This is a genomic window from Pseudomonas sp. GM55 (genome assembly GCF_000282395.1).
In the GTDB taxonomy this organism is placed as follows: domain Bacteria; phylum Pseudomonadota; class Gammaproteobacteria; order Pseudomonadales; family Pseudomonadaceae; genus Aquipseudomonas; species Aquipseudomonas fluorescens_CC.
In genome coordinates this window covers 1-57068 of the sequence record NZ_AKJJ01000140.1, presented here as the reverse complement: position 1 = coordinate 57068, position 57068 = coordinate 1, and the positions used below count along the sequence as shown (strand labels likewise).

The window sequence follows — 57068 nt, the reverse complement described above, 5'->3', positions numbered from 1 at the left end:
GTACCGAGCTCGGCCGGTGTACCGGCGGCATTCGCCAAACACACCCTGACCCTGCCGTTCAACGACATCGATGCCGTTGAGAGCATGCTGGCCGAAGTTGGCCAGGACGTGGCCTGCATCATCGTCGAGCCTGTGGCCGGCAACATGAACTGTGTACCGCCTGCTCCGGGTTTCCTCGAAGGCCTGCGAACCCTGTGCGACAAGCACGGCGTAGTGCTGATTTTCGACGAAGTCATGACCGGTTTCCGTGTCGCCCTCGGCGGTGCCCAGGCGTACTACGGCGTGACCCCGGACCTGACCACCTTCGGCAAGATCATCGGCGGCGGCATGCCGGTCGGCTGCTTCGGCGGCAAACGCGAAATCATGTCGCGCATCGCCCCGCTGGGCCCGGTGTACCAGGCCGGTACGTTGTCCGGCAACCCACTGGCGATGGCGGCCGGCCTGACCACCCTGCGCCTGATCAGCCGCCCGGGCTTCCACGCCGAGCTGACCGACTACACCACTCGCCTGCTCGACGGCCTGCAACAGCGCGCCGATGCGGCCGGCATTCCGTTCGTGACCACTCAGGCCGGCGGCATGTTCGGCCTGTACTTCAGCGGAGCCGACGACATCGTTACCTTCGATGACGTGATGGCCAGCGACGCAGCCCTGTTCGGCCGCTTCTTCCACCTGATGCTGGAAGGTGGCGTGTACCTGGCACCGAGTGCCTTCGAAGCCGGTTTCACTTCGATCGCTCACGGCGAGGTCGAGCTGAAACTGACCCTGGACGCCGCCGAGCGTGCCTTCGCTGCCTTGAAATAAAGCTGTAGCGCTGACGTTGGCCATCGCCAGCGTCAGCGTTCACCTGCACGCCCGCGTTTTTTCCTACTCATCTGCCGATAATCCCCCCGCAAAGTGGGCGATATATTTCCCGTGCAGCAGAAAAACGAGTAAAGACTTTGTAAGGTTGGCCCTGCTTATTTCATAATGCGCGCTTATTGGATCCCCTCGATGGGTCCGCGCGCCCTTCAGAGGTAAGTCGATTCCCATGAACCGCACCGGCCGCACCCTTGCACTGGGCTGCCTGTTGCTTCTTCAGCCCCTGCTCGCGCAAGCACAAGCAGGCGGCAACTCGTTGTTAATCCCAGCGATGGGTCGCTGCACCCTCAATACCCAGTCGCAAGACCTGGAACAGGCGCTCGCCGCCTGCCAGAAAGCGTCGAATGAAGGGGATGCGCAAGCGCAATACGAGTTGGGTGAGTTCTACTACGAAGGCAGAAACGTGCCGCGCGACCTCAATCAAGCCCTGAGCTATTTCGAAAAAGCCTCGCTGCAAGGCCACGCCCAGGCACAATTCAAGCTCGGCACCATGTTCTTCCATGGCGAAGGCGTGCCGGCCAATAACGTTCAGGCGTACATCCTGCTGAAGATGGCGGCGGTCAACGGCGCCGAAGATGCACTGGACACCGCCGATGAAGTCACCGAAAAGATGCCCCGCGAAGAGCTGGAAGTCGCCACTCAGGTGCTCGGGCAGATTTTCCGCAAATACCTGATGGAATTGCAGAGCGCCGATGGGCGTACGCCTTTCTCGCCGCTTCCCTGATTTTTGCTTCGAACCGTCTGACGCATTCGCTGGCAAGCCAGCTCCTACAAGGACCACGCGTATCCGTAGGAGCTGGCTTGCCAGCGAATGGAGCGACTCGGTCTTGAGCCTTACTTCTCAGGCATCGGCATCGGGAACGGCATGACATTGCCCACCGCGCCACGGGCTTCGCTGATTTTCGGTGTCCCCAGACGCTCGACTTCGTCGATACGCACGATCGAATGCATCGGCACAAAACTGCGCACCACGCCTTCGAACTGAGCCTTGAGCTTTTCTTCGCTCGGATCGACGACCACTTGTGTGCGCTCGCCAAAGACGAACTCTTCCACTTCCAGAAAGCCCCACAGATCACTCTGATAGATCTGCTTGGCGTACATTTCGAACACCTGGCCCTGGTTGAGGAAAATCACCTTGTAGATTGGAGCTTCACGTTTGGTCATGGTGGGCGGGTAACACATCGGGGTAAAAATGAGGGCGCAAACTATAGCACAGCCGTCGGACGCGCAACGGTAGGAACCACGGGACATGTTCCCTATAATGTGCGGTTCTTTGAATCAGGTGATGACTCTTTCCATGGCCAAGAAGCTTTACATCGAAACCCACGGTTGCCAGATGAACGAGTACGACAGCTCGCGCATGGTCGATCTGCTGGGCGAACATCAGGCCCTGGAAGTCACCGCCCGCGCAGAAGACGCCGACGTGATCCTGCTCAACACCTGCTCGATCCGCGAACGTGCACAGGACCGGGTCTATTCCCAGCTCGGTCGCTGGCGCGAACTGAAGCTGGCCAACCCGGACATGGTGATCGCCGTCGGCGGCTGCGTGGCCAGCCAGGAAGGCGCGGCCATCCGCGATCGCGCGCCGTATGTCGACGTGGTCTTCGGCCCGCAGACCCTGCATCGCCTGCCGGAAATGATCGACGCCGCGCGCATCAGCAAGCTGCCGCAAGTCGACGTCTCGTTCCCGGAAATCGAAAAATTCGACCATTTGCCCGAGCCGCGCATCGACGGCCCGAGTGCTTACGTGTCGGTGATGGAAGGTTGCAGCAAGTACTGCACGTTCTGCGTGGTGCCCTACACCCGTGGCGAAGAGGTCAGCCGGCCGTTCGACGATGTGATTGCCGAGATCATTCACCTGGCCGAAAACGGCGTGCGGGAAGTGACGCTGCTGGGGCAGAACGTCAACGGCTATCGCGGCCTCACCCATGACGGGCGCCTGGCGGATCTGGCCGAGTTGATCCGCGTGGTCGCCGCGGTCGATGGCATCGACCGCATCCGTTACACCACGTCGCATCCGCTGGAGTTCTCCGACAGCCTGATCCAGGCCCACGCCGACGTGCCGGAACTGGTCAAACACCTGCACCTGCCGGTGCAATCGGGCTCGGACCGCATCCTCGCCGCGATGAAGCGCAACCACACCGCGCTGGAATACAAATCCAAACTGCGCAAGCTGCGTGCCGCCGTGCCGGGAATCTGCATCAGCTCGGACTTCATCGTCGGCTTCCCCGGCGAGACCGAGAAAGACTTCGAGCAAACCATGAAGCTGATTGCCGACGTCGGTTTCGACTTTTCCTATTCGTTCGTCTACAGCCAGCGCCCGGGTACGCCGGCCGCCGACCTGGCCGATGACACACCGGAAGAGTTGAAAAAAGAGCGCCTGAATGCCCTGCAGCACCGCCTGAACCAGCAAGGTTTCGAGATCAGCCGACAAATGGTCGGTTCGATCCAGCGGATCCTGGTGACCGATTACTCGAAAAAAGACCCGGGCGAGCTGCAAGGCCGGACCGAGAATAACCGTATCGTCAACTTCCGCTGCGACAATCCGACCCTGATCGGCCAGTTCGCCGACGTGCACATCGATGCAGCGCAACCGCACTCGCTGCGCGGCTCGCTGATCTAATGATTCACCACCTGTAGGAGCCGGCTCGCTGGCGATGAACGATGACACGGTGTGTCTGATCCACCGCAGTGCACCTATCGCCAGCAAGCCGGCTCCTGCAAGAGGTGTTTGACACTGGATTATTTAAGAGCTTTCGCACCCACGCCACTGGCGTTATCCTTGATTTCATCTCAATTGCCCCAGGGCGGCTAAATACGACCTTGAACGCACCCATAGAACCACATCGTTTCATCCTCGAGCCTTTTGAAGCTCGCCGTTTCGCCAATCTGTGCGGGCAATTCGACGAGCATTTGCGCTTGATCGAGCAGCGCCTGACCATCGAGATCCGCAATCGCGGAAACCAGTTCGAGCTGATCGGCGAACCCAAACACACCACCTCCGCGGAAAACCTCCTGCGCCGCCTGTACCGGGAAACCAAGGGTACGGAGCTGTCGCCGGACATGGTGCACCTGTTCCTGCAGGAATCGGCCGTCGAACAGCTGGACAACCACTCCCCCGCCGAACCGTCCGTAGCCCTGCGTACCAAAAAAGGCATGATTCGCCCCCGCGGCCTGAATCAGCTGCGCTACGTGAAGGAAATCCTCGGCAACGACATCAACTTCGGCATCGGCCCGGCCGGTACCGGCAAGACCTATCTGGCCGTTGCCTGCGCGGTGGATGCACTGGAGCGCGAGCAGATCCGCCGCATCCTGCTGGTTCGCCCGGCGGTCGAAGCGGGTGAAAAACTCGGCTTCCTGCCCGGCGACCTGTCGCAGAAAATCGACCCGTACCTGCGCCCGCTCTACGACGCACTTTACGAAATGCTCGGCTTCGAATACGTCGCCAAGCTGATCGAGCGCCAGGTGATCGAAGTCGCGCCGTTGGCCTACATGCGCGGCCGTACGCTGAACAACAGCTTCATCATTCTCGACGAAAGCCAGAACACCACGGTCGAGCAAATGAAGATGTTCCTGACCCGGATCGGCTTCGGCTCCACGGCCGTCATCACCGGGGACATCACCCAGGTCGACCTGCCACGCGGCACCAAGTCCGGCCTGCATCATGTGATTGAGGTGCTCAAGGACGTGCCGGGGATCAGCTTCACCCATTTCCAGCCCAAGGACGTCGTGCGCCATCCACTGGTGCAGCGGATTGTCGAAGCCTACGAGCGCTTCGAAACTAAAGCGGCCGATGATGCAGCCGCCAAGGATAGCCGCCGCGATGCTTGAGCTTGACCTGCAAATCGCCACCGAAGCCACCGCCCCCAGCGAAGCCGAATTCCGCCAGTGGTGCGAACTGGCTTTGCGCCAACGCACCGCCGATTCGGAGATGACCATTCGTCTGGTCGACGAAGCCGAAGGACGCGAGCTGAACCACACCTGGCGGCAAAAGGATTACGCAACTAACGTCTTGTCATTCCCGGCCGATGTGCCGGATGAGTTCCTCGACATCCCGCTGCTGGGCGACCTGGTGATCTGCGTGGCCGTGGTCGAGCGCGAAGCCGCTGAACAGGGTAAGGAGCTCAAGGCCCATTGGGCGCATCTGGTGATTCACGGCTGCCTGCATCTGCTTGGTTACGACCATATTGATGACGACGAAGCCGAAGAGATGGAAGCACTGGAACGAACGTTGCTTGCAGAACTGGGCTTTCCCGATCCGTACGCGGACGACGAAACCGATTTATCCCCTACCGAAACAACAAAGGATTCAGAGTAATCGCTATGAGCGAAGATCGATCGAGCAACGGGCAGAAGTCATGGCTGGGTAAGCTCACCCAGGCTTTTGCCCACGAGCCGAAAAACCGCCAGGAGCTGCTGGAGCTGCTGCGCGATGCACACCAGAACAAACTGCTGGACAGCGAAGCGCTGGCCATTGTCGAAGGCGCCATCCAGGTGGCTGACTTGCAGGTCCGGGACATCATGGTCCCGCGCTCGCAAATGGTCAGCATCAAGGCGACCCAGACCCCTCGCGAATTCCTGCCTGCCGTGGTCGACTCGGCCCACTCCCGCTACCCGGTCATCGGCGAAAGCCACGATGACGTAATGGGTGTGCTGCTGGCCAAGGATTTGCTGCCGTTGATCCTCAAGGAGAACGGCGACAACTTCAACATCAAGGACCTGCTGCGCCCGGCCACTTTCGTGCCGGAATCCAAGCGCCTGAATGTGCTGCTGCGCGAATTTCGCGCCAACCACAACCACATGGCCATCGTCATCGACGAGTACGGCGGCGTGGCAGGCCTGGTCACCATCGAAGACGTGCTGGAACAAATCGTCGGCGACATCGAAGACGAACACGATGTCGAAGAAGACAGCTACATCAAGCCGCTGCCCAGCGGTGATTTCCTGATCAAGGCCCTGACACCGATCGAGAACTTCAACGAGTTTTTCGACAGTGAGTTCTCCGACGATGAATTCGACACCGTTGGCGGCCTGGTGATGAGCGCGTTCGGGCATTTGCCAAAACGTAACGAAATCACTGAAATCGGCCCGTACCGCTTCCGCATCCTGAACGCCGACAGCCGTCGGATTCACTTGCTTCGCCTGACGCCCATTGCTCGCTAAGGATTGAAATGCGCTGGACAACCCGCCCCGGCTGGCCCGGTAACCTGCTGGCCGTGGCGGCCGGTGCAATCACCACACTGGCCCTGGCGCCGTTCGATATCTGGCCACTGGCACTGCTTGCCGTCGGCCTGTTCTATGCCAGCCTGCGTGAACTGAGCCCACGTCAGGCATTGGGTCGCGGCTGGTGTTTCGGTTTCGGCCTGTTCGGTGCCGGCACCAGTTGGATCTACTACAGCATCCACCACTTCGGTGGCGCTTCGGTATTGCTGGCCGGTTTCCTGATGCTGCTCTTCACGGCAGCGATTGCCTGGTTCTTTGCCCTGCCCGCCTGGATTTGGGCGCGCTGGTTGCGCCGCAATGAGGCGCCGCTGGCCGACGCCCTGGCCTTCGCGGCGCTGTGGGTCGGCCAGGAAGCCTTCCGCGGCTGGTTCCTGACGGGCTTCCCGTGGCTGTATTCCGGCTACAGCCAGCTTGATGGCCCGCTGGCCGGGCTCGCCCCCATCGGCGGGATGTGGTTGATTTCCTTTACCCTGGCCCTGACAGCTGCGTTGATCTACAACGGCATGCGCCTGGTTCGCACGGGGCGCAAAGGCTTCATCGCCGCCGGTGCATTGCTGCTGGTCGGTCCGTGGCTGGTCGGTATGGCGCTCAAGCACCACGCCTGGACCAGCCCGTCGGGCCCGCCACTGAGCGTCGCCGCCATTCAGGGCAACATCGAACAAAGCATGAAGTGGGATCCGGCGCAGCTGAACGCGCAACTGGCGCTGTACCGCGACATGAGCTTCAGCTCCAAACGTGTCGATCTTCTGATCTGGCCGGAAACGGCGGTCCCGGTACTCAAGGAGTCCGCCGAGGGCTACCTGAACATGATGGGCAGCTTCGCCGCCGAACGTAAATCGGCGCTGATTACCGGTGTCCCGGTCCGCATGGAGGTACGCCACGAAAAGCGCTTCTTCAATGCCATCACCGTTACCGGTGAAGGCGACGGCACTTACCTGAAGCAAAAACTGGTGCCGTTTGGTGAATATGTCCCCTTGCAGGACATGCTGCGCGGACTGATCGCCTTCTTCGACCTGCCAATGTCGGACTTTGCCCGCGGCCCGTCCGACCAGCCGCTGCTGCAAGCCAAGGGTTATCAGATCGCGCCGTTCATCTGCTATGAAGTGGTTTACCCGGAGTTCGCCGCCAGCCTTGCCGCCCGCAGCGACCTGCTGCTGACCATCAGCAACGACACGTGGTTCGGCACCTCCATCGGTCCGCTGCAACACCTGCAGATGGCGCAGATGCGCGCCCTGGAAGCCGGGCGCTGGATGATCCGCGCCACCAACAATGGCGTGTCCGGCCTGATCAACCCGTTCGGTCAGATTACCGATCAGATCCCGCAGTTCGAACGCGGCATCCTGTACGGCGAAGTGGTGCCGATGCACAACCTGACGCCTTACCTGGAATGGCGTTCGTGGCCATTGCTCATTCTCTGCGTGTTGTTGTTTGGCTGGGCATTGATTGCCAGCCGGATGGCTAAAACCGTCTGAACTGACACCGCATCAAACCTGTAGGAGCCGGCTTGTCGGCGAAAGCCATGGTCGCCGTGACATCGCTTTCGCTGGCAAGCCAGCTCCTACAGGGCGTGGTTAGCCATCGGGTTATCGGTAAAACAACGAATAACCGATCTGCCCCACCGCCTCGTTCATCAATTGCCCGTTCTGCCAGATCGCCTTGAACTCCGGCATCCAGCCACCCAGTGGCTGCGCGTTGTCACCGCCCAGAAACCCTACCGGCGCCGGCACCACCTCAAACCCGGCCTTGCGGAAACTCCACACCGCTCGTGGCATATGCCAGGCATGAGTCACGACCACTACACGCTTGATGCCCTGAGGCAGCAACACCTCGGCGCTGAACTGCGCATTCTCCCAGGTCGTGCGGCTGCGCCCTTCCTGCCAGCGCACGGTCACGCCAAAATCCTCACGCAAAGAGTCAGCCATCATCTGTGCCTCGCTGGGCGGCGTGCCGAAGTGCAGGCCGCCGCTGGTCAGCACCGGTAGGCCGGAAGCCTTGGCCAGCCGCGCGGCAAAGCGCTGGCGCTCCAGACCGACGCCCGTGGGCTGGTCAGCGCCCCAGGCCGCGTCACCGCGTTCGCGCCCCGAACCGAGGATCACGATCGCATCCGCGCGTTGCCCCAGGCCTGCCCATTCATCGCGGGTCAGCGGTGGCTCCCGCTCGAGCAGGCCGGCACTCCACTGCACCACCACCGGCAGGCTCATCAACCAGAAGCCCCCCAGACCCAGCGCAAAGCACACACTGGCAAGCCTCGGCCTTGAGCGACGCAACCACCAGGCAAGCAAAAGCAGCAGCAATAGAATGCCGGGGGGCAAAAGAAGTTGTTTTATGAAATAGCGAAATGGCATCGAGCATCTCCCGGAGATGCCCGAAGCCTAAGTGGGTTGATGCAATGCGACAATCAATACAGCAGGACTATGCTTCAAAAATGCTTGGAGCATGGCTCTGTACCCTATTTGAACTGCAAAGACCGGACCTTTACCGCGTCTCTGCCGCGAACCTTGTCCTTGAGCCAGATGATCTTGGCCGAACGTGGTGCATCGAGTTGTTTTACCGCCTCTGACAAGCATCCGTGTGTCTCACGCTCACTGCGATCCAAGTACGCTTTGACCAGTGCAAACTCTGCGGGGCTCAGGCCGCGCAGTTCCAGTTCCAGAGGGCGTTCGTCGCGCAACCGGCTAGCGGTCCTTGCCGCCTCCAGGGCCAAGGCCAAACGATCGATCAGCCTTTCGTACAGCTCCGGTTTTGTAGCTTTTTGCTGTGACTCAACCATCCCTCACCTCATTGGAAGATAAGACCTACTCCCCAGTTAGAGCTTAGCTTCCATGAACAAACCGGCTGAACGCCGCGACCAACGGCCCTCACAGCGGTTTTTGCAGGACGTGCGGCAGCAATCAGGGTTTCCCTCGGCAGAGCGCGGTCATGTATGCTACGGCGCTTCCTGTAACTCCACTTCCAGCTCGGCTGGGCATCGAAAACGCCAATGTGGCGTGATCACCGTCCAGCGTTGCATTGAAGAGGATTAGGCCACCCCTATTCAGTTCAAAAGTAGCCATGCACGAACAATATCAGCCCCGTGAAATCGAAGCCGCCGCCCAGTCGTTCTGGGACGAGCAAAAGTCCTTTGAAGTCAGTGAACAGCCAGGCAAGGAGACCTACTACTGCCTGTCGATGTTCCCTTACCCCAGCGGCAAGCTACACATGGGGCACGTGCGCAACTACACCATCGGCGACGTGATCTCCCGCTACCAGCGCATGCAGGGCAAGAACGTTCTGCAACCCATGGGTTGGGACGCTTTCGGCATGCCGGCGGAAAACGCCGCGATGAAAAACAACGTAGCGCCCGCCAAGTGGACCTACGAAAACATCGCCTACATGAAATCCCAGCTGCGCAGCCTGGGCCTGGCGGTGGACTGGTCGCGCGAAGTGACCACCTGCAAGCCGGACTACTACCGCTGGGAACAATGGCTGTTCACCCGCCTGTTCGAAAAAGGCGTGATCTACAAGAAAAGCGGCACCGTGAACTGGGACCCGGTCGACCAGACCGTCCTGGCCAACGAGCAAGTGATCGACGGTCGCGGCTGGCGTTCCGGCGCGCTGATCGAAAAGCGCGAAATCCCGATGTACTACTTCAAGATCACCGCCTATGCGGATGAGCTGCTGGAGAGCCTCGACGAGCTGACTGGCTGGCCTGAACAGGTCAAGACCATGCAGCGCAACTGGATCGGCAAGTCCCGCGGCATGGAAGTGCAGTTCCCCTACAACGTCGACTCCATTGGCGAAACCGGGACCCTGAAAGTCTTCACCACCCGTCCGGACACCCTGATGGGCGCGACCTACGTCGCCGTGGCCGCCGAGCACCACCTGGCCGCCCTCGCCGCCAAGAACAACCCTGAGCTGCAGGCGTTCATCGCTGAATGCAAGGGCGGCAGCGTGGCCGAAGCCGACGTCGCCACCCAGGAGAAAAAAGGCCTGCCGACCGGCCTGTTCGTCGAACACCCGCTGACCGGTGAAAAACTGCCGGTGTGGGTCGCCAACTATGTGCTGATGCACTACGGCGACGGCGCGGTAATGGCGGTTCCAGCCCACGACGAGCGCGATTTCGAATTCGCCCACAAGTACAACCTGCCGGTCAAATCGGTAGTGCGCACCAGTTCCGGCGATAGCAACCCGACACCGTGGCAAGACGCCTACGGCGAGTACGGCACGCTGATCAACTCCGGCGAGTTCGATGGCCTCGATTTCGCAGGCGCCTTCGACGCCATCGAACTCGCGCTGATCAAGAAAGAACTGGGCGCCTCGCGGACCCAGTTCCGCCTGCGCGACTGGGGCATCAGCCGTCAGCGTTACTGGGGCTGCCCGATCCCGATCATCCACTGCAAAACTTGCGGTGACGTGCCGGTGCCGGAAGATCAACTGCCTGTCGTGCTGCCGGAAGACGTCGTACCCGACGGCGCCGGTTCGCCACTGGCACGCATGCCTGAGTTCTACGAGTGCACCTGCCCTAAATGCGGCGCACCGGCCAAGCGTGAAACCGACACCATGGACACCTTCGTCGAGTCCTCGTGGTACTACGCCCGTTACGCCTCGCCGCACTATCAAGGTGGCCTGGTCGAAAAATCCGCGGCCGATCACTGGCTGCCGGTGGATCAATACATCGGCGGTATCGAACACGCGATCCTGCACCTGCTCTACGCGCGCTTCTTCCACAAGTTGATGCGTGACGAAGGCCTGGTGAGCTCCAACGAGCCGTTCAAGAACCTGCTGACCCAGGGCATGGTGATCGCCGAGACTTACTATCGTCGCGAAGCCAATGGTGCCTACACCTGGTTCAACCCGGCGGACGTTGAACTCGAGCGCGACAGCAAGGCCAAGGTCATCAGCGCCAAGCTGATCGCAGACGGCCTGCCGGTGGAAATCGGTGGCACCGAGAAGATGGCCAAGTCGAAGAACAACGGCGTTGACCCACAGTCGATGATCGACCAGTTCGGCGCAGACACCTGCCGCCTGTTCATGATGTTCGCCTCGCCACCTGACATGAGCGCGGAATGGTCCGACTCGGGCGTCGAAGGTTCGCACCGTTTCCTCAAGCGCGTCTGGCGTCTGGCTCAAGCCCACGTCACCCAAGGCCTGCCGGGGAAACTGGACGTTGCCAGCCTGAACGACGAGCAGAAAGCCATTCGCCGCTCGATCCACCAGGCCATCAAGCAAGCCAGCCATGACGTCGGCCAGAACCACAAATTCAACACCGCCATCGCCCAGGTGATGACGCTGATGAACGTGCTGGAAAAAGCCGCGCAAGGCACCGAACAGGATCGCGCGCTGGTCCAGGAAGGCCTGGAAACCGTGACCCTGCTGCTGGCCCCTATCACCCCGCACATCTGCCACGAGCTGTGGCATCGCCTGGGTCACGCCGACCCGGTGATCGACGCCGGCTGGCCAGCGCTGGACGAAAGCGCGCTGGTGCAGGACAGCCTGCAACTGGTGATTCAGGTCAACGGCAAGCTGCGCGGCCACATCGAAATGCCGGCCAGTGCCAGCCGTGAAGAAGTCGAAGCAGCCGCCCGTGCCAACGAGAACGTCCTGCGCTTCGTCGACGGTCTGACCATTCGTAAAGTGATCGTAGTGCCCGGGAAACTGGTCAATATCGTCGCCAGCTAATTGGATCAGGCGCCAGGTGAGCCTGGCGCCGAGTAAAACCTTTCGGGCCGCTTGATCGGCCCACATGGTTTCAAGGGGAGCAACAAGATGATCAAACGCAATCTGCTGGTGATGGGCCTCGCGGTTCTGCTGAGTGCCTGCGGTTTCCAGCTGCGCGGAACCGGCACCGACGAACTGGCGATCAAGGAACTCGACCTGAGCGCCCGTAACGCCTATGGCGAAACCGTGACTCAGTTGCGTCAGGTACTGGTGGGCAGCGGCGTCAAGGTCTATAACGGTGCACCGTACAAACTGGTGCTGACCAATGAACAGGAAAACCAGCGCATCCTCAGCTACGCAGGTGCCGGTCGCGCAGGCGAGTACCAGGTCACCACCGTGCTGAACTACGACATCCGGGGTCGCGGCGATCTGCCACTGTTGAGCGACAAGCTTGAAGTGCAGAAAATCTATATGCACGACGGCAACAACCTGGTGGGCTCCGACCAGGAAGCCGCAACCGCCCGGGCAGAAGGCCGCCGGGAGATGGTTCAACGCATGATGCTGCGCCTGCAACAACTGACCCCGGGCCAACTGGATCAGTTGCAGCAGACTGCCGAAGCCAGGGCCAAGGCTGACGCCGCCGCACTGGAAGCGGCGAAGAAGGCTGAAGCGGAAACCCCGCGCCAGTCGCCAATCGAACTGCCGCAGCAGTAAGACTTACGGGGCGCTCAGGCGCCCCGTTCGCCCTCTCTTATGAAACTCGCCCCCGCCCAACTCGCCAAACACCTGCAAGGCGCCCTTGCGCCGGTCTATATCATCAGCGGCGATGACCCGTTGTTGTGCCAGGAGGCGGCCGACGCTGTTCGCGCTGCCGCCCGCCAGCAGGGATACGATGAACGCCAGGTGTTTGCCGCCGACGCCAGCTTCGACTGGGGCACGCTGCTGCAAGCCGGTGCCAGCATGTCGCTGTTCGCCGAAAAGCGCCTGCTGGAACTGCGCCTGCCTTCCGGCAAACCCGGCGACAAAGGTGCCGCCGCGCTGATCGAGTACTGCTCGCGCCCGGCCGACGACACCGTGCTGCTGATCAGCTTGCCGAAACTCGATGGCAGCGCGCAGAAAACCAAGTGGGGCAAAGCGCTGGTCGAAGGACAGCAGACCCAGTTCGTGCAGATCTGGCCGGTCGATGTCGCCCAGTTGCCAAGCTGGATCCGCCAACGCTTGTCCCAGGCCGGGCTTTCTGCCAGCCAGGACGCCGTTGAGTTGATCGCTGCGCGAGTCGAGGGCAACTTGCTGGCCGCCGCCCAGGAAATCGAAAAGCTCAAGCTGATGGCCGAAGGAGGTCAGATCACCGTTGAAACAGTACAGGCTGCAGTGGCCGACAGTGCGCGCTTCGACGTCTTTGGCCTGACCGATGCGGTTCTCAATGGTGAAGCAGCCCACGCGCTACGCATGCTCGAAGGGTTGCGCGGTGAAGGCGTCGAGCCACCAGTGATTCTCTGGGCCCTGGCCCGAGAGTTGCGCCTGCTGGCCAATATTTCGCTGCAATACAGCCAGGGTACACCGCTGGACAAGGCCTTCAGCCAGGCCAAGCCGCCGGTCTGGGACAAACGTAAACCGTTGATGAGCAAAGCGCTGCAACGCTACTCGGCACAACGCTGGGCGCAACTGCTGCTGGAAGCGCAACGCATCGACGCGCAGATCAAGGGCCAGGCTGCGGGTTCGCCGTGGATGAGCCTGAGCCGGTTGACGTTGCTGATGGCCGGGCAGCGCTTGTCGTTGCCGGCGGAGTGAAAAGTCCTACGTAATGTAGGGACTAGACAGATCCACGACTTCGGCCGATGATTCGCCTCGCAAAATCCACTCACCTGCGAGCAATCACCATGAGTAAAAAGCCATCGAAGCATGGCCCCAACAAGGCCAAATCCATCATCGCCCAGCCATTGTTCCGCAGCCGCCAGGAACGCCCCGGCAAGGGCAAAGGCAGTTACCGCCGCGAAGCCTTCCAGTCTGACAGCTGGGAGGCTTCTTACTTTCTGGCGGCCTGAAAGGCAAGCATCCGCTCAACATGTTAAGGTCTGCACCTGATACGTTTTCCCTGGACCTGTGCATGCCCTTTTGTATTTCCCGTCGTTGGCATCTGCGCCAATTGATTGCTGCCTCCAGCCTTGTTTTGCTAGTCGCCTGCGCGGAAAAACCAACCGCCGCCGACGCTCAGCCGCTTCAGACACTTCCTGTCGCTACCGCTCCGGCTGTTGTTGCGCCTGTGGTTCCGACGGGCGAGAACCTCGACATCCAGCCAACCCAGACCTTCGCCGAATGGCAGGCGGGTTTCCGCAAGGATGCCCTGGCCGCCGGTATCCGCGCCGAGCTGTTCGACCGCGCCTTCGCCAATGTCAGCTTCGACCCCAGTGTGATTCGCGCCGATCGCAGCCAACCGGAATTCGCAAAACCGGTGTGGGAATACCTTGATGGCGCCCTGTCGCCGCTGCGGGTACGCAAAGGCCAGTCGCTGGTAAACCAGTACGCCGACATCCTGCAAAGCATCGAACAGCGTTACGGCGTTGATCGTCAGGCGCTGGTGGCCGTGTGGGGCATGGAAAGCAACTTCGGCCAGTTCCAGGGCAACAAGTCAGTGATCAATTCGCTGGCGACCCTGGCCTACGAAGGCCGGCGCCCGGGCTTCGCCCACGCGCAATTGATTGCCGCGCTGCAAATTCTGCAACAGGGTGATATCGAACCGGAGAAAATGCTCGGATCCTGGGCCGGCGCCATGGGCCAGACCCAGTTCATCCCGACTACCTACAACACCCATGCCGTGGACTTCGATGGCGATGGGCGCCGCGACATCTGGGGGAGCTCGGCCGATGCCCTGGCCTCGACTGCGCATTACCTGCAAAGCTCCGGTTGGCAGAAAGGCCAGCCATGGGGCTTCGAGGTGCAGTTGCCAGGCGGGTTCAACTACGTGCTGGCCGATGGCACGATTCGCAAAAGTGTCGCGGAATGGCGGCAACTGGGGATTACGCTACCCAATGGTGGCCAGGTCCCGGCCGGTTCCGAGCAATTGTCCGCGGCCCTGTTACTGCCGGCCGGTTACCGTGGCCCGGCGTTCCTGGTGCTCGATAACTTCCGGGCGATCCTCAAGTACAACAACTCGTCGTCCTACGCCTTGGGGGTGAGCTTGTTGTCCGAACGCTTCAATGGCGCGGGCCTGATCAGCGGCACGTGGCCGAAAGATGATTTGCCGCTGAGCCGTACCGAGCGGATCGAGTTGCAAAACCTGCTGAGTGCTCAGAATTACGACGCGGGTAATGCGGACGGGATTATCGGTGCCAATACTCGCAAGGCGATTCGCAGCGCGCAGCAGTCGTTTGGCTGGCCGGCGGACGGTTATCCGACGCACAAGTTGCTGGAAGGGTTGCGTAACCGCTAAAAAGCTTCGTCGGAACGCCGCCCGGAGCAAGCCCGCTTCCACATTGTTTTTGTGTCGTTCACAGATCAAATGTAGGAGCGGGCTTGCTCGCGAAGGCGGACTGTCAGGCGATGAAGACCTACTGCCTGACCACCACATCCTGCTCCAACACCAACTCCTTGTTCCCCGCATCCAGCCGGACCAACGCGCCCATGGGCAATGTCAGGTTCGGATCGCAATGCCCGCTACGCCATCCGGACAACACCGGTATCCGCAACGGCTCGAACGTCTGCTTGAGCAAGCGCTCCAGTGCAGGCACCTCAACCCCCGCCACATCCCCCACCAACACCCCACGCAATTTGCCCAAAGTGCCTGCCAGCCGCAGATGGGTCAGCAACCGGTCGATGCGATACAGCGGCTCGTTGATGTCCTCGATAAACAGGATGACGTCCTCGGCGTCAATCTCGTAAGGCGTGCCCATGGTCGCGGCGATCATCGACAGATTGCCCCCCAGTAAACGGCCGTGAGCGATGCCAGGCTCGATCGTCGACAACGGATAGGCCACGGGGTGCACCAACACACTGCCCGCCTTCACCTGCCCGCGCAGCATGTTGAAAAACGAAGGCTCGGTGGGCTTTTGCTTGTCGCCCAGCAGATCGGCATTGAGCATCGGGCCATGGAAGGTCACGAAGCCTGCATATCGGCTGATTGCCAGATGCAATGCGGTGATGTCGCTGTAGCCGATGAACGGCTTGGCGTTGTTGCGCAGCAGTTCGAAATCGATTCGATCAAGCAACCTCGGTGTGCCATAACCACCGCGCAGGCAAATGATGGCATCGACCTCGTTGTCGGCGAACGCTGCGTGCAGGTCATTGAGCCGCACCTCGTCACTGCCGGCAAGATAGCCATCTTTATCGTAGACGCCGGGAAAGATCTTCAGCGAATAGCCGCGGGCGCGCATCCATTGCACGGCTTTACTGGTGTCCAGCGGCGCAGGGCCGGCGGGTGCGATAACGCCGATCATGCCTTCCGGCGGCAGTGCCGGGACAGGAGCGTGAGGGCAAAGGGTCTGGGTCGGTCGAGCGGTCATCCGTGAATCTCCCTGCGTGAAAGCTTCAGCACACAGTAGTCAGGAACGGGGACAAACAGAAGAGGAACCGTTGCCCCGCAGGTTGCAGGAAAAAGTGGCCAGTGCCGTAGGACAGGCAAAAAAACGCCCGCAAGGCTGAAAACCGTGCGGGCGTTTTTCATTTCATTGCGCAGATCAGGACGACATCAGCTCGGCCTTGACCAGCTTGGCCTGCTCGTCGGCGTGATACGAAGAACGTACCAGCGGACCCGAGGCAACGTTCTTGAAGCCCATCTTGTAACCTTCCTCGGCGAACCAGGCGAAGGTGTCCGGGTGTACGAAGCGTTGCACCGGCAAGTGGCTACGCGAAGGTTGCAGGTACTGGCCCAGGGTCAGCATGTCGATGTCGTGCTCGCGCATGCGCTTCATGACTTCGATGACTTCTTCGTCCGTTTCACCCAGACCCAGCATCAAACCGGATTTGGTTGGGATGTGCGGCATCATCTGCTTGAAGCGTTGCAGCAGGGTCAGCGACCACTGGTAGTCCGACCCCGGACGTGCAGCCTTGTACAGGCGTGGCACGGTTTCCAGGTTGTGGTTGAAAACATCCGGCGGCTCGGCGGCGGTGATTTCCAGGGCGATGTCCATGCGGCCACGGTAGTCCGGGACCAGGGTCTCCAGCTGCACGTTCGGCGACAGCTTGCGGATTTCACGGATGCAGTCGGCAAAGTGCTGGGCACCGCCGTCACGCAAGTCGTCGCGGTCCACCGAAGTGATCACCACGTACTTCAGGCGCAAGTCGGCGATGGCGATGGCCAGGCTTTCCGGTTCGTTGACGTCGAGTGGCTTCGGACGGCCGTGGCCGACGTCGCAGAACGGGCAACGACGGGTGCAGATGTCACCCATGATCATGAAAGTCGCGGTGCCGCCGGAGAAGCACTCGCCCAGGTTCGGGCAGGAAGCTTCTTCGCACACACTGTGCAACTTGTGTTTGCGCAGCAAGGCCTTGATGCGGTCGACTTCCGGCGAAACCGGGATGCGGACGCGAATCCAGTCCGGCTTCTTCGGCAGTTCGGTGGTCGGAATGATCTTCACCGGAATGCGTGCAACCTTTTCGGCGCCGCGCAGCTTGACGCCGGCTTCAACCTTGGGACGCGGGGCCGGGCGCTCGGAGACATCGAGCGTCGGGATCATGGTTTGCACTGCATCAGTAGTCATATCAGTCGATTCCGCCCGTCAGGGTCGTCTGCTCAGCATAGTCGAGGTGTTTGACGAGCTGCGCGCGCAGCCGGGCACTTACCTCGGCAAATTCAATCGATCCTGCGTGATCGCTCAGCTGGGTCATCGCCAGCCCGGCGTAGCCGCAGGGATTAATCCGTCGAAACGGTTCCAGGTTCATGTCCACGTTCAAGGCCAGGCCATGAAAGGAACAGCCGTGGCGAATCCGCAACCCCAGGGAAGCGATTTTCGCCCCGTCGACGTAGACACCCGGTGCATCGGGCTTGGCCACGGCGGTCACGCCGTAACTGGCCAGCAGCTCGATCAGGCATTGCTCCATCCGGCTGACCAGATCGCGCACGCCAAAACCCAGCCTGCGCACGTCCAGCAGCAGATAAGCCACCAGCTGGCCAGGGCCGTGGTAGGTCACCTGACCACCACGATCGACCTGCACCACCGGAATATCACCCGGAAGCAGCAGATGCTCGGCCTTGCCGGCCTGCCCCTGGGTGAACACCGCAGGGTGTTCCACCAGCCAGATCTCGTCGGCAACATCGGTGCCGCGTTCGTTGGTGAAGCGTTGCATGGCATGCCAGACCGGCTCGTAAGCCATCTGGCCGAGCTCGCGAAAGCCCAGCGTGCCGGACATCACAACACCATGTGCACGAAACCGGTGGCCCGCAGTTCGCTGTTGATGTTGTACAGCTGGTCCTGGTCGGTCGCGACGATGTGCAACTGAATGGTGGTGTATTTGCCGTTGGTGCTTTGGCGCTCATCTACACGGTCATGGTTGATCGTCGCGTGTTTCTTGACGATCTCGATGATCCTGTCCTTATTGCCCACACCGGTATCGCTGATCACCTTAACCGGGTAATCAACGTTGGGGAATTCGATCTTAGGCGCCTTTACTTCGGTATCGGTCATGGCGTAACGGCCTCGTAAGCGTAAGCCGTGGCGACGGGCATAGCCCCGTGCCGGATCAGCGCGGGGCCATGCAGGTGCACACTATCAGTTGAACAAGCCGTAGAAGAATAGACGGATGCTATCCCACATGCGACGGAAGATACCACCCTCTTCGACGCCATCCAGAGCGATCAGGTCGGCGCTGTGCACCACCTTGTCCTCCAGTTTGACTTCGACTTTACCGATCACGTCGCCCTTGGCGATTGGCGCAACCAGTTGCGGGTTCATGGTCATGCTGGCAGCAAGCTTTTTCAGCTGGCCCTTCGGCAGGGTCATGGTCAGGTCTTCAGCCAGGCCGGCCTTGACTTGATTGGTGGAGCCTTTCCAGACAGGCGCCTGGGCCAGTTCGGCGCCCTTCTGATAGAAGGTCTGGGTTTCGAAGAAACGGAAACCGTAGGTCAGCAACTTCTGGGTTTCGGCGGCACGGGCCACTTCGCTGTTGGTGCCGAACACCACGGCGATCAGGCGCATGCCATCCCGTACGGCCGAAGACACCATGCAATAGCCGGCTTCGTCGGTGTGGCCGGTTTTCAGGCCGTCGACGGTCTTGTCGCGCCACAGCAGCAGGTTGCGGTTCGGTTGCTTGATGCCGTTCCAGAAGAACTCTTTCTGCGAGTAGATCGCATAGTGAGCCGGGTCTTCATGGATGATCGCGCGGGCCAGAACAGCCATGTCGTGAGCCGACGAATAGTGCTCAGGGTTCGGCAGACCGGTCGGGTTCATGAAGTGGGTGTTGGTCATGCCCAGGTCGGCGACGGTCTTGTTCATCAGGTCGGCGAAGGCGTCTTCGCTGCCGGCGATGTGCTCGGAGAGCGCGACGCTGGCGTCGTTGCCCGACTGGATGATGATGCCGTGCAGCAGGTCGCTGACGGTGACCTGCGAGCCGACCTTGATGAACATCCGCGAACCGCCGGTACGCCAGGCGTTTTCGCTGACGGTCACCGGATCGTTTTCGCCGATCTGGCCACGACGGATCTCCAGGGTCGCGATGTACGCGGTCATCAGCTTGGTCAGGCTGGCCGGTGGCAGACGCTGGTCACCGTTGTTCTCGACCAGCACGTTGCCGCTGCTGGCATCCATGAGCACATAGGCCTTGGCAGCCAATTGCGGTGGCGACGGCATCATCTCGACCGCGAATGCGGCGGGTGAGAGGAGCAGCGGGACTAGCAGGAACAGGCGTTTGGCAAAGGTGGTGATGTTCATCCGTCTCTCGAAATCGCTAATGGAAACTTGCCCGAAGGCAAAACTATTCAGACAGCTTCTTAAAGGCTGTCGCATGTTCAGCTGCTCACTCTTTAACCCTGTGCCGGGCTTTTGTTCTTTGAAGAGCCAACAACCTGGTCCGCCCCCCAAATCGCAAGCGAACCGTCAATCAAGTACTACGTATTACTCAGTGACCACACTCGGCGAACCGAGATTGGCCAGGCGCACACTGTTCTGCACCTGCTGGATTTCACCCGGCGATCCGATCGGGCCCAGGCGAACCCGATGCAGGGTCTGCTGATTGCGCACGATCGAGCTGATGAACACCGGAGCGCTCACCATCCCGCTGAGCTTGGATCTCAGGAGTTCTGCAGCGTCCGGGTTGGCGAACGCGCCCACCTGCAGATACTGGCCAGAGGCTGGTACAGAAGCGTTTTTTTTTGCATCAAGCTGCATCGGTACCACCGCGGCGGCGTGTTGCTGCGGCGGCGGTGTCCATTGCTCGACGGTGCCGGCCGCTGCCGTGATCACCGGGGCGCTATTCTGCGCGACTTGTGGCTCGTTGAGCATCAAAGGCGCCGGACGGCCTTTGGCCGCCCAATACGCCTGTGGATCGATGCCCTCGACCTTGACCCGCGCGGTGCCGATTTCGGCATAACCGAGCTTCTTGGCGGCGGCGTAGGACAGGTCGATGATTCGGTCCGAATAGAACGGCCCACGGTCGTTGACTCGCAGGATCACGCTCTTGTTGTTGTCCAGGTTGGTCACCCGGACATAACTTGGCAGTGGCAATGTCTTGTGCGCGGCACTCATGCCGTACAGGTCATACACCTCGCCATTGGCGGTATTCTGGCCGTGGAACTTGGTGCCATACCAGGACGCCGTGCCCGACTGCACGTAGGTCTTGGATTCTTGCAGCGGGAAATAGGTTTTACCCAATACCGAGTACGGGCTGGCCTTGTACGGGCCGGTATGCAGGGTCGGCGTGGCGTCCGGGATGCGCGAAACATCGACATCCCACCATGGCGCACCATCCTTGTGGGCGCGGTTGATGTCCAGCCCCGGCGTCGAGCGCACGGCGATGGAGGACTTCTGGGCCGGTGCACGGCTGGTCGAACAACTGGCGACCAGCACTGCCAACGCGGCGAGTGCCATCAGCTTCAGGGGTTTATTGATAGGCAATGCCCGCATTACTTGACGCCCCGTGCTTGGACCAGCTGTTCAGACAGTTGATGTACGGCCATGGCGTACATCACGCTGCGGTTATAACGCGTGATCGCGTAGAAATTCTTCAGGCCCATCCAGTACTCGGAGCCACTGTCGCCTTCCAGGCGGAAAGCGGTAACCGGCATATCATCGCGCAGCGCATCATGACTTGACCACCCCAGGGCTCGCAACTCCCCGACGGTTTTCGCCGGTTCGATTCCTGTGGTCAAACCCTCGTCGACCTGATCGCCACGCACATCGGCGCGGCTGACTACCGGTTCGCCGGCGACCCAGCCATGACGCTTGAAGTAACTGGCGACACTGCCAATGGCATCGTCCGGGTTGGTCCAGATGTTGATATGGCCATCACCGTCGAAATCCACCGCATAAGCGCGGAAACTGCTCGGCATGAATTGTGGCAATCCCATTGCGCCGGCGTAGGAGCCTTTGAGCGTCAACGGATCGACCTGCTCTTCGCGGGCCAGCAGCAAGAACTCGCGCAATTCCTTGCGGAAAAACTCGGCACGGGGAGGATAGTCGAAACCCAGGGTCGACAAGGCATCGATCACCCGGAAATTTCCGGTATTACGGCCGAAAAAGGTTTCAACGCCGATGATCGAGACAATCACCTGCGCCGGTACGCCGTATTCCTGCTCGGCACGGGCCAGCACCGCTTCGTGCTGACGCCAGAAGTCCACACCCCGGGCTATGCGCGCATCGGTGATGAACATCGGGCGATATTCGCTCCACTGCTTGACCCGTTCGGCGGGTTTCGAGATGGCGTCCAGAATCGACTGCTTGCGCTCGGCTTCGCGGAACACGCCCATCAACTGTTCACCGGCGAAACCGTAGTCGCGGGTCATTTCACCGACGAATTCGGCCACCTGGGGTGAGCCTTCGTAGTCGCCGGCCAACGCTTCCTGCACGGTACCAAGGATGCTTACCAGGCCGACCCATGGCGCATATCGAGTCGCCCAGCCACGCATTACTTGCATTGAAAATTTCACCTTATTCAAACCTGCGCGATCCACTTGCGATGGGTATGGATCGACATCAAAACCCCAAACGCTGACAGCAGCGTCACCAGCGAAGTTCCTCCGTAGCTAATGAATGGCAACGGCACCCCCACCACCGGCAACAGGCCACTGACCATACCGATGTTGACGAAAACATAAACAAAAAACGTCATGGTCAGGCTGCCCGCGAGCAACTTGCCGAACAATGTCTGCGCCTGGGCGGTAATCACCAGGCCGCGGCCGATCAACAGCAGGTAGATCAGCAACAGCGCGCAGATTCCCACCAGACCGAACTCTTCACCCATGACCGCAATGATGAAGTCGGTATGGCTTTCCGGGAGGAAATCCAAGTGCGACTGGGTGCCCAGCAACCACCCCTTGCCGAATACGCCACCGGAGCCGATGGCCGCCTTGGACTGGATGATGTTCCAGCCCGTACCGAGCGGATCGCTCTCCGGGTCGAGGAACGTCAGGATTCGCTGCTTCTGGTAGTCGTGCATGATGAAGAACCACATGGCGATGGCCACGGGCACGGCAGCGGCCAGCACGCTGAGGATCCAGCGCCAGCGCAAGCCCCCCATGAACAGGACAAAAGCACCGCCGGCCAGGATCAGCAGCGAAGTGCCGAGGTCCGGTTGTCGCACGATCAGAATGAACGGAATGCCGATAAGCATCAGGCTGATACCGACATGCTTGAGCTGAGGCGGCAAGGTGCGCTTGGACAGGTACCAGGCAATGGTTGCCGGCATCAGAATCTTCATGAACTCCGATGGCTGGAAGCGGATGACACCGGGGATGTTGATCCAGCGCGTGGCCCCCATCGCGTTGTGGCCCATGACGTCCACTACCACCAGCAACAACACTCCGATCACATAGCCGACCGGCACCCAACGTGCCATGAAACGCGGTTCGAACTGGGCGATGACGATCATCGACACCAGGCCGATGCCGAACGAAGTGGCTTGTTTGGCCAGCAGATCCCAGCTTTTTCCACTGGCCGAATACAGGACGAACAGGCTGCCGGCGGCAAGCGTCAGCAGCAGGATCAGCAACACGCCGTCGATGTGCATTCGTTGCAACAGTGTTGCACGGCGACGCATCACATCCTCGCTGGAGAGCATGCGATCAAAATTATTCATCACGGGCTGTTGCCTCTGCACTGATAGGGCTGGCGTATTCGGGCTTCAACCGACCGTCCTGGTCCAGGAGCCAGGCGTCCATGACTTGACGCACCACTGGCGCGGCGACACCAGAGCCCGACTCACCGTTCTCGACCATCACCGAGACCACGATTTTCGGATCGTCGGCCGGTGCGAAACCAACGAACAAGGCGTGGTCGCGATGGCGTTCCTGCACCTTGGAGCGGTCGTACTTCTCACCCTGCTTGATCGCAACCACCTGGGCCGTACCACTCTTGCCGGCAATCCGGTACTGCGCACCGATCGAGGCCTTGCGCGCCGTACCGCGGGCGCCGTGCATCACCTGTTGCATACCGTGGTTCACCCGGGTCCAGTCCGCCGGATCGCGCAGGATGATGTCAGGCATCGGGTTAGGATCCACCGGCTTCTCGCCTTCAATAGTCCTGGCCAGGTGCGGACGATTCCAGATGCCTTTGTTGGCCACCAGCGCGGTGGCCTGGGCCAGTTGCAACGGCGTCGACTGCATGTAGCCCTGACCGATACCGAGAATCAGTGTCTCCCCGGGGAACCACGCCTGACGACGCGTCGCACGCTTCCATTCCCGGGTCGGCATCAACCCCGGCGACTCTTCGAACATGTCCAGGGAGACTTTCTGGCCGATACCGAACTTGCTCAGGTACGCCGACAACCGGTCGATCCCCAGCTTGTGGGCCAGGTCATAGAAGTAGGTGTCGTTGGAACGCATGATCGCCGTATCGAGGTCGACAAAGCCGTCGCCGGTACGGTTCCAGTTACGGTATTTGTGATCGTAGTTGGGCAACATGTAGTAACCGGGGTCGAACACTCGGGTCGACGCCGTCACCACGCCGGAGTCCAGGCCGGCAATCGCCACCGCCGGCTTGATGGTCGAACCTGGTGGGTACAGACCGCGCAGCACGCGGTTGAACAGCGGCCGGTCGATGGAATCGCGCAGCTCGGCATAGGCCTTGGAGCTGATGCCAGTGACGAACAGGTTCGGGTCGAAACTCGGCTGGCTGACCATCGCCAGGACCTCGCCGGTTTTCGGGTCCAGCGCCACCACCGCACCACGACGACCACCGAGCGCAGCTTCAGCGGCTTCCTGCAATTTGATGTCCAGGCTCAGGACGATGTCCTTGCCGGAAATCGGTTCGGTACGCTTGAGTACCCGCAATACACGGCCCCGAGCGTTGGTTTCGACTTCCTCGTAACCCACCTGACCGTGCAATTCCGGCTCGTAGAAACGCTCGATGCCGGTTTTGCCAATTTGATGGGTGCCGCTGTAACTCACCGGATCGAGGGTTTTCAGCTCTTTCTCGTTGATCCGCCCCATATAACCCACCGAGTGCGCAAAGTGCGCGCCCTGGGGATAGTGCCGAACCAGCTGTGCGACCACTTCCACGCCCGGCAGGCGGAACTGGTTCACGGCGATCCTGGCGATCTGCTCTTCGGTCAGCTCAAACAGGATCGGCACCGGCTCGAACGGCCGGCGCCCCTGACGCATGCGTTTCTCGAAGATCACCCGGTCCTCGGGCGTCAGTTCCAGCACTTCGACGATCACGTCGAGCACCTGCTGCCAGTCGCCGGAACGCTCGCGGGTCATGCTCAGGCTGAAGCTGGGCCGGTTATCGGCAATCACCACGCCGTTGCGGTCGAAAATCAAGCCACGGGTAGGCGGAATCGGCTGCACATGAACGCGGTTGTTTTCCGACAGGGTCGAGTGGTACTCGTACTGGATCACCTGCAGGAAATACAGACGCGCGATCAGCACGCCAATCAGCGCCACCACTGCAATGGCCCCGAACACGACGCGGCCACGCACCAGACGGGCGTCTTTTTCGTGGTCCTTGATGCGGATCGGCTGGGACATGAGGGCAGAATTACTTGTGGTAAGGGTGACCGGACAGCACGGTCCAGGCACGGTACAACTGTTCGCCAATCAGAATCCGCACCAGCGGGTGCGGCAAGGTCAGCGGCGACAACGACCAGCGCTGGTCAGCCCGGGCACAGACTTCCGGCGCCAGCCCTTCGGGGCCGCCGACCATGAAATTGACGGTGCGCGAGTCCAGCCGCCAGCGATCGAGCTCGACCGCCAGTTGCTCGGTGCTCCAGGGCTTGCCATGAACTTCGAGTGTGACAATCCGCTCGTTCGGCCCGACCTTGGCCAGCATGGCTTCGCCTTCCTGGCGGATGAAACGGGCCACGTCGGCGTTCTTGCCACGGGTATTGAGCGGTATTTCCACCAGTTCCAGCGCCAGCTCGGACGGAAGACGCTTGGCATACTCATGCCAGCCTTCTTCCACCCATTTGGGCATGCGTGAACCGACGGCGATCAGTCGCAGTCGCACAGCGGTCCCTTATTCCTGGTCTTTGTTGAGCTTGTTGAAGTGCTCGTGACCAACTTCAGGGCTGTGGTGCTTGCCATCGGCCGCACGGCTCTGCTCGGCACCTTTCCACAGGCGCTCCAGGTCGTAGAACTGACGGGCATTGGAGGTCATCATGTGGACGATCACGTCGTCCATGTCCAACAGTACCCAGTCGCTGTCGCCCTTGCCTTCTTCACCCAGCGGCTTGATACCCAAGGCTTTGACGGCCTCGCGGACCTTGTCCAGCATCGCGCCGATCTGGCGGTTGGACGTACCGGTGGCGATGATCATGTAGTCAGTGATGCTCTGCTTGTCGCGAACATCGATGACCAGCACGTCCTGGGCCTTGACGTCTTCCAGGGCGGCTACGGCGATCTTCACCAGCTCGTCGCCTTTAGGTGGCTCGGCAGCGAGGACCTTCTCAGGCAGCGGGGCACTCTTGAACGTGCCTTTGCGCTTAACTTTGTTTACGTCGTTGTTCGTCATATAAAACTCGTTTTGCTCGTATGTTCGGGCGCTTCAATACACGTTGTTGCCACGTGCCTTGAGGCACTCCTATTCAGTTCGACGCACGGTAGAGTCCGTGCGCATCGATGTAGGCCAGGACCGCGTCGGGCACCAGGAAACGTACCGACTTACCGCTGGCCAGCAGTTGACGGATCTGGGTGGCGGATACCGCGAGCGGTGTCTGCCAGACGAATGCAATCTGTCCGCTCGGCCCTTTGAGGGCCAGCGGGTCGCTCACCGAGCGCGCTGCCAGCAGGTTGCGCAAGGCATCCGGCGGTTCGCTGTCGGCATCCGGGCGTTGCAACACCAGGATATGGCAATGCTGGAGCAACTCTTCCCAGCGGTGCCAAGTGGGCAGGCCGCAAAAAGCGTCCCAGCCCAAAAGCAGAAAAACCTGGTCGGATACGGCCAGTTCGGCGCGCATCAGTTCCAGGGTATCAATGGTGTAGGACGGTTTGTTCCGCTGCAATTCGCGGGCGTCCACCACCAACGGTGCCACACCGGCCACCGCGCACTCGACCATCGCCAGACGGTCTTTCGCCGACACCTGCGGCGTATCCCGATGGGGCGGCCGGGCACTGGGCACCAGACGCAGCTCATCGAGGGCCAGGGTTTCGGCGACTTCCAGCGCACCGCGCAAATGGCCGATGTGCACCGGGTCGAACGTTCCGCCCAGCACACCAATGCGGCGAGGGGCTGGCTCGCTGACGGTGACCGGGGCTGACGGGTCGAAGTCGCCCAAGTCAGGCCGGCTCCTGTCCGCGCAACTGCCCGTCGCCGACCACGATGTACTTCTCGCAGGTCAGTCCTTCGAGGCCCACCGGGCCGCGGGCGTGCAGCTTATCAGTAGAAATGCCGATCTCGGCACCCAATCCGTATTCGAAGCCATCGGCGAAGCACGTCGGGGTATTGATCATCACCGACGAGGAGTCGACTTCAGCCACGAAACGCCGGGTGTCGCCCTGGTGTTCACTGACAATCGAATCGGTGTGATGGGAACCGTAATGATTGATGTGCTCGATGGCCTGGCCCAGCCCGTCGACTACACGGATCGACAGAATCGGTGCCAGGTATTCGGTACTCCAGTCTTCTTCAGTCGCGACCACGGCATCGATGATTGCCCGGGTACGCTCGCAACCGCGCAGCTCGACGCCTTTTTCGCGGAACTGTGCCGCCATCGCCGGCAGGAAATCGCTGGCGACGGTGTGATCGACCAGCAGCGTTTCCATGGCACCGCAGATACCATAACGGTAAGTCTTGGCGTTGAACGCGATGCGCTGGGCCTTGGCCAGATCGGCGTGCTCACTCACGTAAACGTGGCAGATGCCGTCCAGATGCTTGATCACCGGTACGCGGGCATCACGGCTGACGCGTTCAATCAGGCCACGGCCACCGCGCGGCACGATGACATCGACGTATTCAGGCATGGTGATCAGCGCGCCGACGGCAGCGCGATCCGTAGTTTCGACCACTTGCACCACCGCGGCCGGCAGATCGGCCTCGGCCAGGCCACGCTGAATGCAGGCGGCGATGGCTCGATTGGAATGAATGGCCTCGGAACCGCCACGCAGGATGGTCGCGTTGCCGGACTTCAGGCACAAGCTGGCGGCATCAATGGTCACGTTCGGCCGCGACTCGTAGATGATTCCGATCACGCCCAGTGGCACGCGCATCTTGCCGACCTGAATACCGGACGGGCGGAAACTCATGTCACGGATCGCGCCGACCGGGTCCGGCAGGGCTGCCACCTGACGCAGGCCGACGATCATGCCGTCGATACGCGCCGGGGTCAGCGCCAGGCGCTCAAGCAGGGCCGGCTCAAGACCATTGGCACGACCGGCGGCCAAATCCAGCTCATTGGCCGCTGACAGCTCGGCGCGGGCAGCGTCCAGCGCATTGGCGGCGGCCTGCAGGGCGCGGTTTTTCTGCGCGGTGCTGGCACGGCCGATCACGCGGGAAGCTTCGCGTGCAGCGCGACCCAGGCGGGTCATGTAGTCAAGAACGGACTCAGTCATGGTCTGGAGTGGTCTTTGATTAGGTCTTGGTAAAGAGTAAAGCGGCAGATTATAGCTGTCGCGTCCCGGGACTAACAGCGGTGACGGGCGGATGGTCGAAATGGAGGGCAAATTGCCGACGTTCAGCCGGGATTAAGCTGCAAATTGTTATCATCACGACTCATTCAGCCCTGACAAATGCCGGTCATCATGTCCAATCTGACTGTTCGAACGTCCGCCATGAGCCTTCCCAAGGGCCTTCCGGACGCGTTTTTCGACCGCGACGCCCAAGTTCTGGCCCGGGATTTACTGGGTAAAGTCATTCGCCATCGAGTGGGCGACCTGTGGCTCAGCGCCCGAATTATCGAGACCGAAGCCTATTACTGCGCGGAAAAAGGCAGCCACGCATCCCTCGGCTACACAGAAAAGCGTAAGGCTTTGTTTCTGGGCGGCGGGCACATCTATATGTATTACGCCCGCGGCGGCGACTCGCTGAACTTCAGCGCCCAGGGTCCGGGTAATGCGGTGCTGATCAAGTCCGCCTACCCTTGGGTCGATGAACTGAGCGGTCCTTCGAGCCTGGCGCAAATGCTGCTGAACAACCCCGACGCCCAAGGCCGCCCTCGCCCGTCGCAAAAGCTCTGCGCGGGGCAAACTCTGTTATGCAAGTCCCTGGGCCTGAAGGTGCCGGTCTGGGACGCCAAGCGCTTCGACCATGACGTACTGCTGGTGGAAGACGTCGGCCAGACGCCCTCCCATGTTATCCAGGCCGCGCGCCTGGGCATTCCCCATGGGCGCGACGAACACCTGATGTACCGCTTCGTCGACGCGGCCTATGCGGCCTGGTGCACGCGGAACCCGCTGCGACGGGGGCAGGTCGAAGGGCACGATTATTTTATGCTGACCTGACATTGTCCGGAACTTGAAGCTGAAGGAATCCCCTGCAACATAGAATCTCCCACAAGGAGTAATCGAACATTCAATGGAGTTGTGTTTATGGGCCAATGGCTCGATAGCTTGACCAACTGGCTGGCGGTCAATCCGCAATGGCTGGCGGCGACGGTGTTCATCGTGGCTTTCGTCGAATGCCTGGCCATCGCCGGGCTGATCATACCTGGCACGGTTTTATTGTTCGCCGTCGCCGTACTGGCCGGCAGCGGCGCGCTGTCATTGAGCGAGACCTTGCTCCTGGGTTTCCTCGCCGGCGTGCTCGGCGATGTGGTTTCGTATTTCCTCGGACGCCACTTCCATCAGAATATCCGACGCCTGCCGGGCTTGCGCAATCACCCGGAGTGGATTGCCGGAGCCGAATCCTACTTCCAGCGTTACGGAATCGCCAGCCTACTGGTCGGGCGCTTCATCGGACCGTTAAGACCCATGCTGCCGATGGTGGCCGGGATGTTCGACATGCCCTTCCCGCGCTTCTTCGCCGTCAGCCTGCTCGCGGGGGCCGGCTGGTCGGTGGCCTATCTGCTGCCGGGCTGGGCCACCGGTGCGGCAATTCGCTTGCCGCTGCCGGAAGGTTTCTGGCCACAGGCAGGCATCGTCGCCGGCAGTGTCGCGGTGATGATCGGGCTAAGCGCAACCAGCAGCCTGCGCCGGCATCGCAGGGCCACGATGCTCATCACTGGCATGAGCCTGCTGATTCTGGCGGGACTGTTCATCGGCTATTCACACCTCACCGCACTGGATCAGGGCGTCATGACGCTGGTACAGGAGCATCGAAGCCCGATGCTTGATGAAGTGGCTGTGGTGTTCACGCTGATTGGCGAATTCCGCAACATGCTGATTTTCAGCGCGCTGCTGACAGCATTGCTATTGCTGACCCGGCAATGGCGACAGGCGATTTTCGCCTGCGGCACCCTGCTGGGCACCGCCCTGGCCAATACTGCGACGAAAAATTTCTTCGCCCGTGTACGTCCGGAAGTGCTGAGCGATCCACTGACCAGCTACAGCATGCCCAGCGGCCATGCCTCGGGCTCCTTTGCGCTGTTCCTGACCCTCGCCGTACTGGCTGGCCGCGGACAACCACCGCGAATGCGTCTGACCTGGCTATTGGTGGGTTGCCTGCCGGCACTGGCGATTTCCCTGTCGCGGGTGTACCTCGGGGCACACTGGCCAACGGACGTGTTGGCAGGCGCGATGCTGGCAGCGTGCGTGTGTGCGGCCAGCCTGTGGCTGAGTCAGCGCCGGACTTCACTCAACGCGATGCCGCCCAAGGTCTGGTGGCTGGTACTGCCAGCGCTGGTTGCATTGTTTGGTTTCTTTGTGCTGCGGCATTTACCCGATGCGATAGTGAGGTATGCATACTAGTTCACACCCCGGCGACAAACGGACGGGCCACATGCAGCCATCTATCCTCGTCGCCATCAATCAGTTCGAGATTGATGGCGAGATCCAGGAAATTGAATTAGCCATAACCCAAGGAGGACTTCACAAAGGACTCACGTCTTCCGCCTGCATTCCTTTCGCCCCTGGAACGGCCCTGAAAGATACTTTCTGCCCTTCTTTCAAACTTTTAAACCCATCGACCTGTATTGCTTTAAAGTGAACAAAAAGGTCGACACCGCCATCGTCTGGCGTGATAAACCCAAAGCCCTTCTCATCATTGAACCACTTGACTGTTCCTGCTGTCATTTGCCCGCTCCCACTTATTAAGCATTATAGATCGCACAATAAAAAAAATATCTTTTCACACTGCAACTTTCTCACCACACCTGGCCAACAGGCGGCAATTTTCTGAAATGTTGCCGCAGTTAATTTTCCTGGACATCAACAACCTCAAGATTGATCGCGTAGTGCCGACCATTATCTCCTCGACATAGTTCGTAGCTTACCTGCTGACCAGCTTTGATCTTCAGCCTGTCGATCTCCGACTGATCAATAGAAAAAAAGATCTCTTGCTCATCAAGGTCCTCCGTAGGGCTTTCAATTCCGTCAGAGTCTGTCGAATTCTGATTATTCATAGTTCCTCCAAGTGCAAGCCAGCCCGGCAGCAAAGCGGTGCAGGGCTTACTAGCAAATCACCACAAGCCACAAGTTTTTTTTACAAAATGGTCACTTCTTCCGCCTGCAGGCCTTTTGGTCCTGGTACAGCCTTAAAGGATACTTTCTGCCCTTCTTTCAGACTCTTGAATCCATCAGACTTTATTGCCTTGAAGTGAACAAAAAGGTCGGCACCACCATCATCAGGCGTAACAAACCCAAATCCTTTCTCATCATTGAACCACTTAACTTTTCCTGTTTTCATTTTACTTTCCACTCATCACTTATTAATTTCTTCCCACCAAATGTGAGAGACTAGAAGCTATTTCAGTTAATATTAGGATGCAATGCAGGCACTCCGCTAAAACTGATACTGATTGCTACTTGCCGCCCGCATCACTTTGCAAAATTACATTCATTGGAACGCAAAAAAACCAGCCAAACAGTCATCGGCAGAACATTTTTCGCTAAAAAAAACTCCGACCAGAGGATCGGAGTTATTTAAACAATCATTTCGTCATGTAACTTTTAGCTAAGCAAACAACTCACCCTGCAACTCATCCAGCAGCGCCTGAATCGCATCCAGTCGCTGCTGCGGATCGTCAAGTTGCAGCAGATCGATCTTGTCCAGCTCGGCAAATGGCAGCAGGTACGCCAACTGATTGGCCAGTGACTGTTGCCCGGTCGCTTCAGTGCCCATGTTCAAGGCTTCGACCATAGGGTGTTCCGCCAGGGCCTTGAGCAATGCCACCAGGTCAGCGTCCTCATCCTGCAGCGGCTGCTCCGGTTCGTCCTCCAGCCACTCGACCTCGGCGACGGTCAACTGATCGCGCTGGACTTCCGCTTTCAATACATGGAAACGCCGCCCACCCTGAACCCGAATCCCCAGCAGGCCGTTGTCCTGTTGTTTGAAATCGGTGATCAGTGCTTCGCAGCCCACCAGCGCGTAGCCGGCCGGGGCGATCCCGACTTCTTCACCCTCGAGGATGCACACCACGCCGAAACCTCCGCCCTGCTTCATGCAGCGGCCGATCATGTCCAGATAGCGCGCTTCGAAGATCTGCAAGTCGAGGATGCAGCCTGGGAACAGCACTGTGTTCAACGGAAAAAGCGGCAGACTCATAGACATTTCCTTACACCACCATCGACACCGCCAGCGGCAGCAAAACCGCCGTGGCCACGCCCATCAAACTCATCGCCAGCGCCGCGAAGGCGCCGCACTCTTCACTTTCCTGCATCGCCACTGCCGTGCCGACCGCGTGGGCCGTCATGCCCAGTGCCATACCCCTGGCTTCCGGGCTATGCACGCCCAGCCGGGTCAACAGGACCGGACCGAAAATCGCCCCGATCACTCCGGTAATCAAGACGAACACCGCTGCCAGCGCCGCGACCCCACCAATCTGCTCAGCCACCAACATGGCAATTGGCGAGGTCACCGATTTCGGCGCCATGGTCATCAGGATCATGTGTTCTGCACCGAACGACCAGCCCAGCAACACGCCCATCCCCGTGGCCACCACCCCGCCTATCACCAGCGTAGTAAATATCGGCCAGAACAACTGCCGAATCCGTCGCAGGTTGAGATAAAGCGGCACCGCCAGCGCGACAGTGGCCGGACCGAGCAGGATGCTGAGAATCTCGGTGCTCTTGCGGTACTCGGCGTAGGTCAAGCCGCAGCCCACCAGCACGCCGATCACCAGCAACATGGAGACCAGCACCGGCTGCAAAAAGATCCAGCGGGTTTTCTCGAACACGCCCAGTACCAGCTGATAGGCGCCGAGGGTAATGCCAATGCCGAACAACGGATGGTGAATCACCGACGTCCAGGCGCCGTTCCAGTCGAAGATCATTGGCTGTCCTCAGGCTGAGCGTGCCGCTTGACCATGCGCTGCATCAGCACCCCGGCGAAGGCCATCGAAAGCAGCAGCGACAACACCAGCGCACCGACAATGGCCCAGAAATCCGCCGCAATGTCGGCGGCATAGACCATCACGCCCACGGCTGGCGGCACCAGCAAAAGCGGCAGGTAGCGCAACAGGCTGCTGGCCGCCTGGTTCAGTGGCTCGCCGACCTGTCCGCGACAGATGAGGTAAACCAGCAACAGCAGCAAGCCCACAATCGGCCCCGGCAGCACAGGCAAAAACAAGTGATTGATCGCAGTGCCAAGCAATTGGAACAGCACCAGCCACGTCAGGCCCCGTAGCAACATCAAAGATCTCCCGCAAAATCCGTCACCCGCATTGGCCGGGCATTATAAGCATGCTCGCGCTATAGACCGGCATTCGCCAAAAGCATGGTCAGTTGACCGGAGCGTTTTGCCATGTTGATCTACAGTGGTAAGCCGGGAGATTAAATCCCCGCAAGTCAAAACTATAAAACCGATGAACCCAAGGAGAGTCTCAATGCCCTATGTTCCAGTTGCAGAGCTCAAAGATTATGTCGGCAAGGAACTCGGACGTTCCGAATGGCTCACCATCGATCAGGAACGCATCAACCTGTTCGCTGAAGCCACAGGGGACTATCAGTTCATCCATGTCGATCCGGTCAAGGCCGCGCAAACGCCATTTGGCAGCACCATCGCTCACGGTTTCCTGTCGTTGTCGCTGATCCCGAAATTGATGGAGGACATCCTCGTCATGCCCGAAGGCTTGAAGATGGTGGTCAACTACGGCCTCGACAGCGTGCGTTTCATTCAACCGGTCAAGGTCAACTCGAAAGTGCGACTCAAGGTCGACCTGACTGAAGTCATCGAGAAAAAACCCGGCCAATGGCTGCTCAAGGCCACCACCACCCTGGAAATCGAAGGTTCGGACAAACCGGCGTATATCGCCGAACCCCTGTCCCTGTGCTTCGTATAAACCTTCCCGGATGCGAAGCAGCTCATGCTGTTTCGCGCCTTCTCGCGCTACCTCGCCCTATATAAGGACACATAGCTGCGGCATACTCCCTCGCCTAATTGCCCGGAATCCGCTATGCGCCCACTTGCACTCCTTGCCTTGACCCTGATGCTCACCGCTTGCGGCGACGGCGAATCACCTTTGCCCCCCGACGCCCGCCTGCCGGACGGCGGACGCTATCGCGGTGACCTGGTCAATGGCTTGCTGCAAGGCAAGGGGCGCATCGACTATCCGAACGGCAGCTGGTACGCCGGCGAATTCGACAAAGGCCAGTGGCAGGGCCAGGGCGAATGGCATGGCAGCAATGGCGAAGTCTATCGCGGGCAGTTCAATCAGGGACTGTTCGACGGTCAGGGGGCACTGACCACCAACGGCAACAGTTACAGCGGCGGTTTCAAGGCTGGCCGGCGCGACGGCGAAGGCACACTCAAAGAAAACGGCATGAGCTATCGCGGAGAGTTCAAGGCCGATCAATACGCCGGCCTGGGTCGCCTCGAGCTCGAGGACGGCAGCTCCTATCAGGGCCAGTTCGCCCACGGCAAACCCAATGGCGAAGGCCAACGCGGCGACGGCAACGGCAATCAGTTCACCGGGCACTTCGTCGACGGCCAACTGGAAGGCAACGGGACGTTCAACAGCGCCGATGGCGACATCTATGTCGGCGGCTTCAAGAACAATCAACTGCACGGCAAAGGTCGCTACGAAAACGCCGACGGCGATGTCTGGCTGGGCCAGTTCAAGGAAGGTTCACTGAACGGCAAGGGCGAGTTGATCGGCGCTGACGGCAGCCACTACATCGGCCAGTTCAACGACTGGCGCTTTTCCGGCCAGGGCCGACTGAACCTGTCCGACGGCAGCTTTTACACCGGCCAGTTCGACAACGACAGTTACCAGGGGCGCGGCACATTGGTGCTGACCGACGGCACCGTGCTCAGCGGCACCTGGATCAATGGCCAGCGCGTGCGCGACGCCGAGGGCAAATTGTTGCCCGACACTCTGGAGCTCGGCCTGCTGGCGCAGGGGCGCTTGCTCGACTCGGCGCTGACCAACATTCCGCCCTCGACCCCGGCGGTGGAGCTGTATTCTTTGACCCTGGGCGGTGATGGCAAGCAAAGCGTATTTCTGCGCGAATCCGACTACGTCGCCAATATGCTCACCACCCGTTTCGGCGCCTTTGGCCAGATCCGCCTGGTGAACCATCGTGACCACCTCGCCGACCGCCCGATGGCTACCCGGGAAAACCTGCGCCGCGCCGCCTTGACGCTGGCCGAACGTAGCGGTCCGGAAGACCTGATTTTCATCTACCTGTCCAGCCATGGCACCAGTGAACACGAACTGGTGCTGGACCAGCCGCGCATGGAGCTGGCCGATTTGCCAGCCGACGAATTGGCTGCCGTTCTCGCCCCGTTGAAAAACCGCGACAAAATCATCGTGATTTCGTCCTGCTATTCCGGCGGTTTCATCCCCGCCCTCAAGGATGAACGGACCCTGATCATGACGGCCTCGCGGGCCGACCGGGTGTCCTTCGGCTGCTCGGAGGAAGCCAACTTCACCTACTTCGGCGATGCACTTTTCGCCCAGGCCCTGAATCAGACCGATGATCTGGACCAAGCCTTCAAACTGGCCAAGGCCACTGTCGCCGAGCGTGAGCTGGCAGACGGTTTCGAAGCATCCGAACCGCAGATCTGGGCACCGAAAACCGTCCTCTCGCATTGGCAACTACTGCGCAAACAACAGGCACGAAAAGCCCTGCAAAGTGCGTCAATCGAAAGCAAGGATGCAAACAGCAACTAAGCTGAACAGTATCAAGGGAGAAACACTATGTACTTGACGCCTCAGCACGTGCTGCTCGCCGGAGCCACCGGTTTAACGGGTGAACACCTGCTTGATCGCCTGCTTAACGAGCCAACGATTACCCGGGTTTTGGCCCCCTCACGCCGGCCACTGGCCAAACACCCGCACCTTGAAAACCCCGTCGGCGACCCGGCGGAGTTTCTGCCGCAGTTGAACGGCCGTGTCGACATCGCCTACTGCTGCCTGGGCACCACCATCAAACAGGCAGGCTCGGAACAGGCGTTCCGCGCAGTGGACCTGGACATGGTCGTGGCCTTTGCCAAACGCGCACGGGAGATGGGTGCAAGGCACCTGATCGTGATCAGTGCCCTGGGAGCCGATCGCAGATCCTCGATTTTCTACAACCGGGTCAAAGGCGAGATGGAGTACGCATTGCGCGCGCAAGACTGGCCGCAGCTGACTATTTGCCGCCCTTCGCTGTTGCTGGGTGATCGCACCGAACCGCGACTGGGCGAGAAATTCGCCGGGCCGTTATCACGACTGATTCCCGGCAAATACCATGGCATCGAAGCCTGCCAACTGGCCCGGGCAATGTGGCGCCTGGCGCTGGAAGAGCAGGACGGGGTCAGGATTGTCGAGTCGGATGAGCTGAGGAAGTTGGGCAAGTAATTTTATGGTGCCTGAGCGGGCCTCTTCGCGGGCAAGCCCGCTCCCACAGGATTTTGTGTCGTACACAAATTTTGCAATTGCTGAAAAACCTGTGGGAGCGGGCTTGCTCTCTTACAACCCACCTGTCGCCTGAAAACTCACGCCAATCACCGTCAACAACGACAGCGGCAACAGCAACGTGTCGAGCAATGCACTCGCCGGCAGGTCGACACCGGGATAGCTCGGCGCTTCGGCTCCGAAACGGTCCTTGGCACAGCACCCGCCGTTCATCGCGTACAAATCCAGGCGAGTGCCCGAGTACACCACCGGCGCCCCCGGCTTGGCCGCATCGAGCGTGCGCGCCGTGGCGCACCCGGCCAGTTGCAGCGCAAGCACCACCACCAGCAGCTTATTCATCGCTGGTCAGATGATGCTCGCCCCAACGCGGCAACATGTCCTGAGGGATATTCAGCAGGTTAAGGATCCGTGCCACGACGAAATCGATCAGATCGTCGATGGTTTGTGGCTGATGATAAAAGCCCGGAGATGCCGGCAGGATTGTCACGCCCATGTTCGACAACTTGAGCATGTGTTCCAGGTGAATGCTCGAATACGGCGCCTCGCGAGGCACAAGAATCAGCTGCCGGCGCTCTTTCAGCGTCACGTCGGCGGCACGCTCGATCAGGTTGTTGCAGGCACCCGTGGCAATGGCCGACAAAGTACCCGTCGAACACGGCACCACCACCATCGCCGCTGGCGCGCCGGAGCCCGAGGCCACCGGCGACATCCAGTCTTCCTTGCCATACACCCGAATCTGCCCTGCGGCAGCGCCGGTGTATTCGGTGAGGAACGCCTGCATCATCTGCGGTTTGGACGGCAGCGTGACATCAGTTTCAGTGGCCATCACCAACTGTGCGGCCTTGGAAATCAGGAAGTGCACTTCACGATCGTCCCGCACCAGGCAGTCGAGCAGGCGCAAACCGTACTGGGCGCCTGAGGCGCCGGTCATTGCCAGGGTGATGCGGTCCGGGCCGTTGTTCATTTCAGCGCCTCGGCCAGTTTGCCGTGCAGGCCGCCGAAGCCGCCGTTGCTCATGATCACCACGTGAGTGCCGGGTTGGGCCTGGCTCTTCACGCGCTCGATGATGCCTTCAAGGGAATCGCTGACGATCGACGGCACAGTGCACAGCGCCGCCGTGCCCGCCAGGTCCCAGCCGAGGTTGGCCGGTGCGTACCAGATCACCTGATCGGCATCGACCACGCTTTCCGGCAATCCGTCACGGTGCGCGCCGAGCTTCATGGAGTTGGAGCGCGGCTCGATGATTGCAATGAGCGGTGCATCGCCAATGCGCTTGCGCAGGCCGTCGAGTGTGGTGGCAATGGCGGTCGGGTGGTGAGCGAAGTCGTCATAGATGGTGATGCCACGGACTTCCGCGACTTTCTCCATCCGGCGCTTCACGCTCTTGAAGGCGCTCAACGCGGCGATGCCCATGGACGGCACCACACCGACGTGGCGTGCGGCGGCCAGCGTCGCCAGGGCGTTGGCGACGTTGTGCTGGCCAGTCATGTCCCACTCGACCACACCCTGAGCGACACCTTCGAACATCACTTCGAACTTCGAGCCATCTTCACTGAGCAGCCTGACCTGCCACTGACCGCCGGCACCTGTGGTTTGCACCGGGGTCCAGCAACCCATCTCGATAACGCGCTGCAACGCCGGCTCAGTGGTCGGATGAATCACCAGGCCTTCGCTCGGGATAGTCCGCACCAAGTGATGGAACTGCCGCTCGATGGCCGGCAGGTCCGGGAAGATGTCCGCGTGATCGAACTCGAGGTTGTTCAGGATCGCCGTGCGCGGACGGTAATGGACGAACTTGGAGCGCTTGTCAAAGAAAGCGCTGTCGTACTCGTCGGCTTCGATGACAAAGAACGGTGTGTCACCCAGGCGCGCCGACACCGAGAAGTTTTGCGGCACGCCGCCAATCAGGAAGCCAGGGGCCATGCCTGCGTGTTCCAGCACCCAGGCCAGCATGCTGCTGGTGGTGGTCTTGCCGTGCGTACCGGCAACGGCCAGTACCCAGCGACCTTGCAGCACGTGATCGGCCAGCCATTGCGGGCCGGAGACGTAAGGCAGGCCTTTGTTCAGCACGTACTCTACCGCCGGATTGCCCCGGGACATGGCGTTGCCGATCACCACCAGATCAGGGGCTGGATCGAGTTGCGCCGGGTCGTAGCCCTGGGTCAACTCGATGCCCTGGGCTTGCAGTTGAGTACTCATCGGCGGATAGACGTTGGCATCGGAGCCGGTCACGTGATGGCCCAGCTCTTTGGCCAGAACCGCCATTGACCCCATGAAAGTGCCGCAGATACCAAGAATATGAATGTGCATAGTCGACCTCGTAAAACATGGCCGCAGGTTAGCTTAGGGAGGGGAAATTCGCACCTTGTGTTTCGCCCTCACCGACGCCATCGCGGACAAGCCCGCTCCCACAAGGACAACGGAGATCCTGTGGGAGCGGGCTTGCCCGCGATTAGCCGCGACTCGGATTAGCGGGCGATACCGTGCTTACGCAGCTTGCGATAAAGGGTATTGCGACTGACCCCAAGCTGTTCAGCCGTATGCGTCATATGCCAGCGTGTCTGTTCCAGCGCACTGAGTAACGCCAGCCTCTCGGCATCTTCCAGCGGATGTTCCGACACCACTTCCATCGTCGGCACTACCGGCCGCGCCTGACGAATCATCGCTGGCAAATCTTCCAGACCGATCCGCCCATCCTCACAAAGAGCTGCCAACGTACGCAGCACATTGCGCAACTGCCGCACGTTGCCCGGCCAGGCGAACCCCAATAAGGCCTCCCGCGCCGGCCCGTCGATCAACACAGGTTCTGCCCCCGCCTCTTCGGCCAGCAAAAAGTCGAGTAGCTGCGACTTGTCACTGCGATCACGCAATGCTGGCAGCGCCACCTCCAGCCCGTTGAGGCGGTAATACAAATCCTCGCGAAAGCTGCCGTCCCGCACGCGATCGAGCAAATTGCGGTGGGTGGCGCTGATGATCCGCACGTTAACCGCTTCCGGCTCGCCACCAATCGGCACCACTTGCCGGTCTTCCAGCACCCGCAGCAAGCGTGTTTGCAAAGCCAGCGGCATGTCACCGATTTCGTCGAGGAACAACGTCCCGCCGTCGGCCTGTTGCAACTTGCCGCGCATGCCTTCCTTACGGGCGCCGGTGAAGCTGCCGCCGCGGTAACCGAACAGCTCGCTTTCGATCAGGCTTTCGGGAATGGCCGCGCAATTGAGGGCGACAAAGGCTTTTTCCGCCCGCTGGCTGGCGTGGTGCACCGCTTTGGCAAAGGCCTCCTTGCCCGACCCGGTTTCGCCATTGATCAGCAGCGGCACGTCGCGTTCGTAAACGCGCAAGGCCTTGCGGAAGTCCGCCTGCAACGTCGCATCATCCAGGCAAATGCCCGCCAGGCGCGGTGCTTGTGCAGCCGTGGGAGCAGGCACCATCGGAACCGGCAGCGACCGCCGCGCCTCACCGCGCAATACCGCGAACAGCTTGCGACCATCACGGGTACGCAATGGCCAACTGGCCGCGGCATTGATACTCGCCCGCCCCAGCAACTCATCGAGCGAGCAATCGAAAAACGCCTCCACCGGTTTCCCCAGCAAGCCGCCGCGAATGTGTCCAAGCAGGTTCAGCGCACTCTGGTTGACCGCGCAAATGCGCCCCTCTCCGTCGAACGCCAGCAAGCCTTCGCTGAACAATCCGACGGACTCGGCCTGCAAGTGAAAACGCAGCAGCCATTGATTGTCGAAGCAGCGCAGGAAGTAACAGCTCTCGATCATCTTCGCCGACAGATTGACCAGAGCCATGGTGTGGAACTGACTTTGCCGCGAAACGTCGCGCCGCGCCGATGACACGTCGAGCACTGCCAGTAATTCGCCGTGAGGATCGAAAACCGGGCTCGCGGAGCAGGTCAGGCCGGTGTGGCGGCCACGAAAGTGTTCGTCCTGATGGATGGTCAGCGACTGACGCTCCACCAGGCAAGTGCCAATGCCGTTGGTGCCTTCGCAGGCCTCGCTCCAGTCGGCACCGAGCCAGAGCCCGGCACGCTCGAAAATCTGTCGCTCGGCGGGCGCGGTGACGCAATTGAGGATCACGCCGCGGGCGTCGGTCAGCAGTACTGCATGACCGGCACCGGAGAGTTGCTGGTGCAGGCTGGTCATTTCATTGCCGGCAATGTGCAGCACCTGCTGCAAGCGTTCACGACTTTCCAGGACACGGCCATGTTCCAGCACCGTCGGTGCGATGCTCAGCGCCGGATCGAGATGATAGTCCTCAAGGCAGCGCAGCCAGGAACGGGCGATGGACGGATCGCTGCCGGGGCCGTGCAGGTGGGTCTTGCCCTGGGTCACGGTCAATACTTGCTGGGCATGGCGACTCAAATGGTTGTCGTGCATTTCTTATTGTTCTCCCCGGGGCTCGGCGTCCCGTGCATGAGGTGATGCCGAGCATCCTCCAGCCGGGCCTGCATTGCAATGCTTGCAAGACTACCCAGTCACAGGCTGTGCCAGAAGCGGTACAAAGTGTCACGTCGGCTGTACCGGATGCGTCACAGGCGCGCTCCGTCTGTCCGACAAAAATCGCGCAAGGTCTTGATTTACCTGAGATGCAACGCACTGGCCCGGCCCTTGCTCTACGCTTAAAGCAAGCGCACATGCGCGACTCCCTATAAGCACAAAAGCAAGGAGAGACCACCATGCGTTACGCTCACCCCGGTACTGAAGGCGCTATCGTTTCGTTCAAAGCCAAATACGGTAACTACATCGGCGGCGAGTTCGTCGCGCCTGTCAAAGGTCAGTACTTCACTAATACCTCGCCAGTGAATGGCCAACCGATTGCCGAATTCCCACGCTCCACGGCCGAAGACATCGACAAGGCCTTGGATGCTGCCCACGCCGCTGCCGATGCATGGGGCGCCACCTCCGCCCAGGCGCGCTCGCTGGTGCTGCTGAAAATCGCCGACCGCATCGAGCAGAATCTGGAAACCCTGGCGATCACCGAATCCTGGGACAACGGCAAAGCCGTGCGCGAAACCCTCAACGCCGACATTCCGCTGGCCGCCGATCACTTCCGCTACTTCGCCGGCTGCCTGCGCGCCCAGGAAGGCAGCGCTGCCGAAATCGACGGCAACACCGTGGCCTATCACATCCATGAACCGCTGGGCGTGGTCGGGCAGATCATCCCGTGGAACTTCCCGATCCTGATGGCCGCCTGGAAACTCGCCCCGGCGCTCGCTGCCGGCAACTGCGTGGTGCTCAAGCCTGCCGAACAGACCCCGCTGGGCATTACCGTGCTGGTCGAACTGATCGGCGACCTGCTGCCACCGGGCGTGCTGAACATCGTGCAAGGCTTCGGCAAAGAAGCCGGTGAAGCACTGGCCACCAGCAAGCGCATCGCCAAGATTGCCTTCACCGGCTCGACCCCGGTCGGCTCGCACATCATGAAATGCGCCGCCGAAAACATCATTCCGTCTACCGTGGAGCTGGGCGGCAAGTCGCCGAACATCTTCTTCGAAGACATCATGAAGGCCGAACCGTCCTTCATCGAGAAAGCCGCCGAAGGCCTGGTGCTGGCATTCTTCAACCAGGGCGAAGTCTGCACCTGCCCTTCCCGTGCACTGGTGCAAGAGTCGATCTACGACGAGTTCATGCAGGTGGTGATGAAGAAGGTCCTGCAAATCAAACGTGGCGACCCGCTGGATACCGACACCATGGTCGGCGCCCAGGCGTCCGAACAGCAATTCGACAAGATCCTTTCGTACCTGGAAATCGCCAAGGGCGAAGGTGCCGAGCTGCTGACCGGCGGCAAGGTGGAAAAACTCGAGGGCAACCTGGCAAGCGGGTACTACATCCAGCCGACGCTGCTCAAGGGCACCAACAAAATGCGCGTGTTCCAGGAAGAAATCTTCGGCCCGGTGGTGAGCATCACCACCTTCAAGGACGAAGCCGAAGCTCTGGCCATCGCCAACGACACCGAGTTCGGCCTCGGTGCCGGCCTCTGGACCCGCGACATCAACCGCGCCTACCGCATGGGCCGCGCCATCAAGGCCGGTCGTGTGTGGACCAACTGCTACCACCTGTACCCGGCGCACGCCGCGTTTGGCGGGTACAAGAAGTCCGGCGTCGGCCGTGAAACCCACAAGATGATGCTCGACCACTATCAGCAGACTAAAAACCTGCTGGTGAGCTACGACATCAATCCGCTGGGTTTCTTCTAACCCCTCTTGAAATGAGGTGAGTCCATCGCTGGCAAGCCAGCTCCTACAGACCGCATAAACCTGTAGGAGCCGGCTTGCCGGCGAAGGCGTCCTTAATGACACAACACAATGGCTGGCCGCTCTGGCACGGCCCTTGCGTACCCGTCATTCAGCATTTAACCCAACCCGTCGCACCCGAAAGTCCGCAAGATCGAACAATAAAAAATAGAGAGGACTTATGACTACTTCTTCCACACAGCTCAAACCCACACTCGGCACCCTGCATTTATGGGGCATTGCCGTCGGCCTGGTGATTTCCGGCGAGTACTTCGGCTGGAGTTACGGCTGGGGCACCGCAGGCACACTGGGCTTTCTCGTCACCGCGTTGATGGTGGCGACGATGTACACCTGCTTTATCTTCAGCTTCACCGAGCTGACGACGGCGATTCCCCACGCTGGCGGACCATTTGCCTACAGTCGCCGGGCCTTTGGCGAGAAAGGCGGGTTGATCGCCGGCATCGCCACCCTGATCGAATTCGTCTTTGCACCACCGGCCATCGCCATGGCCATCGGCGCCTACCTCAACGTGCAATACCCGGAACTGGACCCGAAGGTCGCCGCCGTTGGCGCCTATTTCGTGTTCATGGGCCTGAACATTCTCGGCGTCAGCATCGCGGCCACCTTCGAACTGGTGGTCACCGTGCTGGCCGTCGCTGAACTGCTGGTGTTCATGGGCGTGGTCGCGCCGGGTTTCAGTTTCAGCAACTTTGTGCTCAACGGCTGGTCTGGTGCCAACGAGTTCACGATGGGCTCGATTCCTGGCATTTTCGCCGCCATTCCCTTCGCGATCTGGTTCTTTCTCGCTATCGAAGGTGCAGCCATGGCCGCCGAGGAAGCCAAGGACCCGAAACGCACAATCCCCAAGGCCTACGTCAGCGGCATTCTGACGCTGGTGTTCCTGGCCATCGGCGTAATGGTGATGGCGGGCGGTGTCGGCGACTGGCGCCAGCTGTCGAACATCAACGATCCGCTGCCTCAGGCAATGAAAGCGGTGGTCGGCAACAATTCGAGCTGGATGCACATGCTGGTGTGGATCGGCCTGTTCGGCCTGGTGGCGAGTTTCCACGGGATCATCCTCGGCTACTCGCGGCAGTTTTTCGCCTTGGCCCGTGCCGGTTATCTGCCTGCCGGGCTGGCCAAACTTTCGCGCTTCCAGACACCGCACCGGGCGATCCTGGCCGGCGGCGTGATCGGCATTGCGGCGATCTACAGCGATGGCCTGGTCAATCTGCAAGGCATGACCCTGACGGCGGCGATGATCACCATGTCGGTATTCGGCGCCATCGTGATGTACATCATCAGTATGCTGAGCCTGTTCAAGTTGCGTAAAACCGAACCGAACCTGGAACGCACCTTCCGCGCCCCGGGTTATCCGATCGTGCCGGGGATCGCGCTGTTTCTGGCGGTGGTGTGCCTGGTGGCGATGGCGTGGTTCAACACCTTGATCGGCCTGATTTTCCTCGGCTTCATGGCTGCCGGCTACCTGTACTTCCAGCTGACCGCCAAGCAACGCTCCGAGGCACCGGCGGACGCTATGCTCGAAGGTGTCTGAATGCACCGTCACCGGGCTCACTGCCCGGTGACGGCCATATTGAAGTGCATGCAGCTCCCACAGGAAAAGCAAATTGCAATAATTACTGGAGGACTCCGCCCCATGGCCGCATTCGCCCATTCCGTCGGCGCCCAGACTTACCGCTTCGACAGCCTCAAGGAAGTGATGGCCAAGGCCAGCCCGGCACGCTCCGGAGATTTTCTGGCCGGCGTCGCAGCCCTTAATGACGGCGAGCGTGTCGCGGCACAGATGACGTTGGCCGACACCCCGCTAAGCCACTTCCTGCAGGAAGCACTGATCCCCTACGAATCCGATGAAGTCACCCGTCTGATCATCGACACCCACGACAAACAGGCCTTCGCCGTGATCAGTCACCTCACCGTCGGCGGCTTTCGCGACTGGCTGCTCAGTGATGCCGCCGACGAACAGGTCCTGCGCGCCCTCGCCCCCGGCCTGACTCCGGAAATGGTTGCCGCGGTATCGAAGATCATGCGCGTGCAGGATCTGGTGCTGGTTGCGCAAAAAATCCGCGTGGTCACGCAGTTTCGCGGCACCCTGGGCCTGCGCGGTCGACTGTCCACGCGCTTGCAACCGAACCACCCCACCGACGAACCGGCCGGCATCGCCGCAAGCATTCTCGATGGTCTGCTGCACGGCAATGGCGACGCGATGATCGGCATCAACCCAGCCACCGACAGCATCGCCTCGATTTGCGCGATGCTGGAGATGCTCGACGCGATCATTCAGCGCTACGAGATTCCGACCCAGGCTTGCGTACTGACCCATGTCACCACGTCGATCGAAGCGGTCAATCGCGGCGTCCCGTTGGACCTGGTGTTCCAGTCGATCGCCGGCACCGAAGCGGCCAACGCCAGTTTCGGCATTAACCTGAGTGTATTGAAGGAGGGCTATGACGCCGGCTTGAGCCTGAATCGAGGCACCCTGGGCCAGAACCTGATGTACTTCGAAACCGGCCAGGGCAGCGCCCTGTCAGCCAATGCCCACCATGGCGTCGATCAACAAACCTGCGAAACCCGCGCCTACGCCGTCGCACGTCATTTCAATCCGTTTCTGGTGAACACCGTCGTCGGCTTCATCGGCCCGGAATACCTGTACAACGGCAAACAGATCATCCGCGCCGGCCTGGAAGACCACTTCTGCGGCAAATTGCTCGGTGTGCCCATGGGTTGCGACATCTGCTACACCAACCATGCCGAAGCTGACCAGGACGATATGGACACCCTGCTGACCCTGCTGGGCGTCGCCGGGATCAACTTCATCATGGGGATCCCCGGCTCCGACGACATCATGCTCAACTACCAGACCACCTCGTTTCACGACGCGCTCTATGCCCGGCAGACCCTGGGGCTCAAGCCTGCGCCGGAGTTCGAGCAATGGCTGGCGAAAATGGGCATCTTCACCCAGGCGGACGGCCGGGTTCTGTTTGGCAGCAGCCTGCCGCCAGCCTTCCGCCAGGCCCTGGCGCAACTGGGATGAGTAATGACATGGAAAAACTTCCCTTCGACCCCCACAACCCATGGCTGGAACTGCGGCGCCTGACACCAGCGCGAATTGCCCTGGGCCGCACCGGCACCAGCATTCCCACCCGCGCCCAACTGGACTTCCAATACGCTCACGCCCAGGCGCGGGATGCGGTGCACTTGCCGTTCGATCACGCGGCACTCAGCACACAACTGGCCGAACGCGGGCACGAAAGCCTTTTACTGCACAGTGCAGCGATCGACCGCAACAGTTACCTGCAACGTCCGGACCTGGGACGAAAACTGAGTAACGCGTCGGCAAAGACCCTGCGGGAATACGCTTCGGCGCATCCTGGCGGGGTCGATTTGGTGATTGTGATTGCCGACGGCCTGTCGGCACTGGCCGTCCATCGCCATACCCTGCCCTTTCTGGCACGCCTCGACGAACAGATCGCAGCTGAAGGCTGGACTGTCGCGCCGGTGATACTGGTGGAACAGGGACGCGTTGCGGTCGCCGATGAAGTCGGCGAATTACTTGGCGCAAAAATGACCGTCATCCTCATCGGCGAACGCCCTGGCCTGAGTTCCCCGGACAGCCTGGGTTTATATTTCACCTACAATCCCAAGGTCGGCCTTACCGATGCCTACCGTAATTGCATCTCCAACGTGCGGCTCGAAGGCCTGAGTTACGGCATGGCGGCACACCGTTTGCTGTACTTGATGCGCGAAGCCTGCCGGCGGCAGTTGTCAGGGGTCAATCTGAAGGATGAAGCACAGGTTCAGACACTGGAGTCGGACGCGGGAGCCGACATGAAAGGAAATTTCCTACTCGGCCCGCCGAATGCCTGAACCGCTTGCGCATTGCACATTCGTACCAGTTTCAGGCAGGATCGTGGCGCGGCCGCCAAGGGTTTCCCATCGCCGTCATAGACGTAAGACAGCCACTTGAAGACGAGACCTACCATGCGGATTATTCAAGCGACCCTCGAACACCTGGACCTGCTGACCCCGTTGTTCGTCAAATATCGCGAGTTTTATGGTTCCCTGCCGTATCCGGACTCGTCCCGGGCGTTCCTCGAAAAACGCCTGCGTCGCAAGGAGTCGGTGATCTACCTGGCGCTGTCCGATGACGACAGCAACAAACTGATGGGTTTCTGCCAGCTGTACCCGAGTTTCTCCTCGCTTTCGCTCAAACGTGTGTGGATCCTCAACGATATTTATGTCGCCGAGGACGCCCGCCGCCAGTTGGTGGCCGACAACCTGATCCGCACCGCCAAAAAAATGGCCAAGGAAACCAATGCCGTGCGCATGCGTGTTTCCACCAGCAGCAACAACGAAGTCGCGCAGAAAACCTACGAATCCATCGGATTCAAGGAAGATACCGAATTCAAGAACTATGTGCTGCCGATCAGCGACGAACTCTGAATCACCTGCTCCCTGCTCGCGATGGCATCGACCGGATTACACTGGCCCAACGAGGCGACGGCATCGCGAGCAGGTTCGCTCCCACTTGTTCGTTATCAAACATCAGCCCTGCCATGACATTCCCCGCTACAATCTCGACGCGATTTTCACCTCTCGCCTCGTATAATCCCGATCTTCCCGGCTTGTAAGAAAAACTACCCTTATCCGTAGTCTTACGCGAAGTCATCCGCACAGGCCTGCCGAGTCGGGCCGTTACCACAGGTGCTTTCCATGGATTTCAACCCGATCGACATCGTCCTGCATCTCGACGTCTACCTCGACATGCTTGTAACCAACTACGGGGCATGGATCTACGCCATCCTGTTTATGGTGATCTTCTGTGAAACCGGCCTGGTGGTCATGCCCTTCCTGCCGGGCGACTCCCTGCTGTTCATCGCCGGTGCTGTGGCGGCTGGTGGCGGCATGGACCCGGTACTGCTTGGCGGCCTGTTGATGCTGGCGGCGATTCTGGGCGACAGCACCAACTACATCATCGGACGAACGGCGGGTGAAAAACTGTTCAGCAATCCGAATTCGAAGATCTTCCGCCGCGACTACCTGCAACAAACCCACGATTTCTATGACAAGCATGGCGGCAAGACCGTGACCCTGGCGCGCTTCCTGCCCATCATCCGCACCTTTGCACCATTCGTCGCCGGTGTGGGGAAAATGCCTTATCCGCGTTTCTTCGCCTTCAGCGTCTTTGGCACTGTCTTGTGGGTCGGCGGGCTGGTGACACTTGGTTACTTCTTCGGCAATGTGCCGTTCATCAAGAAGAACCTGTCGTTGCTGGTCGTTGGCATCATCCTGCTCTCGCTGGTGCCGATGATCATTGGCATGGTGCGTAACCGCCTTGCGAGTTCGAGCTCCAAAGCCGAATCGCGCTGACACAATGTGGTCTCTGAGCGCCTGGCGTCGCCGGCGCACTCTGGCAAAGCACCCGATTGCCGATGACATGTGGCAACGGGTGCGCCAGCACCTGAGTTTTCTCGATGGCATCAGCGTCGCCGAAGACCAATGGCTGCGCGAAGCCTGCGTGCTGTTCCTCGAAGACAAGCACCTCACCGCCCTGCCCGGCGTCGAACTGCATCAGGAGCGGCGCTTGCTGCTCGCTGCCCAGGCGCAACTGCCACTGCTGCATCTCGGCGACCTGAACTGGTATCAGGGCTTCCACGAAATCATTCTCTACCCCGACGACTTTCTCAGCCCGCAGCGCCATCGCGATGCCAGCGGCGTCGAGCACGAATGGGACGGCGAGCACAGTGGTGAAGCCTGGCAGCAAGGCCCGATCATCCTCGCCTGGCCGGGCGTGATGGCCAGTGGTGGCTGGGAAGGCTACAACCTGGTGATCCACGAACTGGCGCACAAACTCGACATGCTCAACGGTGTCGCCAACGGCCTGCCGCCGTTGCACCCCGACATGCGGGTCAGCGACTGGGCCAACGTCATGCAAAAGGCCTACGACGACCTCGACCGGCAACTGGAACGCAATCCCGATGCCGAAACGGCCATCGACCCGTATGCCGCCGAAAACCCTGCCGAGTTCTTCGCCGTCACCAGCGAATACTTCTTCAGCGCCCCGGATTTGCTGCACGAGGCTTATCCACAGGTGTACCAGCAGTTGAAGCTGTTCTATCGCCAGGACCCACTGGCGAGGTTGAAGCAACTAAAGGCGCACGACCCTGTCTATCAGGCAGACCAGTAAGCGCCATACGACTTCTGGTACATGGCGTCGACACAGGAATATGCCTATAATCGCCGCCACTTTTTGGTCAATCCGGCCAAGTATTTCTGGTCAACTAACGGGGGCAACGCCCAATGAGCTACAGCAAGATTCCGGCTGGCAAAGACCTGCCGAACGACATCTACGTCGCGATCGAGATTCCGGCCAACCACGCGCCGATCAAATACGAAATCGACAAAGACAGCGATTGCCTGTTCGTTGACCGTTTCATGGCCACCCCAATGTTCTACCCGGCCAACTACGGTTACATCCCGAACACCCTGGCTGACGACGGTGATCCCCTCGACGTGCTGGTTGTAACCCCTTACCCGGTTGCTCCAGGTTCGGTGATCCGCGCTCGTCCGGTCGGCATCCTGAACATGACCGACGACGGCGGCGGCGATGCCAAAGTGATCGCAGTCCCACACGACAAGCTGTCCCAGCTGTACGTGGACGTGAAGGAATACACCGACCTGCCAGCGCTGCTGATCCAGCAGATCGAGCACTTCTTCGCGAACTACAAAGATCTCGAAAAAGGCAAATGGGTGAAAATCGAAGGTTGGGACGGTGCAGACGCCGCCCGCGCTGCGATCACCAAGTCGGTTGCTGCCTATAAAGGCTAAGAGCAGCCGCGAGCTTCAAGCTCCAGGCTTCAAGAAAAACCCCGGGTGATCCGGGGTTTTTTGTGGGCGCTTGAAAAGCACGCCAAACGGACCGTTTAACTGAGCCCGTTTCTGGTTTTTTCTTGTTTAAAATTCCCCAAGAGCGCCTTACATCCGGTCGTAAATTTCCCGCGAAATTTGAACGAGGCGTTTATTCAAACCCTTACCAGCCGCCAGTAGACTCGTGTTTATGAAAAAGAACACTAGCGGCCCACGCTTTAAAGCGCTCCTCGAAGCAGCGAACATCACGACCACCGGATTTGCCGATTTTCTGGATACGGCTCCGCAAAATGTACATAACTGGTACACCCGTGGCGTGCCCGCCCATTGCATGGAAGAAGTCGCCAGAAAACTCTCCGTCAGCAGCGACTGGCTGAAAACCGGCGAAGGTTTGAAAGACGCCCAACACCTGCGCCTGCTCGACGAATCCGGCAACACCTTTGATGCCCAGACCATCCGCGGTGTCTACACGGTCATCGAGCCTGTCGACGTCGAACTGCCTTTCTACAAAGAAGCTTTTACTGCCCAGGGCTCCAACAAAACCCACGTCATTGAAGACCCCAAGCAATCGATCCGCCTGCCCCGCAGCCACCTTGACTCCCTGGAGATCAATCACGCAGACGCCATCTGCGCCTTCATGAGCGGCAATAGCATGGGCGAGAAAATTGAAGACGGCTCGACCCTGGCGATTGACCGTGGCCTGACCCAGATTGTCGATGGCGAGATCTACGCCATCGAACATGACGGCATGCTACGCATCAAGTACCTGCACCGATTACCGGGCAACTCACTGCGACTGCGCAGCCACAACCGCGCCGAGTACCCGGATGAAATCTTCAGGCCCGCACAAATCGAAGAGCAGAACATCAGGGTGCTGGGTTGGGTGTTCTGGTGGTCGACCCTGAACAAACGGCGGCCGGCGGTGCCGTTTCTTTAAGCGCTCCAGAACACCCATTGCCACCCCAGCCGAGTGGCCGGGCGGCTCTGCCTCGCACTTCCCGCTGGGAATTTCCCGCAAACCTGCGTATGCTGCGCCCCACATTTGCGCATCGACCCGCCTTGCGGCTCAGATGCACTGACCTGGCAGATGACTTTCTCACCAGGTCCCACAGCCGGACGCAAGATCCGGGTGTACGTTTTGAAGGCTGGCGCGGTTTACCAAAAATGATCCAAGCCAGTCCCCGAGAAGCCGGCCACAAGCCGGCTTTTTAATGCCTCTAAGAAAGTGAACTGCTCAGCACTTGAATTTGTCGCAGCACTGCTGTCACTTGCCCCTCACGGATAACTAAACCCCTTCACCAACGTCAACTCCCCCACCGCCCGCATCGGCACCAGGAACGTCTCCATCTTCTCGCTCGGCATCCCCTCCTCGGTAATCACTGTTACCTGCGCCGTGGTCAGCGATTGCACCGCATCTTCCTGCCCCTCCTCATCATTGCTGTACCCGCCGCCAAAGTAGTTCACATACACCAGGTACTGCCCCTTGATCGGCGCGGGCATGGCGAAGATTTCCGGGCCGTAGCCGGTGGTGACGTCGACGTCGAGCGCTGCGCCGTTGGGGACGACGCGGTCGCCGTACCAGATGTGCGCGCCGTCGCGGGTGATGAGGTGCAGGTCGAGGTCGGTGTTGTCGCTGTCCCAGGACAGCAATACGCGCAACTTGGCCGGGGTCGCGCCGCCGCTGCTGTTGAGCAATTGCGTGCGGTGACGTTGTTGGCCATCAGGGCTGCGAACCTCGACGCTGTTGCTGCCGTTGGGGAATGAAAACGGGCGGTCGAAACGGCCGGCCGGATCGATTTTCAGTGGCATGCTCACGCCGTTGACGATCAGTCGGCCGGGCTCTGTCGATTTGGCTGTGGCCTTGATCTGCCCGCTGATGCGAGCGGTATTGGCCTGGCCTGCCGGGGTATTCACCGACGAGGCCGGGTAGTTGACGGTTTGCCGGAAGCTTTCCCCTTCGCCCTCGGGCGCGCCGGTGCGCCAGCCACCTGTGGGGGTGTCGAGCTTGACGCTGTCAGCCGCCATCACCGATGACAACGCCAGCAGCGAACAGAGCAACAGCAAGACCTGTGGATAACGGAGTTTCATGGCCTATTCCAGCAAGAGGTGGTGGGCGAGCCCTTCGATGTAGGTTTCGTCCTGGCCGTTGGGGTGTGCTTCGAAGGCCAGGTGCAGGTATTCGTGGGTCAGGTCGAGGCGGTCTTGCAGTGACTGCACGCCACGCACATAGATTCGCTGACGTTCGCGGTCGACATAGGGGCGACCGAAGGCAAGGCGGCATACGGCGAAGGTACTGACTTCGTTGTAGCCCGTTTCGCTTTCAAGCATTGGGCGCCAGCCGCGCCGTTGTTTCTGCAACCATTCCTGTGCGGCGGGCAATGCTTCGCAGGACGCGACCGGGTTGTCCCAACGACTGAGACTGGCGCGTGGGTAGGCGTGCAGCAGGATGGCGTCATAGCGCTGACCGGCGCGGGCCTGTTCGACGGCTTGCTGCCAGGACAGTTTGTCCGGGCCGGGTTGATCGGAATGGTACGTGACGGTACTGCCGGCCAGGACCAGGTCGCTGGTCCACGCGGCGATGTCGCGAGACTCCGGCGACGCCGGACGCGGTGCGACCCGTTGGCGGCTGCTGCTGTCGTCGATGCTCAGGCAGTCACTACGGCGCGTGGCGTTTTGCAGCAGGTACGTGCGGATGGCCACGGCCAGGGCTTTGGCGGCTTCGACCGGTTGGGCACTGGCTTCGCGCTGGAGAACACGGGCAACGTACTCTTCGCGATCCAGACGAGCCACGAGCTTGTCATTCAGCAGAAACAGTTCGCCATCGCTGTGGATATCCAGCGCATTACCGTTGGCGAATTCAACGCGGTAGTCACCCTGCAACGCTCCGGAAGTCACCGCGGTGCCTTCCGACAGCACGCGCCGAAGTGGGTAGCGGGAGAACAGCTCGACCTCTACGCATTTCCCTGCATCCGCAGGCCATGAAACAGGCACTACCGTAGACAACGCCTGCGCGTAATCACGCAGTACCCGCTGACTGGTACCGCGCCCGCCGGCCCAGACCGGTGTGCCATCCGCCGTCCAACCGGCAAACCCGCCCTGACGCGATGTAGCATCCTGATCCGCCAGCCAGCTCCAGGTCTTCACTCGCAGGCGGCTTCCGAGTTCGCCGACGACATGACCATCAGCGGCATTGAGCGCCACATCGAGCAGCACACGCCGGGCTTGTTCCTGTGCCGGCAGTACCGACAGCACCTTCAACAGCTCCACCACAGAAACCCGAGTCGCCGGTTGCAACGAAGGCAAATCCAACAACCATGGCGGCGCCTGCCGCGTCTGCCAATAGGCTCGCCAGTCGGCATCGCGGATGCCCAACCGCGCGGGCTCGAAATACAAGCCACATGACTTCACCAACGCCTGATCGCGCTCGATACTGCCGCCCGCCGTGCAGCAATAAACCTCTTCCTTCGACTGGCCGTGACATTCATAAGGCGAGTCATGTGCACCGCTATCGACCAGCCAGGCGTAGACGAACAACTTCCACACGCTGCCCAGCGGCGTCTGCAACGTCTGCGGCAGCGGCTCGCGGCTAATCACCTGAGCTCGACTCAACGACAACAAATCACCCTTGAAAGCCAGGCGCAACGGTTCGTCCTGCGCTGTCGCCAGCGCAGGGATCAAACACAGCAGACAAGCCATCAGAAGCCTGTGCACGTCAGTGAACCGTGACCTGACCAAGGGCTGGCTTTTGTTCCAGCGCCTGATGCTGCGGCGCATACACCTGGGTGTATCGCACCGGTGGCAAGTTGAACTGCCCCTTCTGCGAGAATCGCACCAGATGCCGCAGACGCAATTCGCCACTCAAGGCGTCGACCGGAACGGCGTAAGCCATTTGCCCCGGTTCGAATCGCGCCTTCTCCAGCGCCGTTGGCTCGGTGCCAGCCTTGCCCATGAGCTTGATGCCCCAGGTCGTGCGCTCGACATCCGCGCCCGGTGGCAATGGCACTTCCAGCAGGCCATAGCGCAGCGGTCTGGCAGCTTTGCTGGTGACGATCACTTCGTCGAGATAAAGGTTATCGCTGGACAGCGGCGCGCTGCCGACCGCTTCGAGTTTGAAGGTGAAGGCTTCATCCCCCGGTACCAGTCGCGACAGGCGACGGGTGATGGTCACGGCCATCGGATCGACCGCCGGCTGCTGGCTCCGGTAGCTCAATGCAGCACGCAGCGGACGCTCTTGCGCGCCGGTCAGCGACAACAGGCTCGGCAACTGCGTGCCTTGCCACACCCAATAGGTTTCGCCGGTAGCACCCTGTTCCGGCTTCCAGCCCTCGCCCGGTTTCACAGCAACAGCCGGTGCGGCCTGCTCGATGCTGTGTTGCAGCCAGGTCAACTCCAACGCACGCTCCAGTGTGGATTGCTGTGGCAGCAAACGTTGCAGCAATGCCTGAACGCGGGCCTGATCGAAGGGTTGCAGCGACAGGTTCAGCGCTTCGGCAAACGGCTGGGAACTGACTGCCAGACGCTGTTGTGCGTCGGCCAGTTGCCGCTTGAAAGCGTCCGGCAGATTGACCTTCGACTGCTTGGCCAACGAGGCGGTCAAGACGCGTGCTGCGGCCAGGCCCAACGCCGAATCCGGATCGCTCATGACGAGGCTGTCTTCGCCATCCTCCAGCAGGTTGGCGGCAGTGCCCTCGCCGGCCTTCGCCAGATCGTCCAGCAAACCGCTGAGCAAGGTGTTCACCGGTAATTGCATCTGTTTGGCGAACGACAGGATCAGCGCCCGCTGCAACAGTGGTGTGTTGTTCGCCTGTTTGGCGTAGACCTCCAGCACCCGCTGCCAATGCTCCGGCGGCAGGCTCAGTTCCAGCACCTGGCTGGCGTGCCAGTCGGCGTAATAGGCGTAGGCCGTGAGGAATGCATCCGGCTCGCCGTCCATGCCCCACCAGGTGAAGCACGCCGAAGGGCCGGCCATTTGTACCAGGCGCAGGCGACTGTTTTGCATGATCAGGCGCAAGCGATCGCGGATCTGTGGATTCGTCGCCAGCGTCGGGTAGGCGATGCTCAACGGCAACAGGCGACTGGCCGTCTGCTCGACGCCTCCATAGGGGTAGCTCAACAGATCGTCGAGGGCAGAACGGAACAACGCTTGCGGACTGTCATCCAGTCTCAGGCGAATATCACTGGCGTCTGCCGGCAACGTCAGCGGCGTATCGCCCCCGCCCACTTCGAGACTCTGCGATTGCGTCACTTGCCAGCCTTCACCGGTCGCGATCAGGCGCACCGCCAGGGCATCAGCGGTTTTGCCGTCCTGCACCAGCTCGGCGCTCCACTCGCCATTGGCCAGCTCAAACGCCGGCAACGGGATGTAGTTGATGCCACTGTTCAGGGTCACCGGCACGCGCTGTTCGTTGCCGGTGAAATGGGTCACCAGTTCGGCCTTGACCGGTTTCTCGGCCTGGCTGAAAGCAAACACGCCGAGGTCCGGTTTGTCGCCGGCACGGAATCGGCTCGGCCCACTCCACTTCAGGTACAGCGGTTTTTCCGAGCGTACGAATTGCTTCTTCTGCCCGACCTGACCGTCATCGGCGATGGCCCTGGCGGTGATGCGCCAGCGGGTCAGGGAGTCGGGCATCTTGAAGGTGAAGCGGGTTTTGCCGTTGGCATCGGTCAGCAATTCAGGTTGCCACGCAGCCGTATCGATGTCCTCGCGACGCGGCCGTTCCAGCACCTTCACGCCACGCTCACTGCGATTGGCCTTGCCCGGTGCACCGGGGCTGCCCGGCAAGGCGACGTCATAACTGATGAACGACAGACTGGCGCTGGTGCGCACGTTGTTACGCCGTGGGTGATAGAAGAACTGGTCGATGCTCGGCGCGACTTCAGGTTGCAGGGCGTAGACCATTTCATCGACCACGCTGACCGTCAGGTGCGCGGGCATCGGCTTGCCGGCGAACCGGGTACTCAGGTCCACCGAGACGGTTTCACCCGGCTGATAGGTTTCCTTATCCGTGGCGATGGCCACGTCGATCTGTGGCGTTATCACCTTGATGCCGGCGTTCTGGAAACTGTATTGGCCGCCCTTGGTGTACAGCACCGAGAAGGTCAGGTTCGGTGCGAAACCGTCCTTCACCGGGATGCGCGCGCGGTATTGGGTATCGCTGAGTTTTTCCATCTTCAGCCAGTCGCCGCCCTTGGAAAGTAACGCAGTGGCTTCGACCTTGTCCCGCTCCAGCGACAGCAAGGCATCGCTGACCGGTTCCGGAAAAGTGATCAACGCCAGCGCTTCATCGCCGGCCAGGTACTCGGGTTTGTCGAGGACAATTTCCACCGTGCCGGGTACGGCCTTGACACCTTCGCCAGTGACCGAATGCCCGGTGGCGCCGACCACACGACCGTGGTCATCCTTGAGCGTCAGGTTGTAGGTGCCCGGCCGGTCAAAGGCCAGGGTGAAACCTTTGTCGGTTGCCGCGAGCTTGTCTTCGCCGGTGCTCTGGTCCTCCAGGCGTACCCAGCCGTAACTGCCAGGCGAAACGGCTTCGACCTGCTCGCCTTCGCGGGTATAGCTGAAGGCGACCTTGTCACCCACTGCGCTGAAGCGTCGGGGCGCACTCAAGCGGAAATTCGCCGCACCGCGATCGATGAGGATTTCCTTGGTGGTCTTGACCCGATACGCCGCACCGTCGCTGGCAAACACCGTGAGCATGTAGCGACTCGGTTTGTCGGCGGCCGGCAAATCGAGGGACGCGTTGCCCTTGGCGTCGGTGGTCAGTTCGGTACTGGTCAGCTCCACCGGAAATTGCCCGAGGTATTGCAGTTCGTTGTCGACCATCGACAGCTGTTGGGCGCGCAGGCTCAAGGTCAATTTCGCATTGGCCACCGGTTTTCCGTCCGGGTACAGCAGCACCAGGCTGCCCTTGACCGGTTCGCCGGTACGGTAATCCTGTTTGGCCAGATTGAGCGAAATCTCGAAGTGCGGCTTGATGTATTCGGCGACGCGGAAGGCGCTGCTGTAGGCCTGATCCCTGTAGTTGAAACGCAGTTCATAACCACCGGCCACGGCGTTGTCCGGCAACTGGAAACGGCCCTGGGTGCCGGCCCTGGAATCGAGCTTCAAATCGAGGGATTGCAGCGCCGTGCCGGTCGCATCGAGCACGGTCACGTTGACGTCGGCAGCGGTTGGCTGCACCGAGTCCCGCGCGTTCTTGAATTCCCGTCCGACGATTTTCAGCGACACCCAATCCCCCGGCCGATACAACGGCCGGTCGGTGAAGGCATAGAGTTTGGTGTCGTAGATTTCGCTGTCGTAGTAGAAGTTCTCGGAGACGAACACCCCGCCCTCTTCGTCTTCGCCGATCACGAACGAACGCTCGGGGCTGACGTGGTTCAGGCGCAGCAAACCATCGGTATCGGTGGCGCCGCTGCTCATCACGCCGAGGCCATCGGTCCACAACACATTGACCTTCGGCACCGAGCTCCCTTCGTGCTTGCGCGCCGCCCACACCAGCAATTCGTCACCGGCAATCTTGCTCACCGCCACGGTGTTGGAGACGAACACCATGGTCGTCGCGCGGTACTTGCCGATCAGCGCTTCCACCAGATAAAGACCCGGTTTGAGATTGCCCAAGGGAATGTACACATTGCCCGGCGTGACACTGACGAACTCACTGGAAGAACCGGCCAGGTTCACCCCGGCAGGTGGCTGGATCGGCTTGGCCTGCCA

55 protein-coding genes (1 of these 55 running past the window's edge) are annotated in these 57068 nt (G+C 60.4%); 26 read left to right on the top strand and 29 right to left on the bottom strand.

What is annotated here, in order from left to right; genetic code table 11:
- Together hemL and PMI31_RS27240 are read left to right on the top strand one after the other, a co-directional pair.
- Positions 1-801, top strand: the 3' portion of a protein-coding gene (gene hemL / locus PMI31_RS27245) for a glutamate-1-semialdehyde 2,1-aminomutase (protein ID WP_008022969.1). Its footprint begins 483 nt before the window's first position; the window shows 801 of its 1284 coding nt (coding positions 484-1284); its start codon lies off the left edge, out of view; the stop codon is at positions 799-801.
- A 226-nt stretch (positions 802-1027) separates the two neighbouring features.
- A complete protein-coding gene (locus PMI31_RS27240) occupies positions 1028-1582 on the top strand; it encodes a tetratricopeptide repeat protein (RefSeq protein ID WP_008022968.1) in 555 nt (184 codons plus the stop codon).
- 110 nt (positions 1583-1692) lie between these two features.
- Here PMI31_RS27240 and PMI31_RS27235 read toward each other — a convergent pair whose 3' ends face one another.
- A complete protein-coding gene (locus PMI31_RS27235) occupies positions 1693-2022 on the bottom strand; it encodes a DUF1820 family protein (RefSeq protein ID WP_003185742.1) in 330 nt (109 codons plus the stop codon).
- A gap of 133 nt (positions 2023-2155) precedes the next feature.
- On the opposite strand from PMI31_RS27235, the gene miaB reads away from it, so the two are divergent.
- The 5 genes from miaB (at position 2156) to lnt (ending at position 7553) form a co-directional block, all read left to right on the top strand.
- Positions 2156-3481, top strand: coding sequence for a tRNA (N6-isopentenyl adenosine(37)-C2)-methylthiotransferase MiaB (gene miaB / locus PMI31_RS27230; protein ID WP_043302689.1), 1326 nt, complete (start codon positions 2156-2158; stop codon positions 3479-3481).
- Positions 3482-3681: 200 nt separating this feature from the next.
- Positions 3682-4689, top strand: coding sequence for a PhoH family protein (locus PMI31_RS27225; RefSeq protein WP_008022966.1), 1008 nt, complete (start codon positions 3682-3684; stop codon positions 4687-4689).
- Complete coding sequence (gene ybeY / locus PMI31_RS27220; protein ID WP_008022964.1) at positions 4682-5176, top strand: rRNA maturation RNase YbeY; 495 nt, start codon at positions 4682-4684, stop codon at positions 5174-5176. Before PMI31_RS27225 ends, ybeY begins: the two co-directional genes overlap by 8 nt.
- Positions 5177-5181: 5 nt before the next feature.
- Positions 5182-6021, top strand: coding sequence for an HlyC/CorC family transporter (locus PMI31_RS27215; protein ID WP_008022962.1), 840 nt, complete (start codon positions 5182-5184; stop codon positions 6019-6021).
- Positions 6022-6029: 8 nt separating this feature from the next.
- The gene (lnt, locus tag PMI31_RS27210; protein WP_008022960.1) at positions 6030-7553 is read left to right on the top strand and encodes an apolipoprotein N-acyltransferase; all 1524 of its coding nucleotides are present in this window, start codon (positions 6030-6032) and stop codon (positions 7551-7553) included.
- Between the two features lie 111 nt (positions 7554-7664).
- Here lnt and PMI31_RS27205 read toward each other — a convergent pair whose 3' ends face one another.
- The gene (locus PMI31_RS27205; RefSeq protein WP_008022949.1) at positions 7665-8426 is read right to left on the bottom strand and encodes a YdcF family protein; all 762 of its coding nucleotides are present in this window, start codon (positions 8424-8426) and stop codon (positions 7665-7667) included.
- A gap of 104 nt (positions 8427-8530) precedes the next feature.
- Complete coding sequence (locus tag PMI31_RS27200) at positions 8531-8851, bottom strand: hypothetical protein (RefSeq protein WP_008022948.1); 321 nt, start codon at positions 8849-8851, stop codon at positions 8531-8533.
- 281 nt (positions 8852-9132) lie between these two features.
- On the opposite strand from PMI31_RS27200, the gene leuS reads away from it, so the two are divergent.
- From leuS to PMI31_RS27175, 5 genes are all read left to right on the top strand, one after another.
- Complete coding sequence (leuS, locus tag PMI31_RS27195) at positions 9133-11739, top strand: leucine--tRNA ligase (protein ID WP_008022947.1); 2607 nt, start codon at positions 9133-9135, stop codon at positions 11737-11739.
- An 87-nt stretch (positions 11740-11826) separates the two neighbouring features.
- A complete protein-coding gene (locus PMI31_RS27190; protein WP_008022946.1) occupies positions 11827-12432 on the top strand; it encodes an LPS-assembly lipoprotein LptE in 606 nt (201 codons plus the stop codon).
- A gap of 39 nt (positions 12433-12471) precedes the next feature.
- On the top strand, positions 12472-13509 hold the full coding sequence (gene holA, locus PMI31_RS27185; protein WP_008022945.1) for a DNA polymerase III subunit delta: 1038 nt from the start codon (positions 12472-12474) through the stop codon (positions 13507-13509).
- A gap of 89 nt (positions 13510-13598) precedes the next feature.
- Complete coding sequence (gene arfA / locus PMI31_RS27180; protein ID WP_008022942.1) at positions 13599-13763, top strand: alternative ribosome rescue factor ArfA; 165 nt, start codon at positions 13599-13601, stop codon at positions 13761-13763.
- Between the two features lie 62 nt (positions 13764-13825).
- On the top strand, positions 13826-15148 hold the full coding sequence (locus PMI31_RS27175) for a lytic murein transglycosylase (RefSeq protein WP_008022940.1): 1323 nt from the start codon (positions 13826-13828) through the stop codon (positions 15146-15148).
- Between the two features lie 118 nt (positions 15149-15266).
- On the opposite strand, the gene PMI31_RS27170 is transcribed toward PMI31_RS27175, so the two are convergent.
- From PMI31_RS27170 to PMI31_RS27110, 13 genes are all read right to left on the bottom strand, one after another.
- Entirely contained in the window at positions 15267-16217 is a 951-nt protein-coding gene (locus PMI31_RS27170; RefSeq protein ID WP_008022938.1) for a S66 peptidase family protein, read from the bottom strand.
- Positions 16218-16391: 174 nt separating this feature from the next.
- Positions 16392-17390, bottom strand: a complete 999-nt coding sequence (gene lipA, locus PMI31_RS27165) for a lipoyl synthase (RefSeq protein WP_162130451.1) — start codon at positions 17388-17390, stop codon at positions 16392-16394.
- Between the two features lie 25 nt (positions 17391-17415).
- Positions 17416-18063, bottom strand: coding sequence for a lipoyl(octanoyl) transferase LipB (gene lipB, locus PMI31_RS27160; protein ID WP_008022935.1), 648 nt, complete (start codon positions 18061-18063; stop codon positions 17416-17418).
- Positions 18063-18338, bottom strand: a complete 276-nt coding sequence (locus tag PMI31_RS27155) for a DUF493 domain-containing protein (protein ID WP_008022933.1) — start codon at positions 18336-18338, stop codon at positions 18063-18065. Before PMI31_RS27155 ends, lipB begins: the two co-directional genes overlap by 1 nt.
- An 84-nt stretch (positions 18339-18422) precedes the next feature.
- Positions 18423-19580: a D-alanyl-D-alanine carboxypeptidase family protein gene (locus PMI31_RS27150; protein WP_043302686.1), complete on the bottom strand. Its 1158-nt coding sequence runs from the start codon at positions 19578-19580 to the stop codon at positions 18423-18425.
- Between the two features lie 183 nt (positions 19581-19763).
- Complete coding sequence (locus tag PMI31_RS27145) at positions 19764-20771, bottom strand: septal ring lytic transglycosylase RlpA family protein (RefSeq protein WP_008022929.1); 1008 nt, start codon at positions 20769-20771, stop codon at positions 19764-19766.
- The gene (gene mltB / locus PMI31_RS27140; RefSeq protein WP_008022927.1) at positions 20771-21781 is read right to left on the bottom strand and encodes a lytic murein transglycosylase B; all 1011 of its coding nucleotides are present in this window, start codon (positions 21779-21781) and stop codon (positions 20771-20773) included. The genes PMI31_RS27145 and mltB overlap by 1 nt, the downstream gene beginning before the upstream one ends.
- 17 nt (positions 21782-21798) lie before the next feature.
- Positions 21799-22902: a rod shape-determining protein RodA gene (gene rodA / locus PMI31_RS27135; protein ID WP_052037671.1), complete on the bottom strand. Its 1104-nt coding sequence runs from the start codon at positions 22900-22902 to the stop codon at positions 21799-21801.
- Between the two features lie 31 nt (positions 22903-22933).
- Complete coding sequence (gene mrdA, locus PMI31_RS27130) at positions 22934-24829, bottom strand: penicillin-binding protein 2 (RefSeq protein WP_008022923.1); 1896 nt, start codon at positions 24827-24829, stop codon at positions 22934-22936.
- Between the two features lie 10 nt (positions 24830-24839).
- On the bottom strand, positions 24840-25307 hold the full coding sequence (rlmH, locus tag PMI31_RS27125; RefSeq protein ID WP_003185785.1) for a 23S rRNA (pseudouridine(1915)-N(3))-methyltransferase RlmH: 468 nt from the start codon (positions 25305-25307) through the stop codon (positions 24840-24842).
- A gap of 9 nt (positions 25308-25316) precedes the next feature.
- Complete coding sequence (gene rsfS / locus PMI31_RS27120; RefSeq protein WP_008022922.1) at positions 25317-25811, bottom strand: ribosome silencing factor; 495 nt, start codon at positions 25809-25811, stop codon at positions 25317-25319.
- 73 nt (positions 25812-25884) lie between these two features.
- Positions 25885-26574: a nicotinate-nucleotide adenylyltransferase gene (nadD, locus tag PMI31_RS27115; protein WP_008022919.1), complete on the bottom strand. Its 690-nt coding sequence runs from the start codon at positions 26572-26574 to the stop codon at positions 25885-25887.
- A gap of 1 nt (position 26575) precedes the next feature.
- Positions 26576-27847: a glutamate-5-semialdehyde dehydrogenase gene (locus tag PMI31_RS27110; protein ID WP_008022918.1), complete on the bottom strand. Its 1272-nt coding sequence runs from the start codon at positions 27845-27847 to the stop codon at positions 26576-26578.
- Positions 27848-28036: 189 nt separating this feature from the next.
- On the opposite strand from PMI31_RS27110, the gene PMI31_RS27105 reads away from it, so the two are divergent.
- Both PMI31_RS27105 and PMI31_RS27100 read left to right on the top strand, forming a co-directional pair.
- The gene (locus PMI31_RS27105; RefSeq protein WP_043302688.1) at positions 28037-28735 is read left to right on the top strand and encodes a DNA-3-methyladenine glycosylase; all 699 of its coding nucleotides are present in this window, start codon (positions 28037-28039) and stop codon (positions 28733-28735) included.
- An 87-nt stretch (positions 28736-28822) separates the two neighbouring features.
- Positions 28823-30139: a bifunctional DedA family/phosphatase PAP2 family protein gene (locus PMI31_RS27100; RefSeq protein ID WP_008022914.1), complete on the top strand. Its 1317-nt coding sequence runs from the start codon at positions 28823-28825 to the stop codon at positions 30137-30139.
- Between the two features lie 120 nt (positions 30140-30259).
- Here the strand turns inward: PMI31_RS27100 and PMI31_RS27095 are convergent, their stop codons facing one another.
- The 6 genes from PMI31_RS27095 to PMI31_RS27070 form a co-directional block, all read right to left on the bottom strand.
- Positions 30260-30463, bottom strand: a complete 204-nt coding sequence (locus tag PMI31_RS27095) for a cold-shock protein (protein ID WP_008022912.1) — start codon at positions 30461-30463, stop codon at positions 30260-30262.
- 119 nt (positions 30464-30582) lie between these two features.
- A complete protein-coding gene (locus PMI31_RS27090; RefSeq protein ID WP_008022911.1) occupies positions 30583-30792 on the bottom strand; it encodes a hypothetical protein in 210 nt (69 codons plus the stop codon).
- An 80-nt stretch (positions 30793-30872) separates the two neighbouring features.
- Positions 30873-31076, bottom strand: coding sequence for a cold-shock protein (locus PMI31_RS27085; protein WP_043302684.1), 204 nt, complete (start codon positions 31074-31076; stop codon positions 30873-30875).
- 267 nt (positions 31077-31343) lie between these two features.
- On the bottom strand, positions 31344-31934 hold the full coding sequence (locus PMI31_RS27080) for an LON peptidase substrate-binding domain-containing protein (RefSeq protein WP_008022910.1): 591 nt from the start codon (positions 31932-31934) through the stop codon (positions 31344-31346).
- A gap of 10 nt (positions 31935-31944) precedes the next feature.
- Positions 31945-32661 carry an LrgB family protein gene (locus PMI31_RS27075; RefSeq protein WP_008022909.1) on the bottom strand — a complete coding sequence of 239 codons (717 nt, stop codon included), beginning with the start codon at positions 32659-32661 and terminating at the stop codon, positions 31945-31947.
- Positions 32658-33020 (bottom strand): CidA/LrgA family protein, encoded by a 363-nt coding sequence (locus tag PMI31_RS27070; protein ID WP_008022908.1) that lies wholly within the window; start codon positions 33018-33020, stop codon positions 32658-32660. The genes PMI31_RS27075 and PMI31_RS27070 overlap by 4 nt, the downstream gene beginning before the upstream one ends.
- A 193-nt stretch (positions 33021-33213) precedes the next feature.
- On the opposite strand from PMI31_RS27070, the gene PMI31_RS27065 reads away from it, so the two are divergent.
- The 3 genes from PMI31_RS27065 (at position 33214) to PMI31_RS27055 (ending at position 36171) form a co-directional block, all read left to right on the top strand.
- Positions 33214-33669, top strand: coding sequence for a MaoC family dehydratase (locus PMI31_RS27065; RefSeq protein WP_008022907.1), 456 nt, complete (start codon positions 33214-33216; stop codon positions 33667-33669).
- A 114-nt stretch (positions 33670-33783) separates the two neighbouring features.
- Positions 33784-35502, top strand: a complete 1719-nt coding sequence (locus PMI31_RS27060; RefSeq protein ID WP_008022906.1) for a C13 family peptidase — start codon at positions 33784-33786, stop codon at positions 35500-35502.
- Between the two features lie 27 nt (positions 35503-35529).
- Positions 35530-36171, top strand: a complete 642-nt coding sequence (locus tag PMI31_RS27055) for an oxidoreductase (RefSeq protein WP_008022905.1) — start codon at positions 35530-35532, stop codon at positions 36169-36171.
- 111 nt (positions 36172-36282) lie between these two features.
- Here PMI31_RS27055 and PMI31_RS27050 read toward each other — a convergent pair whose 3' ends face one another.
- The 4 genes from PMI31_RS27050 to PMI31_RS27035 all read right to left on the bottom strand — a co-directional run bounded on the left by PMI31_RS27050 (position 36283) and on the right by PMI31_RS27035 (position 40610).
- The gene (locus PMI31_RS27050) at positions 36283-36567 is read right to left on the bottom strand and encodes a YceK/YidQ family lipoprotein (RefSeq protein WP_008022904.1); all 285 of its coding nucleotides are present in this window, start codon (positions 36565-36567) and stop codon (positions 36283-36285) included.
- Complete coding sequence (ubiX, locus tag PMI31_RS27045; RefSeq protein WP_008022902.1) at positions 36560-37192, bottom strand: flavin prenyltransferase UbiX; 633 nt, start codon at positions 37190-37192, stop codon at positions 36560-36562. Before ubiX ends, PMI31_RS27050 begins: the two co-directional genes overlap by 8 nt.
- A complete protein-coding gene (gene mpl / locus PMI31_RS27040) occupies positions 37189-38538 on the bottom strand; it encodes a UDP-N-acetylmuramate:L-alanyl-gamma-D-glutamyl-meso-diaminopimelate ligase (RefSeq protein ID WP_008022899.1) in 1350 nt (449 codons plus the stop codon). Before mpl ends, ubiX begins: the two co-directional genes overlap by 4 nt.
- 158 nt (positions 38539-38696) lie before the next feature.
- Positions 38697-40610, bottom strand: a complete 1914-nt coding sequence (locus PMI31_RS27035) for a sigma-54-dependent Fis family transcriptional regulator (RefSeq protein WP_008022893.1) — start codon at positions 40608-40610, stop codon at positions 38697-38699.
- Positions 40611-40909: 299 nt separating this feature from the next.
- Between PMI31_RS27035 and exaC the strand changes: the two genes are divergently transcribed.
- The 9 genes from exaC (at position 40910) to PMI31_RS26990 (ending at position 50288) form a co-directional block, all read left to right on the top strand.
- Positions 40910-42430 (top strand): acetaldehyde dehydrogenase ExaC, encoded by a 1521-nt coding sequence (gene exaC, locus PMI31_RS27030; protein WP_007994183.1) that lies wholly within the window; start codon positions 40910-40912, stop codon positions 42428-42430.
- Between the two features lie 217 nt (positions 42431-42647).
- Positions 42648-44021 (top strand): ethanolamine permease, encoded by a 1374-nt coding sequence (eat, locus tag PMI31_RS27025; RefSeq protein WP_008022887.1) that lies wholly within the window; start codon positions 42648-42650, stop codon positions 44019-44021.
- A 102-nt stretch (positions 44022-44123) separates the two neighbouring features.
- Positions 44124-45518: an ethanolamine ammonia-lyase subunit EutB gene (locus tag PMI31_RS27020; protein WP_008022886.1), complete on the top strand. Its 1395-nt coding sequence runs from the start codon at positions 44124-44126 to the stop codon at positions 45516-45518.
- An 8-nt stretch (positions 45519-45526) separates the two neighbouring features.
- Entirely contained in the window at positions 45527-46351 is an 825-nt protein-coding gene (gene eutC, locus PMI31_RS27015) for an ethanolamine ammonia-lyase subunit EutC (RefSeq protein ID WP_008022885.1), read from the top strand.
- Positions 46352-46465: 114 nt separating this feature from the next.
- A complete protein-coding gene (locus PMI31_RS27010; RefSeq protein ID WP_007990572.1) occupies positions 46466-46927 on the top strand; it encodes a GNAT family N-acetyltransferase in 462 nt (153 codons plus the stop codon).
- A gap of 270 nt (positions 46928-47197) precedes the next feature.
- The gene (locus PMI31_RS27005) at positions 47198-47854 is read left to right on the top strand and encodes a DedA family protein (protein WP_008022884.1); all 657 of its coding nucleotides are present in this window, start codon (positions 47198-47200) and stop codon (positions 47852-47854) included.
- Between the two features lie 4 nt (positions 47855-47858).
- A complete protein-coding gene (locus PMI31_RS27000) occupies positions 47859-48671 on the top strand; it encodes a zinc-dependent peptidase (protein WP_008022871.1) in 813 nt (270 codons plus the stop codon).
- 113 nt (positions 48672-48784) lie between these two features.
- A complete protein-coding gene (gene ppa / locus PMI31_RS26995) occupies positions 48785-49312 on the top strand; it encodes an inorganic diphosphatase (protein ID WP_007933577.1) in 528 nt (175 codons plus the stop codon).
- A 229-nt stretch (positions 49313-49541) separates the two neighbouring features.
- Positions 49542-50288: a LexA family transcriptional regulator gene (locus PMI31_RS26990; protein ID WP_008022870.1), complete on the top strand. Its 747-nt coding sequence runs from the start codon at positions 49542-49544 to the stop codon at positions 50286-50288.
- A gap of 338 nt (positions 50289-50626) precedes the next feature.
- Here PMI31_RS26990 and PMI31_RS26985 read toward each other — a convergent pair whose 3' ends face one another.
- The 3 genes from PMI31_RS26985 to PMI31_RS26975 all read right to left on the bottom strand — a co-directional run.
- Positions 50627-51439: a YfaP family protein gene (locus tag PMI31_RS26985; RefSeq protein ID WP_008022869.1), complete on the bottom strand. Its 813-nt coding sequence runs from the start codon at positions 51437-51439 to the stop codon at positions 50627-50629.
- A 3-nt stretch (positions 51440-51442) separates the two neighbouring features.
- Positions 51443-53047 (bottom strand): DUF2300 domain-containing protein, encoded by a 1605-nt coding sequence (locus tag PMI31_RS26980; RefSeq protein ID WP_008022868.1) that lies wholly within the window; start codon positions 53045-53047, stop codon positions 51443-51445.
- Between the two features lie 16 nt (positions 53048-53063).
- A partial coding sequence (locus PMI31_RS26975; protein ID WP_008022867.1) for an alpha-2-macroglobulin family protein occupies positions 53064-57068 on the bottom strand: 4005 nt, incomplete at its 5' end.

Coding starts and splice junctions, on each gene's coding strand:
- PMI31_RS27240 (WP_008022968.1), top strand. CDS start 1,028: ATGAACCGCACCGGCCGCACCCTTGCACTGGGCTGCCTGTTGCTTCTT.
- PMI31_RS27235 (WP_003185742.1), bottom strand. CDS start 2,022: ATGACCAAACGTGAAGCTCCAATCTACAAGGTGATTTTCCTCAACCAG.
- miaB (WP_043302689.1), top strand. CDS start 2,156: ATGGCCAAGAAGCTTTACATCGAAACCCACGGTTGCCAGATGAACGAG.
- ybeY (WP_008022964.1), top strand. CDS start 4,682: ATGCTTGAGCTTGACCTGCAAATCGCCACCGAAGCCACCGCCCCCAGC.
- PMI31_RS27215 (WP_008022962.1), top strand. CDS start 5,182: ATGAGCGAAGATCGATCGAGCAACGGGCAGAAGTCATGGCTGGGTAAG.
- lnt (WP_008022960.1), top strand. CDS start 6,030: ATGCGCTGGACAACCCGCCCCGGCTGGCCCGGTAACCTGCTGGCCGTG.
- PMI31_RS27205 (WP_008022949.1), bottom strand. CDS start 8,426: ATGCCATTTCGCTATTTCATAAAACAACTTCTTTTGCCCCCCGGCATT.
- PMI31_RS27200 (WP_008022948.1), bottom strand. CDS start 8,851: ATGGTTGAGTCACAGCAAAAAGCTACAAAACCGGAGCTGTACGAAAGG.
- leuS (WP_008022947.1), top strand. CDS start 9,133: ATGCACGAACAATATCAGCCCCGTGAAATCGAAGCCGCCGCCCAGTCG.
- PMI31_RS27190 (WP_008022946.1), top strand. CDS start 11,827: ATGATCAAACGCAATCTGCTGGTGATGGGCCTCGCGGTTCTGCTGAGT.
- holA (WP_008022945.1), top strand. CDS start 12,472: ATGAAACTCGCCCCCGCCCAACTCGCCAAACACCTGCAAGGCGCCCTT.
- arfA (WP_008022942.1), top strand. CDS start 13,599: ATGAGTAAAAAGCCATCGAAGCATGGCCCCAACAAGGCCAAATCCATC.
- PMI31_RS27175 (WP_008022940.1), top strand. CDS start 13,826: ATGCCCTTTTGTATTTCCCGTCGTTGGCATCTGCGCCAATTGATTGCT.
- PMI31_RS27170 (WP_008022938.1), bottom strand. CDS start 16,217: ATGACCGCTCGACCGACCCAGACCCTTTGCCCTCACGCTCCTGTCCCG.
- lipA (WP_162130451.1), bottom strand. CDS start 17,390: ATGATCCCGACGCTCGATGTCTCCGAGCGCCCGGCCCCGCGTCCCAAG.
- lipB (WP_008022935.1), bottom strand. CDS start 18,063: ATGTCCGGCACGCTGGGCTTTCGCGAGCTCGGCCAGATGGCTTACGAG.
- PMI31_RS27155 (WP_008022933.1), bottom strand. CDS start 18,338: ATGACCGATACCGAAGTAAAGGCGCCTAAGATCGAATTCCCCAACGTT.
- PMI31_RS27150 (WP_043302686.1), bottom strand. CDS start 19,580: ATGAACATCACCACCTTTGCCAAACGCCTGTTCCTGCTAGTCCCGCTG.
- PMI31_RS27145 (WP_008022929.1), bottom strand. CDS start 20,771: ATGCGGGCATTGCCTATCAATAAACCCCTGAAGCTGATGGCACTCGCC.
- mltB (WP_008022927.1), bottom strand. CDS start 21,781: ATGCAAGTAATGCGTGGCTGGGCGACTCGATATGCGCCATGGGTCGGC.
- rodA (WP_052037671.1), bottom strand. CDS start 22,902: ATGCGTCGCCGTGCAACACTGTTGCAACGAATGCACATCGACGGCGTG.
- mrdA (WP_008022923.1), bottom strand. CDS start 24,829: ATGTCCCAGCCGATCCGCATCAAGGACCACGAAAAAGACGCCCGTCTG.
- rsfS (WP_008022922.1), bottom strand. CDS start 25,811: ATGACGAACAACGACGTAAACAAAGTTAAGCGCAAAGGCACGTTCAAG.
- PMI31_RS27110 (WP_008022918.1), bottom strand. CDS start 27,847: ATGACTGAGTCCGTTCTTGACTACATGACCCGCCTGGGTCGCGCTGCA.
- PMI31_RS27105 (WP_043302688.1), top strand. CDS start 28,037: ATGTCCAATCTGACTGTTCGAACGTCCGCCATGAGCCTTCCCAAGGGC.
- PMI31_RS27100 (WP_008022914.1), top strand. CDS start 28,823: ATGGGCCAATGGCTCGATAGCTTGACCAACTGGCTGGCGGTCAATCCG.
- PMI31_RS27095 (WP_008022912.1), bottom strand. CDS start 30,463: ATGACAGCAGGAACAGTCAAGTGGTTCAATGATGAGAAGGGCTTTGGG.
- PMI31_RS27090 (WP_008022911.1), bottom strand. CDS start 30,792: ATGAATAATCAGAATTCGACAGACTCTGACGGAATTGAAAGCCCTACG.
- PMI31_RS27085 (WP_043302684.1), bottom strand. CDS start 31,076: ATGAAAACAGGAAAAGTTAAGTGGTTCAATGATGAGAAAGGATTTGGG.
- PMI31_RS27080 (WP_008022910.1), bottom strand. CDS start 31,934: ATGAGTCTGCCGCTTTTTCCGTTGAACACAGTGCTGTTCCCAGGCTGC.
- PMI31_RS27075 (WP_008022909.1), bottom strand. CDS start 32,661: ATGATCTTCGACTGGAACGGCGCCTGGACGTCGGTGATTCACCATCCG.
- PMI31_RS27070 (WP_008022908.1), bottom strand. CDS start 33,020: ATGTTGCTACGGGGCCTGACGTGGCTGGTGCTGTTCCAATTGCTTGGC.
- PMI31_RS27065 (WP_008022907.1), top strand. CDS start 33,214: ATGCCCTATGTTCCAGTTGCAGAGCTCAAAGATTATGTCGGCAAGGAA.
- PMI31_RS27060 (WP_008022906.1), top strand. CDS start 33,784: ATGCGCCCACTTGCACTCCTTGCCTTGACCCTGATGCTCACCGCTTGC.
- PMI31_RS27055 (WP_008022905.1), top strand. CDS start 35,530: ATGTACTTGACGCCTCAGCACGTGCTGCTCGCCGGAGCCACCGGTTTA.
- PMI31_RS27050 (WP_008022904.1), bottom strand. CDS start 36,567: ATGAATAAGCTGCTGGTGGTGGTGCTTGCGCTGCAACTGGCCGGGTGC.
- ubiX (WP_008022902.1), bottom strand. CDS start 37,192: ATGAACAACGGCCCGGACCGCATCACCCTGGCAATGACCGGCGCCTCA.
- mpl (WP_008022899.1), bottom strand. CDS start 38,538: ATGCACATTCATATTCTTGGTATCTGCGGCACTTTCATGGGGTCAATG.
- PMI31_RS27035 (WP_008022893.1), bottom strand. CDS start 40,610: ATGCACGACAACCATTTGAGTCGCCATGCCCAGCAAGTATTGACCGTG.
- exaC (WP_007994183.1), top strand. CDS start 40,910: ATGCGTTACGCTCACCCCGGTACTGAAGGCGCTATCGTTTCGTTCAAA.
- eat (WP_008022887.1), top strand. CDS start 42,648: ATGACTACTTCTTCCACACAGCTCAAACCCACACTCGGCACCCTGCAT.
- PMI31_RS27020 (WP_008022886.1), top strand. CDS start 44,124: ATGGCCGCATTCGCCCATTCCGTCGGCGCCCAGACTTACCGCTTCGAC.
- eutC (WP_008022885.1), top strand. CDS start 45,527: ATGGAAAAACTTCCCTTCGACCCCCACAACCCATGGCTGGAACTGCGG.
- PMI31_RS27010 (WP_007990572.1), top strand. CDS start 46,466: ATGCGGATTATTCAAGCGACCCTCGAACACCTGGACCTGCTGACCCCG.
- PMI31_RS27005 (WP_008022884.1), top strand. CDS start 47,198: ATGGATTTCAACCCGATCGACATCGTCCTGCATCTCGACGTCTACCTC.
- PMI31_RS27000 (WP_008022871.1), top strand. CDS start 47,859: ATGTGGTCTCTGAGCGCCTGGCGTCGCCGGCGCACTCTGGCAAAGCAC.
- ppa (WP_007933577.1), top strand. CDS start 48,785: ATGAGCTACAGCAAGATTCCGGCTGGCAAAGACCTGCCGAACGACATC.
- PMI31_RS26990 (WP_008022870.1), top strand. CDS start 49,542: ATGAAAAAGAACACTAGCGGCCCACGCTTTAAAGCGCTCCTCGAAGCA.
- PMI31_RS26985 (WP_008022869.1), bottom strand. CDS start 51,439: ATGAAACTCCGTTATCCACAGGTCTTGCTGTTGCTCTGTTCGCTGCTG.
- PMI31_RS26980 (WP_008022868.1), bottom strand. CDS start 53,047: ATGGCTTGTCTGCTGTGTTTGATCCCTGCGCTGGCGACAGCGCAGGAC.